45 protein-coding genes (1 of these 45 running past the window's edge) are annotated in these 47669 nt (G+C 71.0%); 15 read left to right on the top strand and 30 right to left on the bottom strand.

All coding sequences use genetic code 11. The annotated features are described in order from the left end of the window. Nucleotides 1-204: 204 nt before the first annotated feature. Genes GH740_RS13400 through sufB form a run of 6 tightly spaced genes read right to left on the bottom strand, consistent with a single transcriptional unit; the run spans nt 205 to nt 5549 of the window. Nucleotides 205-1362, bottom strand: coding sequence for a MalY/PatB family protein (locus GH740_RS13400; RefSeq protein WP_153746618.1), 1158 nt, complete (start codon nt 1360-1362; stop codon nt 205-207). A gap of 55 nt (nt 1363-1417) precedes the next feature. Then, nucleotides 1418-1747 carry a metal-sulfur cluster assembly factor gene (locus GH740_RS13395; RefSeq protein ID WP_153746587.1) on the bottom strand — a complete coding sequence of 110 codons (330 nt, stop codon included), beginning with the start codon at nt 1745-1747 and terminating at the stop codon, nt 1418-1420. A gap of 9 nt (nt 1748-1756) precedes the next feature. Beyond that, complete coding sequence (gene sufC, locus GH740_RS13390; RefSeq protein ID WP_153746586.1) at nt 1757-2563, bottom strand: Fe-S cluster assembly ATPase SufC; 807 nt, start codon at nt 2561-2563, stop codon at nt 1757-1759. Nucleotides 2564-2595: 32 nt separating this feature from the next. Continuing rightward, a complete protein-coding gene (locus tag GH740_RS13385) occupies nt 2596-2925 on the bottom strand; it encodes a non-heme iron oxygenase ferredoxin subunit (RefSeq protein WP_153746585.1) in 330 nt (109 codons plus the stop codon). After that, nucleotides 2922-4130 carry a Fe-S cluster assembly protein SufD gene (sufD, locus tag GH740_RS13380; protein WP_153746584.1) on the bottom strand — a complete coding sequence of 403 codons (1209 nt, stop codon included), beginning with the start codon at nt 4128-4130 and terminating at the stop codon, nt 2922-2924. The genes GH740_RS13385 and sufD overlap by 4 nt, the downstream gene beginning before the upstream one ends. Beyond that, nucleotides 4131-5549, bottom strand: coding sequence for a Fe-S cluster assembly protein SufB (gene sufB / locus GH740_RS13375; protein ID WP_153746583.1), 1419 nt, complete (start codon nt 5547-5549; stop codon nt 4131-4133). Between the two features lie 243 nt (nt 5550-5792). Between sufB and GH740_RS13370 the strand changes: the two genes are divergently transcribed. Continuing rightward, nucleotides 5793-6749: a heme A synthase gene (locus GH740_RS13370; RefSeq protein WP_153746582.1), complete on the top strand. Its 957-nt coding sequence runs from the start codon at nt 5793-5795 to the stop codon at nt 6747-6749. Nucleotides 6750-7130: 381 nt separating this feature from the next. On the opposite strand, the gene GH740_RS13365 is transcribed toward GH740_RS13370, so the two are convergent. Further along, the gene (locus tag GH740_RS13365) at nt 7131-8066 is read right to left on the bottom strand and encodes a heme o synthase (protein ID WP_367641595.1); all 936 of its coding nucleotides are present in this window, start codon (nt 8064-8066) and stop codon (nt 7131-7133) included. Nucleotides 8067-8273: 207 nt separating this feature from the next. Between GH740_RS13365 and tkt the strand changes: the two genes are divergently transcribed. The 6 genes from tkt to pgl are packed head-to-tail and all read left to right on the top strand — an operon-like array spanning nt 8274 to nt 16440. Beyond that, nucleotides 8274-10400: a transketolase gene (tkt, locus tag GH740_RS13360; RefSeq protein ID WP_367641593.1), complete on the top strand. Its 2127-nt coding sequence runs from the start codon at nt 8274-8276 to the stop codon at nt 10398-10400. Then, nucleotides 10397-11515, top strand: coding sequence for a transaldolase (gene tal / locus GH740_RS13355; protein ID WP_153746580.1), 1119 nt, complete (start codon nt 10397-10399; stop codon nt 11513-11515). Before tkt ends, tal begins: the two co-directional genes overlap by 4 nt. Continuing rightward, nucleotides 11512-13122 (top strand): glucose-6-phosphate isomerase, encoded by a 1611-nt coding sequence (locus tag GH740_RS13350; RefSeq protein ID WP_367641592.1) that lies wholly within the window; start codon nt 11512-11514, stop codon nt 13120-13122. The genes tal and GH740_RS13350 overlap by 4 nt, the downstream gene beginning before the upstream one ends. 9 nt (nt 13123-13131) lie before the next feature. Then, nucleotides 13132-14694 carry a glucose-6-phosphate dehydrogenase gene (zwf, locus tag GH740_RS13345; RefSeq protein ID WP_153746579.1) on the top strand — a complete coding sequence of 521 codons (1563 nt, stop codon included), beginning with the start codon at nt 13132-13134 and terminating at the stop codon, nt 14692-14694. Continuing rightward, nucleotides 14691-15644, top strand: a complete 954-nt coding sequence (locus tag GH740_RS13340; protein ID WP_153746578.1) for a glucose-6-phosphate dehydrogenase assembly protein OpcA — start codon at nt 14691-14693, stop codon at nt 15642-15644. Before zwf ends, GH740_RS13340 begins: the two co-directional genes overlap by 4 nt. Next, a complete protein-coding gene (gene pgl, locus GH740_RS13335; protein WP_153746577.1) occupies nt 15637-16440 on the top strand; it encodes a 6-phosphogluconolactonase in 804 nt (267 codons plus the stop codon). Before GH740_RS13340 ends, pgl begins: the two co-directional genes overlap by 8 nt. Before the next feature lie 9 nt (nt 16441-16449). Here pgl and GH740_RS13330 read toward each other — a convergent pair whose 3' ends face one another. From GH740_RS13330 to coaE, 17 genes are all read right to left on the bottom strand, one after another. Then, nucleotides 16450-16803, bottom strand: coding sequence for an RNA polymerase-binding protein RbpA (locus GH740_RS13330; protein WP_153746576.1), 354 nt, complete (start codon nt 16801-16803; stop codon nt 16450-16452). Nucleotide 16804: 1 nt separating this feature from the next. Beyond that, nucleotides 16805-17053, bottom strand: coding sequence for a preprotein translocase subunit SecG (secG, locus tag GH740_RS13325; RefSeq protein ID WP_367641591.1), 249 nt, complete (start codon nt 17051-17053; stop codon nt 16805-16807). Nucleotides 17054-17148: 95 nt separating this feature from the next. Beyond that, a complete protein-coding gene (gene tpiA, locus GH740_RS13320) occupies nt 17149-17958 on the bottom strand; it encodes a triose-phosphate isomerase (RefSeq protein WP_153746575.1) in 810 nt (269 codons plus the stop codon). Further along, entirely contained in the window at nt 17946-19178 is a 1233-nt protein-coding gene (gene pgk, locus GH740_RS13315) for a phosphoglycerate kinase (RefSeq protein ID WP_153746574.1), read from the bottom strand. The genes tpiA and pgk overlap by 13 nt, the downstream gene beginning before the upstream one ends. A 6-nt stretch (nt 19179-19184) precedes the next feature. Continuing rightward, the gene (gene gap, locus GH740_RS13310) at nt 19185-20195 is read right to left on the bottom strand and encodes a type I glyceraldehyde-3-phosphate dehydrogenase (RefSeq protein WP_367641590.1); all 1011 of its coding nucleotides are present in this window, start codon (nt 20193-20195) and stop codon (nt 19185-19187) included. Nucleotides 20196-20287: 92 nt separating this feature from the next. After that, nucleotides 20288-20914 carry a superoxide dismutase gene (locus GH740_RS13305; protein ID WP_153746572.1) on the bottom strand — a complete coding sequence of 209 codons (627 nt, stop codon included), beginning with the start codon at nt 20912-20914 and terminating at the stop codon, nt 20288-20290. Between the two features lie 130 nt (nt 20915-21044). Further along, nucleotides 21045-22022 carry a DNA-binding protein WhiA gene (gene whiA, locus GH740_RS13300; RefSeq protein WP_367641589.1) on the bottom strand — a complete coding sequence of 326 codons (978 nt, stop codon included), beginning with the start codon at nt 22020-22022 and terminating at the stop codon, nt 21045-21047. Nucleotides 22023-22071: 49 nt separating this feature from the next. Next, nucleotides 22072-22956 carry an RNase adapter RapZ gene (gene rapZ / locus GH740_RS13295; protein ID WP_153746570.1) on the bottom strand — a complete coding sequence of 295 codons (885 nt, stop codon included), beginning with the start codon at nt 22954-22956 and terminating at the stop codon, nt 22072-22074. A 36-nt stretch (nt 22957-22992) separates the two neighbouring features. After that, nucleotides 22993-24867 carry an excinuclease ABC subunit UvrC gene (uvrC, locus tag GH740_RS13290; protein ID WP_153746569.1) on the bottom strand — a complete coding sequence of 625 codons (1875 nt, stop codon included), beginning with the start codon at nt 24865-24867 and terminating at the stop codon, nt 22993-22995. A 10-nt stretch (nt 24868-24877) separates the two neighbouring features. Continuing rightward, nucleotides 24878-27778, bottom strand: a complete 2901-nt coding sequence (uvrA, locus tag GH740_RS13285) for an excinuclease ABC subunit UvrA (protein WP_367641588.1) — start codon at nt 27776-27778, stop codon at nt 24878-24880. A 73-nt stretch (nt 27779-27851) separates the two neighbouring features. Further along, nucleotides 27852-28370: a hypothetical protein gene (locus GH740_RS13280; RefSeq protein ID WP_153746568.1), complete on the bottom strand. Its 519-nt coding sequence runs from the start codon at nt 28368-28370 to the stop codon at nt 27852-27854. Continuing rightward, nucleotides 28367-29638, bottom strand: a complete 1272-nt coding sequence (locus GH740_RS13275; RefSeq protein ID WP_153746567.1) for a DUF58 domain-containing protein — start codon at nt 29636-29638, stop codon at nt 28367-28369. The genes GH740_RS13280 and GH740_RS13275 overlap by 4 nt, the downstream gene beginning before the upstream one ends. Further along, nucleotides 29638-30609 (bottom strand): MoxR family ATPase, encoded by a 972-nt coding sequence (locus GH740_RS13270; protein ID WP_153746613.1) that lies wholly within the window; start codon nt 30607-30609, stop codon nt 29638-29640. Before GH740_RS13270 ends, GH740_RS13275 begins: the two co-directional genes overlap by 1 nt. 48 nt (nt 30610-30657) lie before the next feature. Next, nucleotides 30658-31161: a hypothetical protein gene (locus GH740_RS13265; RefSeq protein ID WP_153746566.1), complete on the bottom strand. Its 504-nt coding sequence runs from the start codon at nt 31159-31161 to the stop codon at nt 30658-30660. Further along, nucleotides 31158-31886 carry a DUF4129 domain-containing protein gene (locus GH740_RS13260; RefSeq protein ID WP_216644955.1) on the bottom strand — a complete coding sequence of 243 codons (729 nt, stop codon included), beginning with the start codon at nt 31884-31886 and terminating at the stop codon, nt 31158-31160. The genes GH740_RS13265 and GH740_RS13260 overlap by 4 nt, the downstream gene beginning before the upstream one ends. A 26-nt stretch (nt 31887-31912) precedes the next feature. After that, a complete protein-coding gene (gene uvrB, locus GH740_RS13255) occupies nt 31913-33991 on the bottom strand; it encodes an excinuclease ABC subunit UvrB (RefSeq protein WP_153746565.1) in 2079 nt (692 codons plus the stop codon). Between the two features lie 9 nt (nt 33992-34000). After that, entirely contained in the window at nt 34001-34651 is a 651-nt protein-coding gene (coaE, locus tag GH740_RS13250) for a dephospho-CoA kinase (protein ID WP_153746564.1), read from the bottom strand. 106 nt (nt 34652-34757) lie between these two features. On the opposite strand from coaE, the gene GH740_RS13245 reads away from it, so the two are divergent. Next, nucleotides 34758-35504 carry a response regulator transcription factor gene (locus GH740_RS13245; RefSeq protein WP_367641587.1) on the top strand — a complete coding sequence of 249 codons (747 nt, stop codon included), beginning with the start codon at nt 34758-34760 and terminating at the stop codon, nt 35502-35504. Here the strand turns inward: GH740_RS13245 and GH740_RS13240 are convergent. From GH740_RS13240 to rpsA, 3 genes are all read right to left on the bottom strand, one after another. Continuing rightward, entirely contained in the window at nt 35445-36614 is a 1170-nt protein-coding gene (locus GH740_RS13240; protein ID WP_153746562.1) for a hypothetical protein, read from the bottom strand. The genes GH740_RS13245 and GH740_RS13240 overlap by 60 nt on opposite strands. Next, entirely contained in the window at nt 36611-38251 is a 1641-nt protein-coding gene (locus tag GH740_RS13235) for a cell wall metabolism sensor histidine kinase WalK (protein ID WP_153746561.1), read from the bottom strand. The genes GH740_RS13240 and GH740_RS13235 overlap by 4 nt, the downstream gene beginning before the upstream one ends. A gap of 120 nt (nt 38252-38371) precedes the next feature. After that, nucleotides 38372-39823, bottom strand: a complete 1452-nt coding sequence (rpsA, locus tag GH740_RS13230) for a 30S ribosomal protein S1 (protein ID WP_153746560.1) — start codon at nt 39821-39823, stop codon at nt 38372-38374. A 215-nt stretch (nt 39824-40038) separates the two neighbouring features. On the opposite strand from rpsA, the gene GH740_RS13225 reads away from it, so the two are divergent. Beyond that, a complete protein-coding gene (locus GH740_RS13225; protein ID WP_153746559.1) occupies nt 40039-40536 on the top strand; it encodes a hypothetical protein in 498 nt (165 codons plus the stop codon). A gap of 16 nt (nt 40537-40552) precedes the next feature. Here the strand turns inward: GH740_RS13225 and GH740_RS13220 are convergent, their stop codons facing one another. Next, the gene (locus GH740_RS13220; RefSeq protein WP_153746558.1) at nt 40553-40915 is read right to left on the bottom strand and encodes a TraR/DksA C4-type zinc finger protein; all 363 of its coding nucleotides are present in this window, start codon (nt 40913-40915) and stop codon (nt 40553-40555) included. Between the two features lie 463 nt (nt 40916-41378). Between GH740_RS13220 and GH740_RS13215 the strand changes: the two genes are divergently transcribed. The 6 genes from GH740_RS13215 to GH740_RS13190 all read left to right on the top strand — a co-directional run bounded on the left by GH740_RS13215 (nt 41379) and on the right by GH740_RS13190 (nt 46103). After that, nucleotides 41379-41918 carry a hypothetical protein gene (locus GH740_RS13215; RefSeq protein ID WP_153746557.1) on the top strand — a complete coding sequence of 180 codons (540 nt, stop codon included), beginning with the start codon at nt 41379-41381 and terminating at the stop codon, nt 41916-41918. Between the two features lie 353 nt (nt 41919-42271). Then, nucleotides 42272-42751 (top strand): hypothetical protein, encoded by a 480-nt coding sequence (locus GH740_RS13210; RefSeq protein WP_153746556.1) that lies wholly within the window; start codon nt 42272-42274, stop codon nt 42749-42751. Nucleotides 42752-42798: 47 nt separating this feature from the next. Then, nucleotides 42799-43755, top strand: a complete 957-nt coding sequence (locus tag GH740_RS13205; protein WP_367641586.1) for a 5'-3' exonuclease H3TH domain-containing protein — start codon at nt 42799-42801, stop codon at nt 43753-43755. Between the two features lie 87 nt (nt 43756-43842). Then, entirely contained in the window at nt 43843-45015 is a 1173-nt protein-coding gene (locus tag GH740_RS13200) for a sensor histidine kinase (protein ID WP_153746555.1), read from the top strand. After that, a complete protein-coding gene (locus GH740_RS13195; protein ID WP_153746554.1) occupies nt 45012-45674 on the top strand; it encodes a response regulator transcription factor in 663 nt (220 codons plus the stop codon). Before GH740_RS13200 ends, GH740_RS13195 begins: the two co-directional genes overlap by 4 nt. Before the next feature lie 120 nt (nt 45675-45794). Beyond that, a complete protein-coding gene (locus GH740_RS13190) occupies nt 45795-46103 on the top strand; it encodes an SHOCT domain-containing protein (RefSeq protein ID WP_153746553.1) in 309 nt (102 codons plus the stop codon). Between the two features lie 22 nt (nt 46104-46125). On the opposite strand, the gene GH740_RS13185 is transcribed toward GH740_RS13190, so the two are convergent. Next, nucleotides 46126-47127: a PHP domain-containing protein gene (locus tag GH740_RS13185; RefSeq protein WP_153746552.1), complete on the bottom strand. Its 1002-nt coding sequence runs from the start codon at nt 47125-47127 to the stop codon at nt 46126-46128. A gap of 7 nt (nt 47128-47134) precedes the next feature. After that, nucleotides 47135-47669 carry the 3' portion of an anthranilate phosphoribosyltransferase gene (gene trpD, locus GH740_RS13180; RefSeq protein ID WP_153746551.1) on the bottom strand. Its footprint extends 527 nt past the window's final position, so only the last 535 of its 1062 coding nucleotides appear in the window; its start codon lies beyond the right edge, outside the window; its stop codon occupies nt 47135-47137.

Below are 47669 nucleotides of genomic sequence, written 5' to 3'. Positions count from 1 at the left end.
GGCGACATCCTCTGACGAACCCCCCGCCAGCAACCCCGTATACCCCGCCGCGCGCGTCTCCCACGCGATCCGTTTCGCCACAACACCCTCCACACCCAAGGTGTTGCACTGGCGTCCTGAAACCGCCGGGCCAGATCGCGCAGTTTGCGCAATCTCGACGGGTCCGAGGGTCGGGATGCGACGAGCGCGGGGCGCCTGGGGCCGTCAGGATGCCGCGACGAGCGCGCCGATCCGTGTCACGGCCTCGCGAAGCACGTCCGGCGAGCAGCCGAAGTTGATGCGCACGTGCCCGGCGCCTTCGGTCCCGAACCTGGGCCCATAGTGCAGCGCGACCTTCGCGTCGCGCAGGATCCGCACCGCCGGGTCGTCCCCCCAGCCCAACGCCGACAGGTCCACCCAGGCCAGGTACCCGGCATCCGGGATCCGGTACCGCGCTGCGGACACGTGCTCGGCCAGCAGGTCGGCGAGCAGGCGCCGATTCTCGTCGAGCGCGGCCAGCAGCGCGTCCAACCATGCGTCGCTGGCCTCGTCGAACGCGGCGACTCCCGCCATCGCGCCGAACAGGCCGGTGCGCCACTCGACCTCGGCCGGCAGGGCGGCCACGACGCGTGCGGTGTCGGCGGCGGCGGTCACCATGAGGGCGCATTTCAGTCCGGCGAGGTTGAACGCCTTGCTCGCGCTGGTGACGGCGAAGCCGACCTCGGCGGCCGCGGCGGAGGCCGCGAGGAACGGCGTGAAAGTGGCGCCGGGATGGGTCAGCGGTGCGTGGATCTCGTCGCTGACGACACGCGCGCCGTGCCGCCGCGCTATCTCGGCGAGCTCGGCGAGCGCCTCGCGGGTGTGCACGGTGCCGGTGGGATTGTGCGGATTGCACAGCAGCAGCGCGGTCGCCCCGTCCGCGAACGCCGCCTCGATCCCGGCCAGGTCCAGTCGCCACCCGTCGGCGGCCGGCAGCAGCGGTACGCGCTGCACGACGCCCCCGGCTTCGGGCACGCAGTCGTAGAACGGCGGGTACACCGGCGGGGTCACCACGACGCGGTCGCCGGGCCGGATCACGGCGCGGAGGATCTCGACGACCCCCATCATCACATCGCACGTCGTGCGCACGCGGGCGGGGTCGACATCCCAGTCGAAGCGCCGCTTCGCGAACGCCGCGAACGCGGTGCGGATGCCGGGGTCCGGCGGGGTGTACCCGGTGTCGCCGAGCGCGACCGCGTCGTGCAGCCGGGCCGTGATGGCGGGGGCCATCGGGAAGTCGGTCTCGGCGACGAACAGCGGCAACACGTCGGCGGGGTACGTCCGCCACTTCGTACTGGAGCGCCGGCGGAGTTCGTCGACGGGTAGGGCGGCGAGAGGGGTCATGGTCACCGTTCGAGCGTACCGAGGCGATCACACCGCCGCGGGGAAGGGACGGATGTCAGATGGCGAAGCCGAGGGCGCGCATCATGTCGCGCCCGTCGTCGGTGATCCGCTCCGGGCCCCATGGCGGCATCCACACCCAGTTGATGCGGAACCGCTCCACGACGTCGTCCAATGCCTGCGCGGTCTGCTCCTCGAGCACGTCGGTCAGCGGGCATCCGGCGCTCGTGAGCGTCATGTGGATGACCAGCGCGTCGTTCTCGTCGTCCCACGCGAGGTCGTAGATAAGTCCCAGGTCGACGACGTTGATCCCCAGTTCGGGGTCCATCACGTCCTTGAGCGCTTCGGTGACCTCGTCGAACTTCTCGGCTGACAGAGTCGCGGTCATGGTGGGAGTCTACGCTTCCGCCGAATCGGCGAGCTCGATCGCGGACTCGACGGCCGACTCCGCCTCGCCCTCGAGGAAGCGGTCGTAGCCCTCCTCCTCCAGGCGCTGCGCGAGCTCCGGGCCGCCCTCCTCGGCGACGCGCCCCTTCACGAGCACGTGCACGAAGTCCGGGTGGATGTAGCGCAGGATCCGCGTGTAGTGCGTGATCAGCAGCACGCCCAGGTTCGTCTCCGCCTTCGCGCGGTTCACGCCCTCCGAGACGATCTTCAGGGCGTCGACATCCAGCCCGGAGTCGGTCTCGTCGAGGATCGCGACCTTCGGCTTGAGCAGCTCGAGCTGCAGGATCTCGTGGCGCTTCTTCTCGCCGCCGGAGAATCCCTCGTTGACATTGCGCTGCGCGAACGCGGGGTCCATGCGCAGGTTCTTCATGGACGTCTTGATGTCCTTCAGCCAGGTCCGCACGGCCGGCGCGTGGCCGTCGATGGCGGTCTTGGCGGTGCGCAGGAAGTTCGTCACGGTGACACCGGGGATCTCCACCGGGTACTGCATCGCCAGGAAAAGGCCGGCGCGGGCCCGCTGGTCGACGGTCATCGCGAGGACGTCCTCGCCGTCCAGCGTGATGGCGCCGCCGGTCACGGTGTACTTCGGGTGGCCGGCGATCGTGTACGCCAGCGTGGACTTGCCGGACCCGTTCGGGCCCATGATGGCGTGCGTCTCGCCGGTGCGGATCGTGAGGTTGACGCCGTTGAGGATCGGGGTGGACCCCGCCTCCGTCTCCACGCTCACGTGCAGGTCGCGGATCTCCAGGACAGACATTCAGGTTTCCTTCGGGCTTGGATGACGGGCGGCTACGCGGCCGACTTCGTCACAGTGGGGTCGATGAGCACGTCGTCGCCGTCGATGGCGACGGCATAGACGGGAACCGGTTCGTACGCCGGCAGGTTCAGCGGCTGGCCCGTGCGCAGCGAGAAGCGCGAGCCGTGCGCCCAGCACTCCACGGTGTCGTCCTCGACGAACCCCTCGGACAGCGAGATGTTGCCGTGCGTGCAGGTGTCGCCGATCGCATGCACCTCGCCCGCGGAGTCCTTGACGACGCAGATCGGCACGCCGTCCAGTTCCACGCGCAGCGGCGTGTCCTGCTCGAGCTCGCTGAGGGCACACGCGCGGGTCGCGCTCATGCCGGCACCTGCGCGCCGGCCGCCAGTTCCCGCTCGATGTGCGCGATGAGCTGGGTCTCCAGCTCCGGGATGCCGATGCGCTGGACGACCTCGCTGAGGAAGCCGAGCACCACCAGCCGGCGGGCCTCGGCCTCGTCGATGCCACGCGAGCGCAGGTAGAACAGCTGCTCGTCATCGAAGCGTCCGGTGGCGCTGGCGTGGCCCGCGCCGCGGATGTCGCCGATCTCGATCTCGAGGTTCGGGATCGAGTCGGCGCGCGCGCCCTCGGTGAGGACGAGGTTGCGGTTGGCCTCGTAGGAGTCGGTCCCGGTCGCCTTCGCGCCGATCAGGACGTCGCCGATCCACACGGTGTGCGCGGACGCGCCCTGCAGCGCGCTCTTGTACAGCACGTCGGCGCTCGTGTCGGGTCCCTCGTGGAAGACGTACACCTGGTTCTCCAGGTGCTGCCCGGCGTCGCAGAAGCCGATGCCATACACGGAGGCGTGGGATCCCGCGCCGGCGAGCCGGACGCTGGGGTTGACCCGGACCACGCCGCCGCCGAAGCTCACGACGAAGTGCCGTAGGGCCCCGTCGCGGCCGACGGTGGCCTGGTGCGTGGCGAGGTGCACCGCGTCGTCGTCCCATTCCTGGATACTCACGACATCCAGGTGCGCACCGTCGCGGACGATGATCTCCACGTTCTCGGCGAACGTGGCGGTGCCGGTGTGTCGCAGCAGCACCGTGCCGTGCGCGTTCGGGCGCGCCTCGATCACCAAGTGCTCGTGCGCGACGCCGCCGCTGCCTTCGAGCTCGACGAGGATCGGCGCATCCGGCTCACCGTCGACGACGATGTGGCGGGCGTGGGATGCCACGGTCCATGCGATGGCGGCCGTGACATCCTCCGGCTCGAACGCGGTGCCGCGGGGCGCCTGTCCGACGGCCAGCGGCGCGGACTCGCCGGCGCCGATGCGCACGGTGATGGCGCCGGGGTCGCCGGCCGAGGTCTGCAGCAGTGCGCCGATGCGGTTCATCGGCGTGTGCTTCCAGTTCACCTCGCGCCCGGTGGGGGTGCCGAAGTCGGCGGGGTCGTACGAGCGGGGACGCTCGGAGCGCGTCTGCACCGGCGTCGCGTAGCCGCGCAGGGCCGCAGCCGGGTCGATGTGCGCGTGGGAATCCTCCGTCCGAGCGGACACTGCCTGCTCGGACGCTGTCGTCGTGGCCGCCATCTAGCCGACCGATCCTTCCATGCCCATCTCGATGAGCTTGTTCAGTTCCAGTGCGTATTCCATCGGCAGTTCGCGCGCTATCGGCTCGATGAAGCCGCGCACGATCATCGCCATCGCCTCGTCCTCGGGCACGCCGCGCGACTGCAGGTAGAACAGCTGCTCGGCGCTGACCTTCGACACCGTGGCCTCGTGGCCGAGCTCGACGTCGTCGACGCGGATGTCGATCGCCGGGTAGGTGTCCGACCGCGAGGTCGTGTCCACCAGGAGCGCGTCGCAGCGCACCGTGTTCGCGGAGTGGTGGGCGTTGGGCTCGACCCGCACCTCGCCGCGGTAGCCGGAGCGTCCGCCGCCGCGGGCTATCGACTTCGAGATGATCGAGGACTGCGTGTACGGCGCGAGGTGGATCATCTTGGCGCCGGCATCCTGGTGCTGTCCGGGACCGGCGAAGGCCACCGACAGCGTCTCGCCCTTCGCGTGCTCGCCGGCCAGGTAGATGGACGGGTACTTCATCGTCACCTTCGAGCCGATGTTGCCGTCGACCCATTCCATCGTGGCGCCCTCGTGGGCGATGGCGCGCTTGGTGACGAGGTTGTACACGTTGTTGGACCAGTTCTGGATCGTCGTGTAGCGCACGCGGGCGCCCTTCTTCACGACGATCTCGACGACAGCCGAGTGCAGCGAGTCCGACTTGTACACCGGCGCGGTGCAGCCCTCGATGTAGTGGACGTAGGAGTCCTCGTCGGCGATGATCAGGGTCCGCTCGAACTGGCCCATGTTCTCGGTGTTGATCCGGAAGTACGCCTGCAGCGGGATCTCCACGTGCACGCCCTTCGGGACGTACACGAACGACCCGCCCGACCACACCGCGGTGTTCAGCGCCGCGAACTTGTTGTCGCCGGCGGGGATGATCGTGGCGAAGTACTCCTCGAAGAACTCGGGGTGCTCGCGCAGCGCGGTGTCGGTGTCGGTGAAGATGACGCCCTGGCTCTCCAGGTCCTCGCGGATCTGGTGGTAGACGACCTCGGACTCGTACTGGGCGGTGACGCCGGCGACGAGTCGCTGTCGCTCCGCCTCGGGGATGCCCAGACGCTCGTACGTGTTGCGGATGTCCTCGGGGAGGTCCTCCCACGTCTCCGCCTGCTTCTCCGTGGAGCGGACGAAGTACTTGATGTTGTCGAAGTCGATCTCGGACAGATCGGCGCCCCAGGTCGGCATGGGTTTGCGCTGGAAAAGCGCGAGGCCCTTCAACCGGTGGCGCAGCATCCATTCCGGCTCGTTCTTCAGCCGGGAGATGTCACGCACGACCGCCTCGGTCAGGCCGCGTCGTGCGCTGGCCCCCGCGGCGTCCTCGTCGTGCCATCCGAACTCGTAGACCCCCAGGCCGTCGAGTTCCGGACGTTCGATCAGCACATCGGACATGACGTCACACACTCTCCTCAATGGACCGCAACGGTGTCATCCGCCCCGGCGCCCCGATCCTCCACGGGAGTGCTGAAGGGGGGATGCCGCTTTCCGGGTCCGCTCTGGCGGCGCGTTCCGCGCGCCTAGACTGTCGGTGATGCGCCGCACCGCGTCGCATCCGACCCCTTGATTCTATAGGCTCCGCCCGACCCTCGGGCCGGACCCGCTCGCAGCGGCGAGTGCGCTGGAGGCCCCATCACCATGCACACCGAACCGATCACCGCCGAGCGCGCCACGGCGCGGCGCCGTCTGTGGGAGTGGCTGCCCGGCCGTGTCGACCGTCGGGTGATCGTCGCCGCGTGGATTTCGTTCGTGACCGAAGTGCTCATCATCGCGACCGGCGGCGCCGTGCGGCTGACCGGATCGGGCCTGGGCTGCGAATGGCCACTGTGCGCGCCGGACTCGCTCGTGCCGCTGCCGGGAATGGGTCTGCACTCGTACATCGAGTTCGGCAACCGGCTGATGACCGGCGTCGTGGGCCTTGCCGCCCTCGCCGTGCTGCTGCTCACGCTGCGGCTGCGGCGCACGCGTCCGGACCTCTTCACGATGGCGGTCGTCGTGGTGGGCGGCGTGCTCGCGCAGGCGCTGGTCGGCGGCGTCACGGTGCTGACCGGCCTGAACGCGTGGATCGTCGGCTTCCACTTCCTTGCGACGCTCGGCCTCGTGGGCACCACGGCGGCGTTCCTGGTCCGCGCGTACGACATCCCGGGTGCGCGCGTGCGGGCGGTGCCGCGGTGGTACGCGATCCTCACGCACGTGACGACGGTGTTCCTTGTGCTCACGCTCGTGATCGGCGTTCTGACGACGGCATCCGGCCCCCATTCCGGGGACGCGGATGTCGTCCGGCGCCTGATGAACCCCGAGATCATGGCGCACGTCCACTCGATCCCGGGCTACACGCTGCTGGCCCTGACGGTCGTGCTGACCGCGGTCGCGTCGCTGCGGGGGCTCCGCACGCGGGGGTGGCTGTACGCGCTGCTGGTGCTGCTGCTCGTGCAGATCCCGCTGGGGATCTACCAGGCCGACTCGGGTCTGCCGGCGCTCGCGGTGGGCGTGCACATGATCCTCGCGGGCCTGTCTGTGGCGGCGATGACGGTGATCGTGCTGCGTCTGCGCGAGCCGGTCAAGCCCGCCGGCGCGACCGCTGCCGTGGGCTGAACCGGCGCTCGGGTCACACGACCGCGCCACTTCGCAGCATCCGCTCCGCCGATCGATGGCGCGGATGCCGGAAACCGGCGCAGACGCGAGAAGCGGCGCGCACGCGCGCGCAGCCGAGCCGCGGCACACGCGCGCCCGCCGTGAATCACACGACCGCGCCACTTCGCAGCATCCGCTGCGCCGATCGATGGCGCGGATGCCGGAAACAGGCGCAGACGCGGGAAACGGCGGGCACGCGCGCGCAGCCGAGCCGCGCCGCACGCGCGCCCGCCGTGAATCACACGACCGCGCCACTTCACAGCATCCGCTGCGCCGATCGATGGCGCGGATGCCGGAAACTGGCGCGGACGCGGGAATCGGCGCGGCGCGGCCGCGCGCGACTCAGAACGGCAGCAGCGGGTCCACGGCAACGGCGAGGAACAGCAGCGTCAGGTACGTGATCGACGCGTGGAACACGCGCATCGGCTTGGGCGCGGCATCCCGCACCGCGCGGGCGTACAGCACGTGCGCCTCGTACAGGAACCATCCGCCGAACACGACCGCCGACACGGAGTAGACGAGCCCCATCTGCGCGACCGGGATCAGCAACAGCGAGCACACTATCGTCGCCCACGCGTAGAGGATCACCTGCATGCCCACCTGCGCGGCGCTGCGGGTCACGCCCAGCATCGGCACGTCGACGTCGTTGTAGTCGTCCTTGTACTTCATCGACAGCGGCCAGTAGTGCGGCGGCGTCCACAGGAAGATCACCGCGAACAGCACGAACGGCGGCCAGTCCAGCGACCCGGTCACCGCGGCCCAGCCGATCAGCACCGGGAAGCACCCGGCGATCCCGCCCCAGACGATGTTCTGCTCGGTGCGGCGCTTGAGCAGCATCGTGTAGATCACGACGTAGAAGAAGATCGCGAATGCGGACAGTGCCGCCGCGAGCCAGTTCGTGAAGACCGTGAGCCAGATCGTCGAGACGACCGCCAGCGTCCACGAGAACACGAGCGCGCCCCGCGGCGAGACCGCCCCGGTCACCAGCGGCCGATTCTCGGTGCGGTGCATGTGCACGTCGATGTCGCGGTCCAGGTACATGTTGAAGGATGCCGCGGACCCGGCCGACATCGCCCCGCCGACGACCGTCGCCAGAACGAGCCACAGGTTCGGCAGCCCGCCGGCCGCGAGGAACATCACCGGGACGGTGCTCACCAGCAGCAGCTCCATGACCCGCGGTTTGGTGAGCAGGAAGTACGCGCGGATGGTGCTGCGCAGGGAGCGGTCGGAACGCGGACGGACCGTGTGCGGATGGGCCGCACGTGACGTCGTGGTGATGGCGATCGCCTCCTGAAAGCCGCCGCGGGAACCCCCCAAGTCTAGGGCACGGCCGCACCGCCGCGGCCTGTCAAGAGCCGTTACGAACACCGCTGCGAAGATCCCTCTTCGCTATGCTGAAACAACACGCGCGCCCAACGCCGGACCTCTGCCGTGGCGACGCTTCGCACCGGTCACCGGGCGCCCCTTGACCTGAAAGGCGGCCTCGTGTCGGATCTGCGTTGGGAAGAGATCGATGAGCGCGCGGTGGACACCGTGCGTGTCCTCGCTGCGGACGCGGTGCAGAAGGTGGGCAACGGGCACCCGGGAACGGCGATGAGCCTGGCCCCGGCGGCATACCTCCTGTATCAGCGTGTCATGCGCCACGATCCCGCCGACACGCACTGGATCGGCCGGGACCGTTTCGTCCTGTCCTGCGGGCACTCCTCGCTCACGCAGTACATCCAGCTGTTCCTGGGCGGCTTCGGGCTGGAGCTTCACGACCTCCAGTCGCTGCGCACGTGGGGCTCGCTCACGCCCGGCCACCCCGAATACGGGCACACGAAGGGCGTGGAGATCACGACAGGTCCGCTCGGGCAGGGGCTCGCTTCCGCCGTCGGCTTCGCGTACGCGTCCCGCTACGAGCGGGGTCTTTTCGATCCGGATGCCGCGCCCGGCACGTCGGTGTTCGACCACTTCGTGTACGTCATCGCCTCCGACGGCGACCTTCAGGAGGGCATCACCAGCGAGGCGTCGTCGCTGGCCGGCCACCAGCAGCTGGGAAACCTCGTCGTGCTGTACGACGCGAACCAGATCTCGATCGAGGACGACACGAACGTCGCCTTCACCGAAGATGTCGCCGCCCGCTACGCGGCGTACGGCTGGCACGTGCAGACGGTCGACTGGAAGCGCACCGGCCAGTATGTCGAAGACGTGCCCGAGCTGTACGCCGCGATCGAGGCGGCCAAGGGCGAGACCGACCGTCCCTCGATCATCATCCTGAAGACGATCATCGGCTGGCCGAGCCCCGGCAAGCAGAACACCGGCAAGATCCACGGCTCGGCGCTGGGCGCCGACGAGGTCGCGGCCACGAAGAAGGTGCTCGGCTTCGACCCCGCGCGCAGCTTCGAACTCCCGGACGGCGTGCTCGCGCACACCCGGCAGCTCGGCGAGCGCGGCGCCGCCGCGCACCGCGCCTGGCAGGAGCGGTTCGACGCGTGGGCCGCCGCGAACCCGGAGCGCAAGGCGCTGCTGGACCGCCTCGAGGCGCACGCCCTCCCCGACGGCATCGAGGACGTGCTGCCGGAGTTCGAGGCGGGGACGGATGTCTCGACCCGGTCGGCGTCCGGGAAGGTGCTCAACGCCCTCGCCGGCGCGCTGCCGGAGCTGTGGGGCGGGTCGGCCGACCTCGCCGAGTCGAACAACACGACGATCGCCGGCGGTGGCTCGTTCAACCCGGCGACGTGGTCCACGCACGAGTGGACCGCGAACCCGTACGGGCGCGTCCTGCACTTCGGGATCCGCGAGCACGCGATGGGGGCGATCCTCAACGGGATCACGCTGCACGGGCCGACCCGCGCGTACGGCGGCACGTTCCTCATCTTCTCCGACTACATGCGCCCGGCGGTGCGGCTGGCGGCGCTGATGGGCATCCCGTCGACGTTCGTGTGGACCCACGACTCGGTCGCGCTCGGCGAGGACGGGCCCACGCACCAGCCGATCGAGCAGCTGGCGGCGCTGCGCGCCATCCCGAACCTCAGCGTGATCCGGCCCGCCGACGCGAACGAGACCGCGCACGCGTGGCTGGAGATCCTGCGCCGGCACGGCGGCCCCGCGGGCATCGCGCTGACCCGGCAGAACGTGCCGACGTTCGCGCGCGGCGACGGCGAGGCGTCCGGCGACACGCTGGCCTCGGCCTCCCTGACCGCGAAGGGCGCCTACATCCTCGCGGAGGCCGCCGGCGGGACCCCGGATGTCATCATCGTCGCCACCGGCTCCGAAGTGCAGCTGGCGGTCGCCGCCCGCGAGCGCCTGCAGTCCGAGGGCGTGGCGGTCCGGGTCGTGTCGGCGCCGTGCCTGGAATGGTTCGCCGAGCAGGATGCCGGCTACCGGGAGCACGTCCTGCCCGCCGCCGTCACCGCACGGGTGTCCGTCGAGGCCGGCATCGCGCTGACCTGGCGGGGGATCGTCGGGGACCGCGGACGCTCGGTGTCGATCGAGCACTTCGGCGCCTCCGCCGACTACAAGACCCTGTTCGCGAAGTTCGGCATTACCGCCGACGCCGTCGTGCAGGCATCCCGTGACACCCTCGCCGCGACCGCGGCGACGCAGATCAGCATCGAGGAGAACGCATGAGCACGCGCACCCAGCACCTGTCCGACCAGGGCGTCAGCATCTGGCTCGACGACCTGGCGCGCCGTCGCATCACGACCGGCAATCTCGCGGACCTGATCGCCAACCGCAACGTCGTGGGCATCACCACGAACCCGACGATCTTCGCGAACGCCATCAGCCACGGCGAGGGCTACGGCGCGCAGATCGCCGAGCTCGCCGCCCGTGGAATGTCGGCGGACGAGGCCATCTTCGAGATCACCACAACCGACGTGCGCGACGCGTGCGACATCATGCGCCCCGTGTACGACGCCACCGGCGGCGTGGACGGCCGCGTCTCGATCGAGGTGTCCCCCGACCTGGCCGACGACACGGACGCGACGACGGCGCAGGCCGCGCGGCTGTGGCAGACCGTCGACCGTCCGAACGCGTTCATCAAGATCCCCGCCACGAAGGCGGGCCTTGCCGCCATCACGGCATCCATCGCCGCGGGCATCTCGATCAACGTCACGCTGATCTTCTCCCTCGCCCGCTACGCGGAGGTGATCGAGGCCTACCTGAGCGGACTCGAGCAGGCCAAGGCCGCCGGGCACGACCTGTCGCAGATCTTCTCGGTCGCGTCGTTCTTCGTGTCCCGCGTGGACACCGAGGTGGACAAGAGGCTGGAGAAGATCGGGACGGATGCCGCGGCCGCGCTGCGTTCGAAGGCCGGCGTCGCCAACGCCCGACTCGCCTACGAGCTGTATGAGAAGACGTTCGCCACCGACCGCGCGAAGGACCTGCTGACGGCCGGTGCGCACCTGCAGCGCCCGCTGTGGGCCTCCACCGGCGTGAAGGACCCGGCTCTGCCGGACACGCTGTACGTCGTCGAGCTGGTCGCCCCGGGCACCGTCAACACGATGCCGGAGAAGACGCTGGATGCCGTCGCGGACCACGCCGAGATCACCGGGGACACTGTCACCGGCAACTACGCCGACGCGCACCGCGCCATCGACGGGCTCGCACAGGTCGGCGTCGACTTCGACGACGTCACGCAGGTGCTGGAGGACGAGGGCGTTCAGAAGTTCATCGTGTCCTGGCACGAACTGAAGGACACCGTCGCCAAGGCCCTGTCGGACCCGACCGGCGACGGCAAGTGAGCTTCGACATCCGCGTCAGCGGTCACGTCAAAGCCGTCGTCGACGAGGCGCTTCCCGCTCTCGTCGCCGACCTCGTGGCCTCCGGCGTGACCGCGCAGGACCCCACGCTGTGGGGTCCTGCCGCCGAGGCCGAGGCGTCACGCCGGCTGGGATGGGTTCAGGCGGTGTCGGTGTCGCGCCCGCTCGTGCCCGAGATCGCCGCGCTGCGCGCCCAGCTCGTGAAGGACGGCCTCACCAGGATCGTCCTGGCGGGGATGGGCGGATCGTCGCTGGCCCCCGAGGTGATAGCCCGGACCGCCGGGGTGCCGCTGACGATCCTGGACTCCACCGCACCCGGGCAGGTCCTGGCAGCGCTCGACGGCGACGAGCAGGGGCGCCTGGAGCAGACAGTGCTCGTGGTCTCCTCGAAGTCCGGCGCCACCGTGGAGACGGATGCCGCGCTCCGGACGTTCGAAGCGGCCTTCCGCGACCTCGGGATCGACCCCGCGCGGCGCATCGTCGTCGTCACCGACCCCGGCTCGCCGCTGGACGCGTCCGCGCAGGCCGCGGGATACCGGGTGTTCCACGCCGACCCGACCGTCGGCGGCCGGTACTCGGCGCTGACCGCGTTCGGCCTCGTGCCCGCCGGGCTCGCCGGCGCCGATCTGGACGAGCTGCTGGACGAGGCCGACGCGACGCTGCTGGAGGTCGCGATCGACAGCCCCGAGAATCCGGCGCTCGTGCTGGCCGCGGCGATCGCCAGCGGCACGCGCGACAAGCTCGGACTCGTCGCCGACGGGACCCACATCGAGGGGCTGCCGGACTGGATCGAGCAGCTGCTCGCCGAATCCACCGGCAAGGACGGCGTCGGCATCCTTCCCGTGGTCCTGCTCCCGGTCTCCCCCGAACTGGAGCGCCGGCCGGCCGACCTGCAGGTGCTGCGCCTGGTCGATGAGGCCGCCGAGTTCCACCTTTTCGACCGGCACGAGGGTGAGATCCTCGTCAGCGGGTCGCTGGCCGCCCAGTTCGTGGTGTGGGAGTACGCGGTGGCCATCGCGGGCCGCCTGCTCGGGATCGACCCGTTCGACCAGCCGGATGTGGAAGCCGCGAAGGCCGCGACGCGCGAGCTGCTGGAGCGGCCCGCCCCCGCCGCCCCGCCCGCGTTCGTCGCGGACGGCGTGGAGGTCGCGGCGACGGATGCCGCGCTGACCGCGTCCGGCACGCTCGCCGGGGTGCTGGACGCGCTGTGGGCGCGCCTCGGCCCGGACGGCTACGTCGCCGTGCACGCCTACGTCGACCGCACCCGCCTGCCCGAGCTGAGCGGACTGCGCGAGATGGTCGCGGCGGACGCGGGACGGCCCACGACGTTCGGCTGGGGTCCGCGCTTCCTGCACTCGACCGGGCAGTACCACAAGGGCGGCCCGGCCACCGGCGTGTTCCTGCAGATCCTGGAGCGCACCGACGTCGACGTGCAGATCCCCGGCCGCGCTTTCACATTCCGCGAACTCATCGCAGCGCAGGCGGCCGGCGATGCGGCGGTGCTCGCCGCGCACGGCCGTCCCGTCGTGACGCTCACCCTGACCGACCCGCAGCCCGAGGTGCTCGCGCTCTTCGAGGCCGCACAGTAGGAGTCATCCATGACCGTGGAGATCACCCGGGACGCCAACCCCCTGCGTGACCCCGATGACCGCCGCATGAACCGGATCGCGGGACCCAGCGCCCTGGTGATCTTCGGCGTCACCGGCGACCTGTCCCGCAAGAAGCTGATGCCGGCGGTGTACGACCTCGCCAACCGCGGTCTGCTGCCACCCGGGTTCGCGCTGGTCGGGTTCGCCCGGCGCGACTGGGAGGACCAGGATTTCGCCCAGGTCGTGTACGACGCCATCAAGGCGCACGCCCGCACCGAGTTCCGCGAGGAGACCTGGCAGCAGCTGCTGCAGGGCATCCGGTTCGTGTCCGGAGAGTTCCACGACCCGGACGCGTTCCGCCGGCTCCGCGACACCGTCGAGCGCCTGGATGTCGAGCGCGGCACGATGGGCAACCACGCGTACTACCTGTCCATCCCGCCGAAGGCGTTCGCGACGGTCGCCGAGCAGCTGAAGAGCTCGGGGCTCGTCGACGACACGGCCGACCAGCCGGACCGCTGGCGCCGCGTCGTGATCGAGAAGCCGTTCGGGCACGACCTGGCCTCCGCGCGCGAACTCAACAGCGCGCTGCGCACCGCGTTCCCGGCGGATTCGATCTTCCGGATCGACCATTACCTGGGCAAGGAGACGGTCCAGAACATCCTGGCCCTGCGGTTCGCGAACGAGCTGTACGAGCCGATCTGGAACCGCAACTACGTCGACCACGTGCAGATCACGATGGCCGAGGACATCGGCGTCGGCGGACGCGCCGGCTACTACGACGGCATCGGCGCGGCCCGCGACGTCATCCAGAACCATCTGCTGCAGCTGCTCGCTCTGACCGCGATGGAGGAGCCCATCTCGTTCAACGCACGGGACTTGCGCACCGAGAAGGAGAAGGTGCTCGCCGCCGTCACGCTCCCCGAAGACCTGTCGCTGGCCACCGCCCGCGGGCAGTACGGCGGCGGCTGGCAGGGCGGCGAGAAGGTGCGCAGCTTCCTGCAGGAGGACGGCATGGACCCGCACTCCACGACCGAGACGTACGCCGCGATCAAGCTCGGCATCAACACGCGGCGCTGGGCGGACGTCCCGTTCTACCTGCGCACCGGCAAGCGACTCGGCCGCCGGGTCACCGAGATCGCGGTCGTGTTCAAGAAGGCCCCGGAGCACCTGTTCACCCGGTCGCAGACCTCCGGTCTCGGCCAGAACGCCCTCGTGATCCGGGTGCAGCCCGACGAGGGCGTCACGATCCGCTTCGGCTCGAAGGTGCCGGGCGCCGGCACGCAGGTGCGCGACGTCACGATGGACTTCGGGTACGGGCACGCGTTCACCGAGGCCAGCCCCGAGGCGTACGAACGTCTCATCCTCGACGTCCTGCTCGGCGACCCGCCGCTGTTCCCGCGGCACGAGGAAGTGGAGCTGAGCTGGAAGATCCTCGACCCGATCGAACAGCATTGGGCCGCGCTGGACGCGTCCGCGCACGGCCCGCTCGAGCAGTACACCCCCGGCGGCTGGGGTCCCCGCGCCGCCGACGAGCTGCTGGCCCGCGACGGCCGCACCTGGAGGCGTCCATGATCATCGACCTGCCCGACACCACGGTCAGCAGGATCGCGAAGGCGCTCGTCAGCGTGCGCGAGGAGGGCGGGGCCGTGGCCCTCGGCCGCGTGCTCACGCTGATCATCGTGGTGGGCCACGGCGCGGAGGAAGAGGTCATCGAGGCGGCCAACGACGCCTCCCGCGAGCATCCCATGCGCGTCATCGTGCTGATGAGCGATCCGCACGGCCCGGATGCCGGTGCCGAGCCGCGGCTGGACGCGGAGATCCGCGTGGGCGGCGACGCCGGCGCGAGCGAGGTCATCGTGCTGCGCGCGTACGGGGCCGCCGGCAACAACTCGGAGAGCCTGGTCACCGGGCTGCTGCTTCCGGACGCGCCGGTCGTGGCGTGGTGGCCGCGGGACACCCCCACGCAGCCCTCCCGGTCGTCGATCGGGCGGATAGCGCAGCGACGGATCACGGATGCCGCGACGCAGCCCGACCCCGAGGCGTGGGTCGCGGGGCTCGGCGATCACTACACGCCCGGCGACACCGACCTCGCGTGGACGCGTGTCACGCGCTGGCGCGAGCAGCTCGCGGCGGTTCTCGACCAGCCGCCATACGAGCCGGTGACGGCGGTGCAGGTGCGCGGCGCGGCCGACTCGCCGTCCACGGCGTTCCTGGCGGCGTGGCTGCGTCTCGCGCTGGACGCCCCGGTCGACTGGGAGTACGTCGACCCGGCCGAGTGGTCGCACGGCATCAAGTCGGTGCGGCTGATCCGACCCAGCGGCGACACGCTGCTGGAGCGTCCGCAGTCGGGCGTGGCGGTGCTCACGCAACCCGGCCAGCCGTCCCACGAGCTCGCGTTTCCGCGCCGCACGCTTCGGGAGTGCCTCGCGGAGGAGCTGCGGAGCCTGGATCCCGACCTGCTGTATGGTCGGGTGATCACCCAGGGGTGGACCCTTCTGGGGCGCGGAGGCGAGGATGGCTGAGAACGCCGGGGAGAAGCGGGTCGTCGTCCACGAGGACCCGAGCACGCTGGCCGCCGCCGTCGCCGCCCGGTTCTACGACCGTATCGGCAAGCGCACCCGGGCCGGCAAGACCGTGCACGTCGCGCTCACCGGCGGCGGGATGGGCACGGCGGTGCTGCGGGCGGCGGCCGCGCACCCGGACCGTGACCGGATCGACTGGTCGCTCGTGCACTTCTGGTGGGGCGACGAGCGGTTCGTGCCCGCCGACGACGTGGACCGCAACGACCGGGGCGCGGATGCCGCGCTGCTGGACCAGATAGCGGTCCCCGCGCCGAACGTGCACCGGATGGCGGCCAGCGACAGGGGCCTCACGATAGCGGCCGGCGCGGACGCGTACGCCGCCGAGCTCGCGGCCTTCGGGCCCACCGCCACCGCGGCGACCGGGTACATCACCGGGCCGTGGCCGTCGTTCGACATCTGCTTCCTCGGTGTGGGACCCGACGCGCACATAGCGTCGCTGTTCCCGGACCGGCCCGAGATCCGCATCACGGATCGCGCCGCCGTTCCGGTGCTGGACTCCCCGAAGCCTCCGCCGCAGCGGATCACGCTGACCCGCCCGGTGATCAACTCGTCCAAGCGGGTGTGGCTCGTGCTCGCGGGGACCGACAAGGCCTCCGCGCTCGGACTGGCCCTGGCCGGGGCGAGCTATCTCAGCGTTCCGGCCGCGGGCGCGAAGGGACGCCGCCGCACGGTGTTCTTCGTCGACAACGCCGCCGCGGCCCAGGTGCCGCCGGAGCTGATCGACGGCAGCTACTGAGCTCGCCGGCTACTGGCCGCGCCGCTCCCGCAGCTGCCGCAGGGCGTCCTGGAGCAGCGCCTCGGCCTCTTCGTCGGTGCGCCGTTCCTTCACATACGCGAGATGCGTCTTGTACGGCTCGGCCTTGGCCATCGCCGGCGGGTTCTGCTGGTCACGGCCGGCCGGCAGCCCCGAATGCGGCGAGTCGATGACATCCGGGATCTCCTCCTCGGCGATCCCGGCCGCGAAGTGACGGACCGTCTCGTTGCCCAGCGCATCCCAGTACGACACGGCGATGCGGTCGGCGTGGAAGCCGTGGTCCTGCTCGCCCATCGGACCGGCTCCCACGCGCGTGCCGCGGATCGCGCTTCCCCCCGTGGCCATCTCAGATGCCCTGCAGCTTCGTGAGCAGACCCAGCGCGACGATGGCGACGAACCAGGCCAGCGCGAGGACCACCGTGAACCTGTTGAGGTTGCGCTCGGCAAGGCCCGACGCGCCCACGGCCGAGGTCATGCCGCCGCCGAACATGTCCGACAGTCCCCCGCCGCGCCCCTTGTGGAGCAGGATCAGCAGAGTGAGCAGGAGGCTCGTGATGCCGAGCACCACCTGCAGGACGAACTCAAGGATTTCCACGCTTCGCGCCTTTCGCCTCGGCCGAGCGGCCGCACAGGGGTCAAGTATACGGGAGGGGGTGCGGCGGGATGGGTCACCCCGCCCCGCCGCAGTGCTCAGACCCCGACGTGCTTCTGGTAGCGGATGATCCCCGCGAACTCGTCGACGAGGAGGCTCGCTCCGCCGACCAGCGCGCCGTCCACGTCCGGTTCGCGCATGAATCCGGCGATGTTCCCGGACTTGACCGACCCGCCGTAGAGGATGCGGGTGCGATCGGCCGCGTCGCCGCCGATCGAGGACGCGACGACGTCGCGCAGCGTGCCGCACACGCCCTGCGCCTGCTCGGGGGTCGCCGGCTGGCCGGAGCCGATCGCCCATACCGGCTCGTACGCGACGACGATCTCGGCGCCCGCCGCGACACCGGCCAGTGCCGCGGTCAGCTGCGCGACCGGCACCGCGCTCGCGCCGTGCCGCTCGAGGTCCTCGGCTGTCTCGCCGACGCAGATCACGGGGATAACGCCGTGCCGCAGTGCCGCCGCCACCTTCGCGGCGACGACCTCGTCGGTCTCGCCGTGGTAGGCACGCCGCTCGGAGTGGCCGATGATGACGTACCGGCAGTCCAGCTTCGCCAGGAACCGGCCGGACACCTCGCCGGTGTACGCGCCCTCGTCGTGCGCGGACAGGTCCTGCGCGCCGAGTGCGAACGGGATCTTGTCCGCGTCGCGGAGCGTCTGCACCGTGCGGAGGTCGGTGAACGGTGGGAAGACGGCCACCTCGACGGAGTCCGTCTCGTGCCGGGCGTCCTTGAGCGTCCAGTGCAGCTTCTGCACGAGCGCGACCGCCTGCAGGTGGTCGAGGTTCATCTTCCAGTTGCCGGCGATCAGCGGCATCCGCCGCCCGGCGCCGCCGTCGTTCACTGCGCCCATCCGAGCACCTCCAGTCCGGGCAGCCTCTTGCCCTCCAAGAACTCCAGGCTCGCGCCGCCGCCGGTCGAGATGTGCCCGAACCGGTCGTCGGAGAAACCCAGCTGACGCACCGCGGCGGCGGAGTCTCCCCCGCCGACCACGGACAGTCCGTCGACCTCGGTCAGCGCCTGCGCGACGGTCTTCGTGCCCGCCGCGAACGCCGGCATCTCGAACACGCCCATCGGACCGTTCCAGAACACCGTCGCGCTGCTGCGGATCTCGTTCGCGAACGCCTCGGCCGTGCGCGGCCCGATGTCCAGGCCCAGTCCGGACGCGCCGAACGCGGTGTCCTCGAGCGCGTCGGCGTCGGCCACGACATGGTCGGCGTCGGCGGAGAAGGATGCCGCGACCACCGCATCCACGGGGAGGACGATCTCGACGCCCTTGTCCTTCGCCGTCGCCAGGTAGCCGCGGACGGTGTCCAGCTGGTCCTCTTCCAGCAGGCTCGCGCCCACCGGATGCCCCTGCGCGGCGAGGAATGTGAACATCATCCCGCCGCCGACCAGGAGCTTGTCCACGCGCGGCAGCAGGTGCGCGATGACGCCCAGTTTGTCGCTGACCTTCGAACCGCCGAGCACCACGGTGTACGGCCGTTGCGGGTTCTCGGTGAGCCGGTCCAGGACCTCCAGCTCCTTCGCGATGAGCAGCCCCGCCACGGAGGGCAGGATCTCGGCGAGGTCGTACACGCTGGCCTGCTTGCGGTGCACGACGCCGAAGCCGTCGGAGACGAGCGCGTCGCCGAGCGCCGCGAGCTTGTGCGCGAAGGCGCGCCGCTGGGCGTCGTCCTTCGCGGTCTCCCCGGCGTCGAAGCGGAGGTTCTCGATCACCGCGACGTCCCCGTCGCCGAGGGCGGCCACAGCGTCCCGGGCCGAGGGCCCGACGGTGTCGCGCGCGAAGGCGACGGGCTTGCCGAGCAGCTCGGACAGGCGCTGCGCGACCGGCGCCAGGCTGTACGCGGGATCCGGCGCACCGTCGGGACGGCCGAGGTGCGAGCAGACGACGACGCGGGCGCCCTGGTGGATGAGGGCGTTCAGCGTGGGCAGCGACGCGCGCACGCGGCCATCGTCCGTGATCCGTCCGTCCTGCAGCGGGACGTTCAGGTCGCAGCGGACGATGACCCGCGTGCCGGCGAGCGGGCCCCCGAGGCGTGCGGCGAGTGTGTCGAGGGTGCGCAGAGCCATGCGGACTCAGAGACGCTCGGCGACGTACTCGGTCAGGTCGACGAGCCGGTTGGAGTAGCCCCACTCGTTGTCGTACCAGCCCGAGACCTTGACGAGGTTGCCGCTGACGTTGGTCAGCTCCGCGTCGAAGACGCTGGAGTGCGGGTTCAGCTGGATGTCGCTGGAGACGATCGGGTCCTCGGTGTAGGCCAGGTAGCCCTTGAGCCGGCCGTCGGCGGCGGCGGCCCGGTACGCGGCGTTCACCTCATCGACGGTCAGGTCTTCGCGCTCGGCGACGACGGTGAGGTCGACGATCGAGCCGGTCGGCACCGGGACCCGGTACGACGAGCCGCTGAGCTTGCCGTTCAGCTCCGGCAGCACGAGGCCGATGGCCTTGGCGGCGCCGGTGGACGCGGGGACGATGTTGATCGCGGCGGCGCGGGCGCGACGCAGGTCCTTGTGCGGGCCGTCCTGCAGGTTCTGGTCGGCGGTGTAGGCGTGCGCGGTCATCATGAAGCCGCGCTCGATGCCGAATGCGTCGTTGAGGACCTTGGCGAGCGGCGCGAGGCAGTTCGTGGTGCACGACGCGTTGGAGAGCACGTTCATGGTGGCCGGGTCGTACGAGTCCTCGTTCACGCCCATCACGAAAGTGCCGTCGACGTCGGTGCCCGGCGCCGAGATGATGACCTTCTTCGCGCCGCCGGCGATGTGCTTCGCCGCGTCGGATGCCTTCGTGAACCGGCCGGTCGACTCGATCACGATGTCCACGCCCAGCTCGCCCCAGGGCAGGTTGGCGGGGTCGCGCTCCTCGAAGACCTTGATCGACTTCCCGCCGACCGTGATCGCGTCGCCGTCGTAGCTGACATCCTGGCCCAGCGGTCCGCCGACGGAGTCGTACGCGAGCAGGTGGGCGAGGGTCTTGTTGTCCGTGAGGTCGTTGACCGCGACGACGTCGAGGTCAGCACCCTGCGCGAGCGCGGCTCGGAGGAAATTGCGTCCGATACGGCCGAAGCCGTTGATTCCGATCTTGACGGTCACGGAATGTCTCCCAGGTATGTCATGCGCGAGTGCGCGGTTTTCAGGGAAGGACAACGGCGTCCCGACGGCTCCCATCGGGACGCCGTCACCGGCTATGACAGTACCAGCAGCCCTGAGGTCTTCTCGCGGGCGACGTCGAACCGTGACGCCACGTTCTGCCAGTTCGCGATGTTCCACACGGCCTTGATGTAGTCGGCCTTCACGTTGAGGTAGTCCAGGTAGAACGCGTGCTCCCACATGTCCAGCTGGAACAGCGGGATGGTGCCCTGGGCGGTGTTGCCCTGCTGGTCGAACAGCTGCTGGATGATCAGGCGCGCCCCGATCGGGTCCCAGCTGAGCACGGCCCACCCCGAACCCTGGATGCCGCTGGCGGCGGCGGTGAAGTGCGCCTGGAACTTGTCGAACCCGCCGAAGAACTCGTCGATGGCGGCCTTCAGCTCACCCTCGGGCTGTCCGCCGCCGTTGGGCGAGAGGTTGGTCCAGAAGATCGAGTGGTTGACGTGTCCGCCCAGGTTGAACGCGAGGTCCTTCTCGAGTTTGTTGACGTTGGCGAGGTCTCCGGCGTCGCGCGCCTCGGCGAGCTTGTCCAGAGCGGTGTTCGCGCCGGCGACATACGCCGCATGGTGCTTGTCGTGGTGCAGCTCCATGATCTTGCCGCTGATGTGCGGCTCGAGCGCTGCGTAATCGTACGGGAGGTCGGGCAACGTGTAGATCGCCATGTTCTCTTCTTCCTGTCGGCGCGGCGCCGAGGACGGAAGCGGTGTCGCTCCCTGGCGCAGCGAGGGTGACGCTCTCATCCTAGTGAGCGCGCGACAGGCGATGCAGGGCGGGGTCGGCCCTGGGATGCGGCTAGTCGATCTCCTCGGCCGGGACGGCGGACTCGGTGCCCGGGATGCCGTCGAGGTCGGCCTTCTTGTCGGCCATCGCCAGCAGCCGGCGGATGCGGCCGGCGACAGCGTCCTTCGTCAGCGCCGGGTCGGCGTGATGGCCGAGCTCGTCCAGGCTCGCGTCGCGGTGCGCCAGGCGCAGGCGTCCCGCCGCCAGCAGATGGTCGGGGACCTCGTCGCCGAGGATCTCCAGCGCCCGCTCCACGCGCGCGCACGCGGCGACGGCCGCCTGCGCGGACCGGCGCAGGTTGGCGTCGTCGAAGTTCACGAGCCGGTTCACGCCCGCCCGCACCTCGCGACGCTGCCGCATCTGGTCCCACGCCGCGGCGGCGCGTGCCGCGCCCATTGCGGCCAGCGCCGCCCGGATCGCCTCGCCGTCGCGGACGACCACGCGCGGGATGCCGCGGACCTCGCGGGCCTTGGCCGCGACGCCCAGCCGATGCGCGGCGCCGACCAGGGCCATCGCCGCCTCCGAGGAGGGGCAGGAGACCTCCAGCGCCGCCGACCGCCCGGGATCGCTGAGCGATCCGGCGGCGAGGAACGCGCCCCGCCACACGGCGGCCAGGTCGGGGCGGGAGCCGGTGGTGAGCCGGTTGGGCAGGCCGCGCACGGCACGCCGGCGCTGGTCGAGCAGGCCGGTCTGCCGGGCCAGCGTCTCCCCCGCCTCGATGACGCGGACGGCGAAGCGCGTTCCGCCGGAGGTCGCGCCGCCCTGCACCTGCACGAGTTCGGGCCGCACCCCGTACATGTCGACGAGCTCGCGGGCGGTGCGCCGGGCGAGCAGGTCGGAGTCGAGCTCCGCCTCCACGGCGACGCGGTTGGCGATCCAGTGCAGTCCGCCGGAGAACCGCAGCAGGGCCGTCAACTCGGCGACCCGCGCCGTCGGTCGCGGGTCTCGCAGGGCAATGAGCTCTGCTTTCACGTCGGCGGTCAGCGGCACGGGGCTCCTTCGAGATGAGTGAGGGGGACGGCCATCCAGCCTACCGGGGCTACTCTCGCCCCAGATCCCGGTGCACGACGCGCACGGCGACGCCGGGGACGTCGCGCAGCCGGGCGGCGAGCACCTCGGCGAGGGCGACGGAGCGGTGCTTTCCGCCGGTGCAGCCGAGGGCCAGGACGCTGTGCCGCTTGTTCTCCCGCTGGTACCCGTCCAGGACCGGACGCACCGCGGCGGTGTACGCGTCCAGGAACGCAGCCGCTCCCTGCTGGGCGAGCACGAAGTCGCGGACCGCGTCGTCCAGGCCGCTCAGGCCGCGCAGGCCGTCCTCCCAGTACGGGTTCGGCAGGAACCGCATGTCGGCGACCATGTCCGCGTCCACCGGCAGGCCGTACTTGAACCCGAAGCTGAGGATCGTGAGCGAATGGCGTGCGGAGTCGCTTTCGCTGAACAGCTCGACGACGTGGGTGGCGAGCTGGTGGATGTTGAGGTCCGTCGTGTCGATCACGAGGTCGGCGCTCTCGCGGATCGACGCGAGACGCTCCCGTTCGTGCCGGATGCCGTCGACGATGGTGCCCTCGCCCTGCAGCGGGTGGGGGCGGCGGACGGCTTCGTACCGCCGCACGAGCACGTCGTCGGAGGCATCCAGGAACACGACCCGCAGCTGCTGGCGCGCGCCGCGCAGGGCGCGGGTGATGTCGGGCAGCTGAGTGAAAAGGCTCCCGCCGCGCACGTCGACGACGGCGGCGACCCGGGGCAGAGTTCCGGCGGCGAGGCCGGAAAGGTCCAGGAGCGGCTTGAGCATCTGCGGCGGCAGATTGTCCACGACGTACCAGCCGAGGTCCTCGAGCGCGTTCGCGGCCGTCGACCGGCCGGCGCCGGACATGCCGGTCACGATAAGGATCTCGCCGGCCGCATCCTCTTCGATGTCCGCCATGAACCCCCCGTCCCTGTCGGGTCCACCCTATCGAGATCAGCGCGGCGGCTGTGTCAGATGCGCATGCACGGCCGCGGCGAGCGCCGGCCCGATGCCGGGCAGGCCCCGGATCTCCTCCGGGGTTGCTTCGCGCAGGGCCGCCACCGATCCGAAGTGGCGCAGCAGGGCGCGGATGCGCGCGGGGCCGAGCCCCGGCACCTCGGCGAGCACCGTCGTGATGTCGCGTTTGCGGCGCTTGCGCTGGTGCGTGATGGCGAACCGGTGCGCCTCGTCGCGCAGACGCTGCAGCAGGTACAGCGCCTCGGAGGTGCGCGGCAGGATTACCGGGAAGTCCTGGTCCGGAAGCCACACCTCCTCGAGGCGCTTGGCGATGCCGCACAGGGCTATCCCGGTGCGCCCGGAGGCCGCGAGGGCGCGGGCGGCGGCGGCCACCTGCGGCTGCCCGCCGTCGACGACGAGCAGCTGCGGCGGGTACGAGAACCGCCGCTTCGTGCCGTTGCCGCCCTCGGCCTCGGCCGGGTCGGGGTCGTCGAGGCGCGCGAGCCGGCGCAGCAGCACCTGGTTCATCGAGTCCGTGTCGTCGGTGGTGTCGGGGACAGTGAACGAGCGGTACTGGTCCTTGCGCGGCAGCCCGTCCTCGAACACCACCATCGACGCGACGACGTTCGTCCCGGACAGGTGCGAGATGTCGAAGCACTCGATGCGCAGCGGCGCCTCGGCGAGCCCGAGCGCCTCCTGCAGATCGGTGAGCGCCTGCGTGCGCGCCACGTAATCGCTGGTGCGCCGCATCTTGTGCAGCACGAGCGCCTGCTGCGCGTTCATCGTCGCGGTCTTCATCAGCTCGGCCTTGCGGCCGCGCTGCGCGACGGCGATCCTGACCTTCTTGCCGCGGCGCTCGCGCAGCCACGCCTCCAGCTCGACGGCGTCCTCCGGCAGCTGCGGCACGAGGATCTGCCGGGGGATGTCCTCGGATGCCGCGTCCCCGTACACGCGCTGGAGGACCTGGTCGACGAGGTCGGATCCGGAAATGTCCAGCTCCTTCTCGATCGTCGTGGCGCGGACCCCGCGCACGCGGCCGCCGCGGACGATGAACCGCTGCACGGCCGCCGACAGCTCGTCCTCGGCGATGCCGAAGAGGTCGGCGTCCATGTCCGGCGACAGCACGAGCGCGCTCTTGCTGAGCACCGCGTCGACGGCCTGCAGCTTGTCGCGGTAGACCGCCGCGGCCTCGTAGTCCATCGCCGCGGCCGCCTCCTGCATCCGGCGGGTGAGGTCCCTGCGGAACCGCTCATCGCCGCCGGACAGGAACGCGACGAAGTCGTCCACGATGGCCCGGTGCTCGGACACCGTCACCGTCATCGAGCACGGTCCCCCGCACCGGCCGATCTGGCCGGGGAAGCACGGCCGGCCCGTGGCCATCGCCTTCTTGTACGACGAGTCGCTGCAGGTGCGGATCGGGAACACCCGGATCATCAGGTCGATGGTGTCGTGGACCGCCCACACCTTCGGGTACGGGCCGAAGTACTTCGCGCCCTTGATCCGGTGGTTGCGGGTGACGATGACGCGCGGCGCCTCGTCGGCCATCGTCACCGCGAGGTACGGATACGACTTGTCGTCCTTGTAGCGGACGTTGAACGGCGGCTTGAACTCCTGGATCCACATGAACTCCAGCTGCAGCGCCTCGACGTCGCTGCCGACCACCGTCCATTCCACGGAGGCCGCGGTGGTCACCATGCGGCGGGTGCGCTCATGCAGCGTGTGCAGCGGCGCGAAGTAGTTCGACAGGCGGGCGCGCAGGCTCTTCGCCTTGCCGACGTAGAGGATCCGTCCCTCCCGGTCGCGGAACCGGTACACGCCGGGGGCGGTCGGGATCTCGCCCTGCTTGGGCTTGTACGGAAGCTGATCGGCCATCGACGCTCGCTCAGCCCGCCTTCCGCTGCCCGGCGACCCCGTCGAGGATCTCGGCGAGGAAAGCGCCGGTGTACGATCCCTCGGCGCGCGCGACCTGCTCGGGTGTCCCGGTGGCCACGACCATCCCGCCGCCGGACCCGCCCTCCGGGCCGAGGTCCACGATCCAGTCCGCCGACTTGATGACATCCAGGTTGTGCTCGATCACGATGACGGTGTTGCCCTTGTCGACGAGCCCGTTCAGCACCTCCAGCAGTCGTTGCACGTCCTCGAAGTGCAGGCCCGTGGTGGGTTCGTCCAGCACGTAGATCGACCGCCCGTTGGACCGGCGCTGCAGCTCCGTGGCGAGCTTCACACGCTGCGCCTCGCCGCCGGACAGCGTCGTCGCCGCCTGCCCGAGTCGCACGTAGCCGAGGCCGACGTCGACCAGGGTGCTCAGGTAGCGGTGGATGGCCTGGATCGGCTCGAAGAACTCCGCGGCCTCCGAGATCGGCATCTCCAGCACCTCGGCGATGTTCTTGCCCTTGTAGTGCACGGACAGCGTGTCGCGGTTGTACCGCTTGCCGTGGCAGACCTCGCAGTCCACGTACACGTCGGGCAGGAAGTTCATCTCGATCTTGATGGTGCCGTCGCCCGAGCACGCCTCGCAACGCCCGCCCTTGACGTTGAAGCTGAACCGGCCCGGCCGGTAGCCGCGGGCCTTCGCGTCCGGAGTCTCGCTGAAGAGGGTCCGGATGCGGTCGAACACGCCGGTGTACGTGGCCGGGTTCGACCGCGGCGTGCGGCCGATCGGCGCCTGGTCGACGTGGACGACCTTGTCGAGGTTGTCCAGGCCGGTGACCCGGGTGTGCTTGCCCGGCACGGTGCGGGCGCCGTTCAGCCGCGCGGCGAGCACCTGGTAGAGGATGTCGTTCACGAGCGACGACTTGCCCGACCCGCTGACGCCGGTCACCGCGGTGAACACGCCCAGCGGGAAGTCGACGGTCACATTGCGCAGGTTGTTCTCGCGGGCGCCCACCACGGACAGCTGGCGCTTCTTGTCGATCCGGCGGCGCCGCCGCGGGACCGCGATCTCCCGCCGGCCGGCGAGGTAGTCGCCGGTCACCGAGGCGCGCTCCTCCAGCAGCGCGGCCAGCGGGCCCGAGTGCACCACGGTGCCGCCGTCGACGCCCGCGCGCGGCCCGATGTCGACGATCCAGTCCGCCGCGTGGATGGTCTCCTCGTCGTGCTCGACGACGATGAGCGTGTTGCCGAGGTCGCGCAGCGTCAGCAGCGTCTCGATGAGCCGGCGGTTGTCGCGCTGGTGCAGGCCGATCGACGGCTCGTCCAGCACGTACAGGACCCCGGTCAGCCCGGAGCCGATCTGCGTGGCCAGCCGGATCCGCTGCGCCTCACCGCCGGACAGCGACCCGGCCGCGCGCCCGAGGTTCAGGTAGTTCAGGCCCACCTGGATGAGGAAGTCGAGCCGGACCCGGATCTCGCGCAGCACCTGCGCGGCGATCTTCGCCTCACGGTCGGTGAGCTGCAGCTTCGCGAAGTACTCCTGCGCCTCGGCCAGGCTCAGCCGCGACGCCTCCGCGATCGACCGGCCGTGCACCTTCACCGCGAGGACCTCGGGCTTGAGCCTGTTCCCGTCGCACACCGGGCACGGGACCTCGCGCAGGAACTGCGACCAGCGCTGCCGCTGCGTGTCGGACTCCGCCTGCAGGTACTGCCGTTCGATGTAGGGGACGACGCCTTCGAAACCCGACGTGTACCGCATCTCCCGCCCGTACCGGTTCTTCCACCGCACGGTGACCTTGAAGTTGTCGCCGTGCAGCACCGCGTCGGTGACGGCCTGCGGGAGCATCCGCCAGGGCGTGTCCAGCGAGAAGCCGAGGTCGTCGGCGAGCCCCTCCAGGAGGCGCTCGTAGTACTGGAACAGGCCCTTGCCCTGCGTGGTCCACGGGACGACCACGCCCTCCCGGAGGGAGAGCTCCTCGTCGCCCAGCATGAGCTCGACATCCACCGACATCCGGGTGCCCAGGCCCGAGCAGGCCGGGCAGGCGCCGAACGGCGCGTTGAACGAGAACGTCCGCGGCTCGATCTCGGTCAGCTGCAGCGGGTGGCCGTTCGGGCAGGCGAGCTTCTCCGAGAAGCTCTGCCACGCGGCGTGCCCGGACTCGTCCACGAAGTTCACCTGCATCACGCCGCCGGCAAGGCCCAGCGCGGTCTCGACGGAGTCGGTGACGCGCCCGAGGATGCCGGGGGCGGCGACGAGGCGGTCGACCACGACGGCGATGTCGTGCTTGTAGCTCTTCTTCAGCGCCGGCGGCTCGGCGAGTTGGACGAGATCGCCGTCGACGACGGCGCGCGCGTAGCCCTTGGCCGACAGCTCCTTGAAGAGGTCGACGAACTCGCCCTTCTTCTGCGTGACGACCGGCGCGACGATCTGGTACCGGGTGCGCTCGGGCAGGTCGACGAGCTGGTCGGCGATCTGCTGCACGGTCTGCCGCTGGATCACCTCGCCGCACTCCGGACAGTGCGGCACGCCGATGCGCGCCCACAGCAGGCGCATGTAGTCGTGGATCTCGGTGATGGTGCCGACCGTCGACCGCGGGTTGCGGTTCGTGGACTTCTGGTCGATCGAGACGGCGGGGCTCAGTCCCTCGATGAAGTCGACGTCGGGACGGTCGACCTGGCCGAGGAACTGACGGGCGTACGCACTCAGCGACTCGACGTAGCGGCGCTGGCCCTCCGCGAAGATGGTGTCGAACGCGAGGCTGGACTTCCCGGACCCGGAAAGCCCGGTGAACACGACGAGACTGTCGCGCGGGATGTCGAGGTCGACATTGCGCAGATTGTGCACACGGGCGCCGCGGACGCTGAGCTTTCCCGAGACGTTTCCAGGGCTGGCGACAGGGATGATGGGCACCGAACAAGTCTAGGTGGGGGCTCCGACACCCGGTCCGCGCCCGCTGTGTGCTCCCCGCGAACGATCCACCGGATCACCGTCGCCCGGCGAGCGCGCGCAGCAGGATCACGACGGCGATGGCGCACGCCGCGGTCACGACGACGACCGCGGTGGCGGGCAGGAGCGTGCGCAGCGGCGCCTGCTGCGCGAGCAGCGCCGCCGCCAGCACCGGCTGCGCTATCAGCTGCACGACCAGCCAGCGCCGGGCCGGGCGCGCCAGCGCCCGCAGCTGCACGCGGCCGCGCCGGGGCAGCACGAGGCACAGGCCGCCCAGCACGTGCAGCGCGTGGACGAGCGCCAGCACGACGTACGGGCGGAGGTCGGCGGCGGCGGTCGCTGGATGCAGCAGCTGAGCGAGCGCTATCACCAGCCCGGTGCCCCATGTCGCCAGGGTCGCGGGGAACACCGCGCCGATCACCGCCAGCACGGCGGCGGCCACGGCGTACGGCGCCGGGGCGACGGCGAAGCCGAGGCCGGCGAGGACGACCGGGGCCGCGCACAGCACCGGGACCGGGATGCCGGCCGAGGCCGTCGCCGCGGGGAGCGTTGTCATCGCCGCCGCCTCGGTCCCGAGATGCCGCGCAGCGCGGCGGCCCGGCTCCCGGCATCCCCGTCCCACACGAGGACGTCGGCGCCCATCGCGGCGAGGTCGCGCAGCCTGTCCGCCCGCAGCCCGAGGACCATGCGCGAGGCTGCCATCTCCTCGCGCCGCAGCCGCTCGGTCCGCAGCTGCGGCAGCGTGTCCACGGCCAGCACCCGATGCCCGGCGGCGCGCCACACGCCGGCCAGGCGCACCGTCTCGTCGTCGAGGAACGTCGACAGCAGGATGATGAGTGCGCCCCGGGCCACGAGCGGGGTGCGGGTGCGGGTCAGACGCGGCTGCGGCGACGCGCCGGCGATGGCGGCGCGCAGCCGCTCCCGGTGCCGCGCACCGGATCCCCGGCGCACGGCGGTGCTGGGGCGGGAGAGCAGCTGGAACGCCACCTGGTCGCCGACGTCGAGGTACCCGCACGCCAGCGACCACGCCGCCTCGCGGGCCACGTCCATCGACCCCGGCAGCCCCAGCGCGCGGTCGCCCCGCGCCCAGTCGCCCACCCGGCCGGTGACGTCGTCGCGGTCGTCGAGGATCAGCGCCACGTCGAGGTCGGAGGTCGCGAAAGCGCGACGCACGAACAGGTCCCCGGGCCGCCGGGCGAGCCGCGCCGTCGCCTTCCAGTCGATGCGCTGCAGCCGGTCCCCCGGCGCGAACGGGTGGATGTCGCGGAACTCGCCGCCGTCGCCGGGCCGAGCGGCGTCGTGGGCGCCGGTGAGCCCGGCCGGGTCGCGCGACAGCGGCAGGAACGGCAGTGCTACAGCGCGCGGCTGCAGCCGCGCCGTCAGCCTCGTGCGGTCCGGTGCCGGCGCCGTCCACGCCCCGTCGGGGCCGATCGCTGTCGCGTCCGCGGCGAGCAGCTCCTGGTCGCCGGTATGCGGGCTTCGGATGCCCATCGGGATCCGCGCCACCGGCCCGGAGACGGCCACCCGGCGCACGCGATGCTGCAGCTGCGTCGTCGTGACGAGGATCGTCTCCGCGTCGGCGGCATCCACCGTCAGGGTGACCGGGATCCGCACGGATCCGTCGGGCACCGGCTCCCCCCCGCCGCGTTCCGCGGTGAGCACCGGCTCCGCCGCCGCGCCGCCGGGCAACGCCGCCGCGACGGCGACGAGCAGGACCACGCCGGTGACGGCGAGCTCAACGCGGCCGAACGCGAGGGCGGCGCCGAGAAGGAGGATGCCCGCGCCGATCCCGCCCATCGGGGCGGGCGTCAGCACCCTCGTCATCACGCCCTCGCCGCGGACCGGGGCACGCTCGGCGGGCCCGGGACGGCCTCGACCACCGCCTGGACGACGCGCACCGGGTCGGTTCCCGCCGCCCACGCGCCCGGCGTGAGCGAGAGCCGGTGCGCGAGCACCGGCACCGCCACCCGTTTCACGTCGTCGGGCGTCACGTAGTCGCGCCCGTCGATCACGGCGCGGGCGCGGCCGACGAGCATGAGCGCCTGCGACCCGCGCGGGGAGGCGCCCACCTCGACAGACGGGTCGGAGCGGGTGGCGGCGGCGAGGTCCACGCAGTAACGGAGGATGTCGCGGTCGACGTGCACGGACTCGACGCCGGCCTGCATGGCCCGCAGCTGCGTCCCGTCGATCACCCGCCGCACCCGGATGGTCTCGGTGCGGCGCGCGATGCGGCCGGTGAGGATCCGCTCCTCCGCGTCGCGGTCCGGGTAGCCGACGCTCAGCCGCACCAGGAACCGGTCCAGCTGCGCCTCCGGCAGCGCGTAGGTGCCCTCGTATTCGATGGGGTTCGCGGTGGCGATCATGTGGAACGGCTGCGGGAGCGGGAAGCTCGTGCCCTCGACGGTGACCTGACCCTCGGCCATCGCCTCCAGCAGCGCCGACTGGGTCTTCGGGGCGGTGCGGTTCAGCTCGTCGGCCAGCAGAAGACCGGTGAACACGGGCCCGGGGCGGAACTCGAAAGTGCCGGCGGCGGGCGCGTAGACGTACGACCCGGTGATGTCGGCGGGCAGCAGGTCGGGGGTGCACTGCAGCCGGCGGAAGTCAAGACCGCACGCCTGCGCAATCGATCGCGCCGCCAGGGTCTTGCCGAGCCCCGGCACATCCTCGAACAGCACATGGCCGCCGGCGAGAATAGCGGCCAAGGCGAGCGCCAGGGGCTCCTCGAGCCCGACCACAGCGGTGGCGACCTCGTCGAGGACGGCGCGGGCCAGCTCGCCCACACGGGCGGTCGACAGGGCGTCGACGTCGGGCGCCGCGGCGGGGGTCTCGGGTGCGGTCACACGTCATCCTCTCCGATGGGCCTTCGTCCGTGCAGGCACGGCGGCGGCGTCGAGCGTCTCGAGCGCGTCGAGACAGCGCTCCACGTCGGCGATGGTGCGCACCGAACCGTGGGTCAGCGCTGCGGCGGCGGTGTCCCCGAGCAGTGCGCGGATCCGCGACTGGTCGCCGGGATCGTCGAGGTCGAGCCGGTGATGCGCGAGCCGCGCGCGGGCGAACGCGCGCAGGCGCTTGACGCCGGCGTCGCTGACCTCTCCATGCCGTCCGCGCAGCGACCACGCAACCTGGGTCATGTCGGACCGGGTGCCCGGCCGCGGGTCGGCGGGGAGCCGGGCGAACAGCGGCGTCTCTCCGCCTGCGAAGCCCGCCCAGGCGATGCCTGCCGCGATCCCGAACAGGGCTATCGCCACGGCGACCGCCCAGGAGACGCCGAGGACCCACAGCAGGAAGCCGGAGACCGCGCCGAGCAGGGCACCCGCCGCTATCGGCGCGGTCCGCGCCCCGGTCACGGCCGGCCCCCCGGACGCCCGGCCTCCGCGGTGTCGTGCCAGGACCGCTGCAGATGCACGAGGCACTCGCGGGCCGTGCGCACGGAACCTGCGTCGGCGTGGCGTCCGCCGAAGCGGACGTCCTCGTAGAGGCGCAGCAGGATGTCGGTGGCCGACCTGTTCGTCTCGAAGCGGCGGATGATGCGCGCCGCGTACTCGGCGGGCGTCTCCGACGGTGCCCGACGCGCCCCCGCCTGCCGAGCCGTGTCCTCCAGGCCCAGCCAGGCCGCGACGATGGCATCGTCCGGCGGGCGATCCTCGTCGAGGATTTCCAGGGCGCGGGCGATCCCGCGGCGCACGGCGGGTGCGGCGACAGCGGTATCCGCGACGCCGCTGACGCCGACGGCCGGTGCGCGGCCGGCATGTGCGCGCACCCGGCGGCGACGGTCGCGGATACGGCGCACGATCATCGCGGCGACGACGGCCACCAGGAGCGCGACGGCCAGCGCGAACAGCACGGTGAGGATCACGCGGACGACGGCGGATGCGACCGCGGGGCCTTCGAACGCCGGAAGCGTCGCGACGGATGTCGGCTGCGGAGGCATCGTCGGCCGCTGCAGCGGCCCCGGAGTCCACCGCGGAGCGCCGACCGGGAGGGGACCCACCATTAGGACGCCCAGGATCGCGACGACGCCGGCGGCCACGACGGCGCCGATGAGCAGACCGCGGCCGTTCCCGTTCGACACACGCTCACGCTACCCGACGCGTCCGCTCAGGCGTGCCCGGCCTTCTCCATCGCCCGCAGCTCCTTCTTCAGGTCCTGCACCTCGTCGCGCAGCCGCGCGGCGAGCTCGAACTTCAGCTCCCCGGCCGCCGCCAGCATCTGCCCGGTGAGGTCGCCGATGGTGTCCTCCAGCTGCTGCGCCCCCTCAGCGGCGATGCCCTGACGCAGGCGGGGTGTGGGGCTCTTTCCCTTCCCGCTCTTGGACCGGGCGGCATCCCGCTTCGACATCATCGCCGCGGTATCGGCGCCCTCGCGGGCCAGTACCTCGGTGATGTCGGCGATGCGCTTGCGCAGCGGCTGCGGATCGATGCCGTTCGCAACGTTGTACGCTATCTGCTTCTCGCGCCGCCGGTCGGTCTCGTCGATGGCCTTGCGCATCGAGTCGGTCATGTTGTCGGCGTACATGTGCACCTGGCCGGACACGTTGCGGGCGGCGCGGCCTATCGTCTGGATCAGCGAGGTGCCGCTGCGCAGGAACCCCTCCTTGTCGGCGTCGAGGATCGACACCAGGGAGACCTCCGGGAGGTCCAGGCCCTCCCGCAGCAGGTTGATCCCCACGAGCACGTCGTACACGCCCGCGCGCAGCTCGGTGAGCAGCTCCACGCGCCGCAGCGTGTCGACGTCGGAGTGCAGGTAGCGCACCCGCACGCCGTGCTCGGCGAGGAAGTCGGTGAGCTCCTCGGCCATCTTCTTCGTGAGCGTCGTCACGAGGACCCGTTCGTCGCGCTCCGCGCGCACGCGGATCTCCTCGAGTAGGTCGTCGATCTGTCCCTTGGACGGCTTGACGACGATCTGCGGGTCGACAAGGCCGGTGGGGCGGATGATCTGCTCCACGATGCCGTCGGCGATCCCCATCTCGTACCGGCCCGGGGTGGCGGACAGGTACACGGTCTGCCCGATCCTGTTCTTGAACTCGTCCCACCGCAGCGGACGGTTGTCCAAGGCGCTGGGCAGCCGGAACCCGTGCTCCACGAGCGTGCGCTTGCGCGAGGCGTCTCCCTCGTACATGGCGCCGACCTGCGGCACCGTGACGTGCGATTCGTCGATCACGAGCAGGAAGTCGTCGGGGAAGAAGTCCAGCAGCGTGTGCGGTGGCTCGCCCGGCTCCCGGCCGTCGAGGTGCCGCGAGTAGTTCTCGATGCCGGAGCAGAACCCGAGCTGCTGCAGCATCTCCAGGTCGAACGTCGTGCGCATCCGCAGGCGCTGCGCCTCCAGCAGCTTGCCCTGCCGCTCCAGTTCGCCCAGCCGCGACGCCAGCTCGTCTTCGATGGTGCCGATGGCCCGCTGCACGACGTCCGCGCCGGCCACGTAGTGGGATGCCGGGAAGATCGGCACCGAGTCGAGCTTGCGCACTATGTCGCCGGTGAGCGGATGCAGCATGTACAGCGCCTCGATCTCGTCACCGAACAGCTCGATCCGGATCGCATACTCCTCGTACACGGGGATGATCTCGATGGTGTCGCCGCGGACGCGGAAGTTGCCGCGGGAGAAGTCCACGTCGTTGCGGTTGTACTGCATCGAGATGAACTGCCTGATCAGGGCATCGCGGTCGTACCTCTCCCCCACCTGCAGGGCCACCATCGCGCGCAGGTACTCCTCGGGGGCGCCCAGTCCGTAGATGCACGAGACGGTGCTCACCACGACGACGTCGCGCCGGCTCAGCAGCGAGTTCGTCGTGGAGTGCCGGAGCCGCTCCACCTCCGCGTTGATGGACGAGTCCTTCTCGATGAACGTGTCCGTCTGCGGCACGTACGCCTCGGGCTGGTAGTAGTCGTAGTAGCTGACGAAGTACTCGACGGCGTTGTGCGGCAGCAGATCGCGGAACTCGTTGGCCAGTTGCGCGGCGAGCGTCTTGTTGTGGGCGAGCACGAGCGTGGGGCGCTGCACCTTCTCGACCAGCCACGCCGTGGTGGCCGACTTGCCGGTCCCGGTCGCGCCGAGCAGGACGACATCCGTCTCGCCCGCGTTGATGCGCGCGGCGAGCTGCTCGATCGCCTGCGGCTGGTCGCCGCTCGGCCGATAGTCGCTGACGACCTCGAACGGCCGGACGGATCGGGTGGTCTGCATCCCTCCAGGCTACGTCGGGTCCCCGACATCGCGGCGGGGTGCGGGCTCCGGGTCGGGATGCCGCTGCCCGGCGATCCGGTCCCACAGCGCATCCACCTGCTCCTCGGTGTGCGCGATGGTCCCGGCGGTGTCGATCACGACATCCGCTATCGCCAGCCGCTGCGCGTCCGTCGCCTGCGCGCCGATCCGCGTGCGCGCCTCGTCCGGGGCCATTCCCCGCAGGTCGATCAGGCGCTGCGTGCGCACGTCGGCCGGGGCGTGGGCGACGACGACGAGGTCCCAGCCGCCGGTGCCGCGGGCCTCGACCAGCAGCGGCACGTCGTAGACCACGACGGCGGCGGGGTCCGCGGCGAAGGCGGCCGCGAAGCGACGCTGCGACTCGGCGACGACGGCGGGATGCACGATCGCGTTCAGCCGCTGCAGCCGGTCGGGATGGCCGAACACGTGCGCCCCCAGGGCCGCACGGTCCAGCGTCCCGTCCGCCCGCAACATCCCCGCGCCGAACGCGGCGGCGATCTGCGCGAGCACCGGGGACCCGGGCTGCTGCACCTCGCGGACGAGGGCGTCCGCGTCCACGATCACGGCGCCGTGCATGGCGAGCCGACGCGCGATGGTGGACTTCCCGGAGGCGATCCCGCCGGTCAGTGCTATCAGGGACATGCTTCCGAGGATGCCACGGCCGACGCGACGCGTGGGGTATCCTGACCGCAGGTCGAGGGGAGCGGCCGCCTCCCGTGACGCCATCCGCCGACCCCGGAGGTCATCTGTGCACGAATCCCGTACCGCCGTCGTCATCGAGGACGAGCAGGACATCCGCTCGCTCCTGGCGGCCGTGCTCGAGCAGGCAGGATTCGCGGTGCGCACCGCGGCCACCGGCGCCGAGGGGCTGCAGCTGATCGCCGATACCGATCCCCTCGTGACGACCCTCGACGTGAACATGCCGGGGATGGACGGGTTCGAGACGGCACGCCGGATCCGCGCCGTCAGCTCGACGTATCTGGTGATCCTGACCGCCCGCACCGAGGAGATCGACGCGCTCCAGGGGCTGGAGGCCGGCGCCGACGACTACCTCGCGAAGCCGTTCCGGCCGCGCGAGCTGCGGGCGCGGATCGACGCCATGCTGCGCCGGCCGCGGTCGCACGTGCTCGCCCCAGCCGGCGCAGAGGATCCCGCGCCGGAGGACGGAGCGGGGTGGCTGGAGCACCGCGGCCTGCGCCTGCACCCGCAGATGCGGATGGCCAGCGCCGACGGCGTCGACCTCGACCTGACCCGCACCGAGTTCGACATCCTCGCGGAGCTGCTGGCGCACGGCCGCCGGGTGCTCGGCAAGAGCGAGCTCACGCTGACGCTGCGCGGGGGCCGGTACACGGGCGCCGAGTTCGTCAGCGACAGCGACGCGCGCGCCATCGAGGTCCACATCGCGAACCTGCGCCGCAAACTCGGCGACACGGCGTCACGGCCGCGATGGATCGAGACCGTCCGCGGCGTGGGCTACCGGCTCACGGCCGGCTGAATCGGCACGGGCGGCCGCCATCAGGGTCTCCAGGTCGCTGCCCAGCGTGTCGCTGAGGGCAAGTCCCACGCCCACATCAGGGATGACGGACCCCGGCACCGCACGCAGCTCCTCGAACACACCCTGGGCGATCCGCGTCGCGACGGTGCGCGCCTCGGCGGCGGTGGCGACGACGGTCACCGCGACGAGGCCGTTCACTCCGTCCTGCCCGATCCGCGCCGCGGCAGGAGCGTGCCGGCGCACGCCGGAACGCCAGGTCTCTGCGACGCCGCGGGCGACTTCGCTGCCGAAGGCCGTTGAGATCTGGTCGAGGTCGTCGATGCGCACGGCGAACACGGCGACAAGCTCGTGACGCCACTGGGCCCGGGTCAGCACGCTGCGCGCGGCGGCGGTGAAGCTCTCGAACGCCATCACGCCGACGTCGACACCGGTGTTGCGGACGATGGCCTCGACGCCGCGCACCTGCGTCCGGCCCGCGCGCAGCACCGAGGTGGCGACCAGGGTCACGATCGTGAACGTCACGACCAGGAAGCTCATGGGGATAGTGCCCAACCATGCCTGGAACACCGCCGATTCCGGGCCCCAGACGACGAAGCCGACGGTGCGGACCGTGAAGTAGACGCACTGCAGCCCCAGCACTATCGCCAGCGCCCAAGCCGTCCGGGTGGCGAACAACTCGCCACGCAGGCACTCGACGCACCCGACCGCACCGAACACGGCCAGCGCGAGGAACATCGCCACGGCGCCGGCCCAATCGCCCCCGTCCGGTCCCTGCGCGATCACACCGACGAACGCCGCGACGATGCCGGTGACGCTCAGCACGGCGGACCAGCGCATCCGGCGCCCGTTGTACGCCCGGCATCCGAGCCAGAGCGCGCCGGTCACGCCGACGAACGTGGCGTTGCCGACGGCGATCGCCCACCACGCGTGCCGGTCCGCGGCCCAGATGAGGTAGGCGATCACGCACACCGTGCCGGACAGGAAGGCGACCGACCAGAGCCGGCTGGACCCTTCATCCCGGCGGATGACGGTGCCGATGATGTAGATGACTCCGCTGACGATCACGACCAGGGCGGTCATGACCTGCAGCGACAGCAGATCCAGGTTCAAGTTGCCGCCTCCCTCGCGCCGGGCACCCGGACGGTGAATATGGATCCCACGCCCGACTCCCCTGTGGTCACTGTGATGTCGCCGCCGTGCGCCCGCGCTATCTCTCGGCTTATCGCGAGCCCGAGCCCGGTCCCCGCCATGCCCGACGCGCGCACCGCATTGCCGCGGTAGAACCGCTGGAAAAGACGCAACTGGTCGGTGTCCTCCAGGCCGACGCCGGTGTCACGGACGGCGATCAGCACGTCGTCCCCGTCCGCGGCGGCCGTGATCGCGATCTGGCCCCCCTCCACGTTGTACTTCACGGCGTTCGCGAGCAGGTTGTCCAGCACCTGCCGGATGCGCTGCGGATCGACGTGGGCTATCAGGGAGGGCACACCGGTGTCGTCGATGCTCACGTTGCGCTCGGCGGCGCGCGGCAGCATCGACTCGACCGCCGCCTGCACAACGGGGCGGATGTCGGCGTCGACGGGCTGGATCGGCAACTGCGCGGTGACCGCGTGCGGGCGGCGGGACGCGGCGAGGACGTCGGCGACGATGGCGAGCAGTCGCTCCGCGTTGCGCTCGGCGATCTCGAGCTTGCGGCGTGCGTCGGCGGGGACGGATTCGTCGTCGAGGACGAGATCGAGGTAGCCGAGGATCGAGGTGAGCGGGGTGCGCAGCTCGTGCGACACGGATGCCACGAGCTCGTCGCGCGCCTGCAGCGCGGCGATCTCGGGGGTGACGTCGCGCGAGATCACGACGGCGCCCCGGTCCTTGCCTGCAGTGTCGGTGAGCCGGCGGGCGGTGACGCTGAGCACCTGCCGCGGCCCGGACGGGTCGCCGTACCAGACGAGCTGCCCGTTGAACGCCTCACCGCGCAGCGCGCGCTGCAGCGGCGACTCCTCCAGCGGCAGCGGCGTCGTCCCGTTGTCCTGGTAGGCGGCGACCGGCTCGTCCGGTCCGCCGACGGGACGCTGCAGTCGCCCGTGCGCCTCGTTCGTGACGGCGGTGCTGCCGTCGGCGTCGATGCGGACGACCCCGAAATCGACGGCATCCAGCACCTCGGTGACCTCCTGCTCCTGCCGGCGGGTGCGCTCCAGCGCGGCGGCGAGCACCTGCGCCTGCTTGTCGAGCAGGTGGCGCTGCGCGGCCGACTGACGGGCCGTGAGGAACGAGGCCGCCGACACCGCGAGCACTATCAGCGGCAGCAGCAGCGTCGAGTACTCGACGCGGTGCTCCGGATCCAGCCACACCACCGCTGCGAACAGCATCACCGTCGCGAGGGCGCCGGCGATCAGCCCCCGCATGCCGAACGTCGTGGCAAGCCAGATCACGGGGAAGATCCACAGCAGCCCGAAGCCCGACGACGGGCTGGACATGCGCATGATGAAGATCGCTGCGAGGTCGACGCCGGGCACCACCGCCATCCACCCCAGGGGCAATGAGTTCCACGGGACGATGAGCGTCAGGGCCGTGACCAGGAAGACGGTCAGCACACCAACGAAGAAGAGCCCGAGATCGCCCGGGAACGAAGTGCTGGCCACGAACACCGTGAGGATGAGCACGACACCGCCCAGCATGAGCTGATTCAGCAGCGCGGTGCGGTCGCGTGTGCGGTCGGGCGCCAGCGGCCCGGAGTGCGCAGTCGGCTCCGCCATACAGCGAACGTACCGTGTCGGCGCGGCAAACGCGGGGAGCGCACGGGGGTGGGAATGCGAGAGGACCGGAGCCCGAAGGCTCCGGTCCTCTGCAGGATCAATGCGATCCCGGTCACTGGCTCAGCGGCCGGCGAGCTTCTCCCGCAGCGCGGCGAGGGCCTCGTCGTCGGCGAGGGTGCCCGCCGGGGTCGAGTCGCCCGCGAAGGACGGCGCAGCCTCGGTCTCGCGGAAGCCGGCGGCCTCCGCCTCCTGAGCCTTCGCGACCTGCGCCTTGTGGGCCTCCCAGCGCGCCTGAGCAGCGGCGTACTCCTGCTCCCACTTCTCGCGCTGCTCGTCGAAGCCTTCCTTCCACTGGTTGGTCTCCGGGTCGAATCCCTCGGGGTACTTGTACTCCCCGTTCTCGTCGTACTCGGTGGCCATGCCGTAGAGGGCCGGGTCGAACTCGGTACCGAACGGGTCGACGGCGTCGTTCGCCTGCTTCAGCGACAGCGAGATGCGCCGGCGCTCCAGGTCGATGTCGATGACCTTGACGAAGACCTCTTCACCCACCGAGACGACCTGCTCGGCCAGCTCGACGTGCTTGCCGGACAGCTCGGAGATGTGCACGAGGCCCTCGATGCCGTCCGCGACGCGCACGAAGGCGCCGAACGGAACGAGCTTGGTGACCTTGCCCGGTGCTATCTGGCCGATCGCGTGAGTCCGTGCGAAGACCTGCCACGGGTCCTCCTGCGTCGCCTTCAGCGACAGCGACACGCGCTCACGGTCCAGGTCCACCTCGAGGATCTCGACGGTGACCTCCTGGCCGACCTCGACGACCTCGGACGCGTGCTCGATGTGCTTCCAGGACAGCTCGGAGACATGCACGAGGCCGTCCACGCCGCCCAGGTCGACGAACGCGCCGAAGTTGACGATCGAGGAGACCGTGCCCTTGCGGACCTGGCCCTTGTGCAGGTTGTTGAGGAAGTTCGTGCGGGACTCCGACTGCGTCTGCTCGAGCAGGGCGCGGCGAGAGAGCACCACGTTGTTGCGGTTCTTGTCCAGTTCGAGGATCTTCGCCTCGAGCTCCTGGCCCAGGTACGGGGTCAGGTCGCGGACGCGACGCAACTCGATGAGGGATGCCGGGAGGAAGCCGCGCAACCCGATGTCGACGATGAGACCGCCCTTCACGACCTCGATGACCTGACCGGTCACGACGCCGTCGTTCTCCTTGATCTTCTCCACGTCGCCCCACGCGCGCTCGTACTGCGCACGCTTCTTGGAGAGGATGAGGCGGCCTTCCTTGTCCTCCTTCTGGAGAACCAGCGCCTCGACCTGGTCGCCGACGCCAACGACCTCGTTCGGGTCGACGTCATGCTTGATGGAAAGCTCGCGCGAGGGGATGACGCCCTCGGTCTTGTAGCCGACGTCGAGGAGGACCTCGTCGCGGTCGATCTTGACGACAGTGCCTTCGATGAGGTCTCCGTCGTTGAAGAACTTCAGCGTCTTCTCGACCGCGGCCAGGAAGTCCTCGGCAGATCCGATGTCGTTGATCGCGACCTGCTTGGCGGCCGGGGCGGTCGTTGCGGTAGTCATGTAGTGGGTTGTCCTTGTTGGGTTGATGTGTCGGGCCCCGGCACGCTGTCCCGCGCGACATCCCGAAGGCGTCGACGGTCACGGCGGATGCCGGAGCGGAGCGGATTGTGTTGCGTGTCACGAGCGCGCGAAACCATCGCCACACGAATGACACTCCAGAGTATCAGAACGGCGTCGTCGTCTGCGATGTTCCCGGGGCCGATTACCGTGGGGGGATGGCCGCCTCCACCGCCCCCGTCCGGATCGTCTCCCCGCGCCGTGCGCTCATCGTCCTGGTGATCGTGTGTGCGCTGTTCACGGCGATGGGGGTCGTCGTCCTGCTGCTGGCTCCCACCCAGACGCTGAACGTGATCGTCGGCACCGGGGCGGTGGCGTTCTTCGGCATCGGCGGCGGGTCCGCGTTCATCACGCAGTGGCGCCGGACCGTGCCGCTGCGTGCGGACGATGACGGTATAGCCCTCGGCGGCGGCGGGCGGATCGACTGGGCCGACGTGGATCGCATCGGCGCGACCACGACGGCGCTCGGCATCCGGCTGCGACGCTACGACGCGTTCCTCGCGTCAGTGCCGCGTTCGTCCGGGTACACGGCGGAGAGCCTGCGGGCCTCCCGCGCGCAGAACGCCGGCTGGGACCTCACCTGGCCGACGCGGCTGCTGGACCGCACGCCCGGTGAGGCGGCGCGGGATCTGCAGCGCCGGCGTCCGGCCGACTGAGATGCGCGGGCGCGGATCAGACGCCGGCCCGCTCCGCGCACGACACGCACAGGGTCGCCATCGGGCGCACCCGCAGGCGCCCGACCGGGATCGGACGGCCGCAGCTCTTGCACACGCCGTAGTCGCCGGCATCCCAACGGGCGATGGCGGCGTCCAGGGCGGTCCGCTCGCGCTCCTGCTGGACGCGCAGACCCTCCAGTCGTGACCATTCGCCGGAGAGGGTGACGCCCTCCGGGTCGTGCTCGTCGTCGGCGGTGGAATCGGTGCGCGCGGCGGCGAGGGCCTCGAGGTCCGAGGTGAGAACCACGAGCGTCTCCTCGACCGACGCGCGCCGCTCGCGCAGCAGTTCGCCGAGCTCGGCGCGGTGTGCGTCATCCATGCTCGAGACTATAGGCGCGCTCTGCGGCGTCGGGGCGGTAGGTGGATCGCGGGTGCGGTGGAATGCCGCCGGTGGGACGGCGCCGGTGGGACGGATCGTGTCACACAACATGCGGCTTATCCGCCCTCGATCCCGCATCTTTTGCGACGCGCTGGGGGGCGCGTCCCACTAAAGGTGGCATCCGGCGCCGCAAACCCACATCTTCTGCGACCGGATGCCATGCAGTCCACCGCGGGCCACCCCGGCGCGGACAGGTCACAGAACATGCGGCTTATCCGCCTTCAGCACAGCATCTTCTGCGACACGGCCGCTCACGCGTCCCACTAGGGGTGGCGTCCGGCGCCCCAGATCCGCATCTTCTGCGACCGGTCGGAAGGTGGCGCATCGGACGACCCGGGATGCCGCGGTCCGCGCCTGTGGATAAGTCCGGCGGCGTGCGGCCCGGTGTCGCTACCGTGGGCATGTGTCTCATCGACTGCCTGCCTTCGGTCTGGCCGCTCTGAGCGTCGTCGCGCTCGTGACCGGCTGCGCCCCGCAGGCCGAGCCGACACCCACCCCGACGCCGCGCTTCACGAGCCAGGCCCAGGCATACCAGGCCGCCGAGGCGACGTATCGCGCATACGTCGATGCTTTGAACAAGGTCGACTTGCGTGATCCCGCAACGTTTGAAGACGTCTATAAGTGGGAAACCGGCGAGGCACTGAACAGCGAGAAGAAGTCCCTGACGAAGATGCATGCCGACGGCTGGACGCTAACTGGCGACAGCGTCTTGACCCTGATTCAGGCGTCTAGATCAGTCCCGTACTCCCCGAATTCGATAGCCATGGACGCATGCGTCGACGTGAGCACGGTCGATCTCCTTGGCAAAGATGGCAAATCCATGGTTGCGCCCGACCGCGGCGACATGCAAACGATTGTCGTGACATTCGCGGCCGCGAATTCAAACACCGGCTGGCTAGTTTCCTTTGTCGACGGCCGGGATAGCGGACCATCATGCGAGTAGTACTCGCCCTGTTGGCGTCGATCATCGTGGCGAGCGGATGGGGCTCGCCGCAACCGACGGCGGTTTCTGTCGGCGAGTCCTGCACGCTGCTCCAGATCAAGTGCGTATCCAGCAACAAGAACGACAGAGTAGAGATCACGGGCGAAAAGACTCAGCATGCAGACGAAGATCAGACCGGTCGAGGGCCAAGAACACGCAACCCCACCCCTTCGCAGCCCGTCCCGCACCCGAACCCCGATGCACGGCCGGCGGTGCCCGGTGAGAATCTCCCCGTCGACTGCCAAGTGCCCAGCATCGAGTGCCGGGTCGCCCCGACGCCCGGCCCAGCGACGTCGACGACCCCCATCCCGACCGTGACCCTGACCGACCTCGTGACGTTCCGCCCGACGCCGCCGACCCTCGCGACCGAGCCGGACCACGTCGGCATCGCCGGCCTTCCGCTGAACCTCGTTGCGGCCGCGCCGCCGCAGACGCTGCACGGCGAACTGTTCGACCACGACGTGTCGGTCCGCTTCACGCCGCACCACTTCACGTGGACGTACGGCGACGGCACGACATCCACCACGACCACGCCCGGCAGGTCCTGGACCCAGCGCGGCGACGCGCAGTTCACGCCGACGCCGACAAGTCACGTCTACGCGGAGCGCGGCACCTACACCGCCGCGGTCACCGTCTCCTACAGTCCCGTGGTCACGTTCGACACCGGGCAGACGCAGGCCGTCGCGGGTTACGTCACCTCCACGAGCGCCGAGCAGAGCCTCCGGATCCTCGAGGCCCGCACCGCCCTCGTCGCCTACACCTGCACGGAGGATCCCACCGGACCCGGCTGCTGAGAGCCGCCAGCCTCGTCCCCACCCCTGCGTCATGCCAGACTTGGCGCGTGACCGAGCCCCTCGCACCGCACCCCGAGAAGTTGCTTCTGCTCGACTCCGCGTCCCTCTACTTCCGCGCCTTCTTCGGCGTCCCCGATTCGGTCAAGGCGCCCGACGGCACGCCGATCAACGCGGTGCGCGGGTTCCTCGACATCATCGCGAAGCTCCTCACGAGCTACCGCCCCACCGATCTGGTCGCGTGCTGGGACGACGACTGGCGCCCGCAGTGGCGGGTCGACCTCATCCCGACCTACAAGGCGCACCGCGTCGCACGGCTCGTCGACGGCGGTCCCGACGTCGAAGAGGTGCCCGACGCGCTCACCGCGCAGGTGCCGCTGATCCGCGAGACACTGGGCGCCCTGGGTCTGCCCATCGTGGGCGCTCCCGGCTACGAAGCCGACGACATCATCGGCACCCTCGCCGCCCGCGCGCAGACGCCGGTCGACGTCGTCACCGGCGACCGCGACCTCTTCCAACTCGTCGAGGACGCCCGCGGTGTCCGCGTCGTCTACACGGCCCGCGGCATGAGCAACCTCGAGGATGTCACCGACGCCGTGATCGGCGAACGGTACGGCATCCGCGCCGACCAGTACGCCGACTTCGCCACCCTTCGTGGCGATCCCTCCGACGGGCTTCCCGGAGTCTCCGGCATCGGCGAGAAATCCGCGGCGGCGCTTCTGCGCACGTACGGCTCCCTCGACGCCGTGATGGCCGCCGCCGCCGACGGCGACCCCGGGATGACGCCGCGCGTGCGCGCGAAGATCGGTGAGGCGCACGACTACCTGACGGTCGCCCCGACGGTGGTCCGCGTTGCCGCGGACGCCCCGATCGCGGTGGCGTCCACCCGGCTGCCGGAGGTGGATGCCGCGACCCGTGCCCGCGGCGCGGAACTCGCCGACCGGCTCGGCCTCGGCGCCTCGATGACCCGTATCCTGGAGGCGATGTCCGGCGCCCCGTCCGCCTGACGCCCGTGCGCGCTACTCCTCCGGGAGTACGCACGCGCACTCCGCTCGGCCGATGAGCCGACGCCGGCGCACGGGTAGCCTTTCTGCATGCCGGAGCATCCGTGGGACCAGGCGGGCCCGCGGTTCCGGCCGCCGCCCGGGGTGACGCTGTACGTCCCGGTGGTCGTTGCCTTCCTCGTCCAGGTGCCTCCGACGATCGGTGTCGGGCTCTGGCTGAGAGCCGAACCCCGCTGGCTGCTGCTGGCAACGGCGCTGGCGGCGGCATCCGCCCTTGCGCTGCTGGCTGCACGCGCCTTTCCCGGGTTGACCGTCGCGGTGGTGGCCGCAATCGTCACCGCCGACCTCTTCCTTCCGCCCGAGGTAGGGCCTCCCCCGATCGCCCTGGCGTTCGCCATCGTCGGCGCGATCGTGCGCGGCGCCCTCATCTGGGCGCTCGGCTCCGTCGGCGCCGCGTGGCTCGTCGTCGTGGTCGTCGGCGGCGTGAACGGCCACCCGTGGCATCCGCTGCGGATAGCGGCCGCGACGCTGGCCCTCGCCCTGTGCTTCGCCATCGGCGCCGGCATCCGTCGGCGCGTCGAACGCGCGGCCTCGCACCGCGCGCAGCTGGTCGAGCGGCGCCGTGCGAACGACCAGGCCGAGCGCGCGCGGATCGCGCGCGAGCTGCACGACGTGCTCGCCCATTCGCTCAGCCAGATCGCCGTGCAGTCCGGTGTCGGCCTGCACCTGTTCGACCGGGAGCCCGAGCGCGCGCGTGAAGCGCTGGCGAGCATTCGCCGACTGTCGGCGACGGGACTGGACGAGGTACGCGGGGTGCTGGCGATCCTGCGGGGCGACGACGCGGACAGCACCACGCCCACCGGCATCTCGCTAACCCCGCAGGCCCAGCTCGCCGAGATCCCCGCGCTGGTCGCCGAGCGCACCGGCCACGGCCTCACGGTGACCCTCGACGACGGCCTGCGGGGACGGATGCCGCGCAGCGGCATCCAGACCGCCGCCTACCGCATCGTCCAGGAGGCGCTGACGAACGTCGTGCGCCACTCCGAGGCGGCGCACGCGGTCGTGCATCTGAGCTGCGAGGACGACGTCCTCGTGATCGCGGTCGACGACGACGGGGTCGGGTCCGCCGGCCGTCCGGAAGGCGGCGGCGTGCGCGGCATGCGCGAGCGCGCCGCGCTCCTGGGCGGCACCGTCGACCTGACCGTCGGCCCGCTCGGCGGCACGCGCGTCCTCGCCCGGCTGCCGTGGGAGGAGCCCGCATGATCCGCGTCGCGATCGCCGACGATCACCAGCTCGTCCGCGCCGGATTCCGGGCCCTGCTCGACTCCGAACCCGACATCGAGGTCCTCGTCGAGGCCTCCGGGGGCGAGGAACTGCTGCGCCTTGTGCGCGAGACCCCGGTCGACGTGGCGCTGCTCGACATCCGGATGCCGGACGGCGACGGCCTGTGGACCACCGAGCAGATCGCCGCCGACCCCGCCCTGACCGGCCTGCGGGTCGTGATCGTCACGACGTTCGAACTCGACGAATACGTTGCCAGGGCTATCCGCGCCGGCGCCAGCGGATTTCTCGTGAAGGACACCGAACCCGTCGACCTCATCCGCGCGGTGCGCGTGGTCGCCTCCGGCGACGCGCTGCTGTCCCCCGGCGTCACACGACGGCTGCTCGAACGCGCCGCCGGCGGGCTCCGGGATGCCCCGGACCCCCGAGTTCTCGCCGAGCTCACGGAGCGCGAAACCGAGGTGCTGCGCCTGGTGGCACAGGGGCTCACGAATGACGAGATGGCCCGGCACCTGTTCCTGTCCCCGCTGACCGTGAAGACGCACGTCTCCCGGATCATGCGGAAGCTGCACGCTCGCGATCGCGCCCAGCTCGTCGTGATCGGGTACGAGTCGGGACTCGTCGCGCCCGGCTGGCGCTAGCCGTACTCCCGCTGGAGCAGTCCGGATCACTCCCTGCGGCGGATTCGCGAACGTCCTCTGCCGCGTTGACTCGGTGGCGAGGGGTCGCGATCGCCGCGACCCGCACACGAGAGGGACATCATGATCACTGCACTGGCCGTCCCGGCCGTCCACGGCGCCGCATACTGGGGCCCCGGCTTCGGCTGGTGGTTCCTGCTGATCCCGCTGTTCTGGATCGCGCTGTTCGTGATCCTGTTCGCCGTCTTCGGGCGCCGCTGGCGCCGCGCCGCCATGCACAGCGGATACGGCCCGTACGGACGCATGACCCCCACCCGGCAAGCCGAGGCGACGCTGGCAGAACGCTACGCGCAGGGCGATATCGACGAGGTCGAGTACCGCAAGCGCCTGGAGGTGCTGCGCGCCAACGCGCCCGTCCCACCCGAGCACTGAGAGGCCTCGACGACACCCCGGATCAGCGGGGGCGCGCCGTCCATTCCCGCAGCCGGTCCAGCGGCCACGTCGTGACGATCCGGTCCGCGGGGATGCCGGCAGCCTCCGCGCGCGCCGCACCGTGGTCCAGCAGCGACAGCTGGCCCGGCGCGTGCGCGTCGGAGTCGATCGAGAAGAGGCAGCCGAGCTCGAGGGCCGTAGCGATCAGCTCGTCCGGCGGGTCCTGCCGCTCCGGGCGCGAATTGATCTCCACTGCGACGCCGTGCGCCGCACACGCCTCGAACACCGCCCGAGCGTCGAACTCGGACGGCGGGCGCGTCCCGCGCGACCCTTCCACGAGCCGGCCGGTCACGTGCCCGAGCACGTCGACATGGGGGTGGGATGCCGCAGCCACGAGCCGCCGGGTCATCGGGGCGTGCTCCATGCGCAGCTTCGAATGCGCGGATGCCACGACCACATCGAGCGCGTCCAGCAGCTCCGGCTCCTGGTCCAGCGCCCCGTCCTCGAGGATGTCGACCTCGATGCCGCTCAGAAGCGTGAAGCCCGCCGCGGCCGCGGCGTTCAGGCCGGCGACCACGTCCAGCTGGGCGCGCAGCCGCTGCGCGGAAAGCCCGTTCGCCACACGCAGCCGCGGAGAGTGGTCGGTGAGCGCGAGGTACTCGTGCCCCAGGGCGCGGGCGGCCTCCGCCATCGACTCGATCGGGGTGAGCCCATCCGACCAGTCGCTGTGCGCGTGCAGATCGCCGCGCAGCATGCGCCGCAGCGCCGACTCCCCCGTGACCCCGGCACGCTCCCGCAGCTCCGCGAGATAGCCCGGGACATCCCCGGCCAGCGCCTCGCGGATCACCGCGAACGTCGAATCGCCGACCCCGGGCCGTCGCCGCAGCGCGGGATCGTTCAGCGTCGCGTCGTCGAGCCCTTCGATGGCCGCGGCCGCGCGGCGGAACGCCTGCGACTTGAAGCGCGACGCGCGTTCGCGCTCGAGCAGGTACGCGATCTCCTCGAGTGCCGCGCGGGGGTCCATGGCGTCCTCAGTGGGCGTACGACCGGGTGGCCGTGACCCATTCGTCGAGTTTGGCGCCCGCCGCCCCGCTGTCGATGGTGCGCGCGGCGGTCTCGACGCCGTCGCGGAGGCGGTCGAGGATCGGGCGCTGCACCTGGGTGGGGTCGCGGAACAGCCGGTACGCGACGAGCCCCGCGGCCGCGTTCAGCAGCACGATGTCCCGGACCGGGCCGGCCTCGCCGCCCAGCGTGCGGCGCACGACGGCGGCGTTGTGGTCCGGATCGCCGCCGACAAGGTCCTCGAGCTCGGCGAGCGGGATGCCGAGGTCCGGCGGGTAGATGTCGTGCTCGTGGATGTCGCCGAGGCTGACCTCCCACACCCGGCTGTGCCCGGTGGTGGTCATCTCGTCCAGGCCGTCATCGCCGCGGAACACGAGCGCCGTGGCCCCGCGGGTGCGGAACACGCCCGTGATCAGCGGCACGCGGTCAAGCTGGGCGACCCCCACCGCGTTCGCCTCCGCGCGCGCGGGGTTGCACAGCGGTCCGAGGAAGTTGAAGACGGTC

The sequence above is a fragment of the Microbacterium sp. SYP-A9085 genome, from assembly GCF_009649635.1.
In the GTDB taxonomy this organism is placed as follows: Bacteria; Actinomycetota; Actinomycetes; order Actinomycetales; family Microbacteriaceae; genus Microbacterium.
Note: the sequence above shows the minus strand (reverse complement) of the source record. Positions and strands in the feature narration are given on the sequence as shown.

What these genes read in the sequence shown, in the direction of transcription:
- GH740_RS13340 (WP_153746578.1), top strand. Translation starts at nt 14,691, where the DNA reads ATGATCATCGACCTGCCCGACACCACGGTCAGCAGGATCGCGAAGGCG.
- zwf (WP_153746579.1), top strand. Translation starts at nt 13,132, where the DNA reads ATGACCGTGGAGATCACCCGGGACGCCAACCCCCTGCGTGACCCCGAT.
- sufC (WP_153746586.1), bottom strand. Translation starts at nt 2,563, where the DNA reads ATGTCTGTCCTGGAGATCCGCGACCTGCACGTGAGCGTGGAGACGGAG.
- GH740_RS13220 (WP_153746558.1), bottom strand. Translation starts at nt 40,915, where the DNA reads ATGGATGACGCACACCGCGCCGAGCTCGGCGAACTGCTGCGCGAGCGG.
- tal (WP_153746580.1), top strand. Translation starts at nt 10,397, where the DNA reads ATGAGCACGCGCACCCAGCACCTGTCCGACCAGGGCGTCAGCATCTGG.
- tpiA (WP_153746575.1), bottom strand. Translation starts at nt 17,958, where the DNA reads ATGGGCGCAGTGAACGACGGCGGCGCCGGGCGGCGGATGCCGCTGATC.
- GH740_RS13395 (WP_153746587.1), bottom strand. Translation starts at nt 1,747, where the DNA reads ATGACCGCGACTCTGTCAGCCGAGAAGTTCGACGAGGTCACCGAAGCG.
- GH740_RS13190 (WP_153746553.1), top strand. Translation starts at nt 45,795, where the DNA reads ATGATCACTGCACTGGCCGTCCCGGCCGTCCACGGCGCCGCATACTGG.
- uvrC (WP_153746569.1), bottom strand. Translation starts at nt 24,867, where the DNA reads ATGGCCGATCAGCTTCCGTACAAGCCCAAGCAGGGCGAGATCCCGACC.
- GH740_RS13330 (WP_153746576.1), bottom strand. Translation starts at nt 16,803, where the DNA reads ATGGCCACGGGGGGAAGCGCGATCCGCGGCACGCGCGTGGGAGCCGGT.
- rpsA (WP_153746560.1), bottom strand. Translation starts at nt 39,823, where the DNA reads ATGACTACCGCAACGACCGCCCCGGCCGCCAAGCAGGTCGCGATCAAC.
- sufD (WP_153746584.1), bottom strand. Translation starts at nt 4,130, where the DNA reads ATGGCGGCCACGACGACAGCGTCCGAGCAGGCAGTGTCCGCTCGGACG.
- GH740_RS13225 (WP_153746559.1), top strand. Translation starts at nt 40,039, where the DNA reads ATGGCCGCCTCCACCGCCCCCGTCCGGATCGTCTCCCCGCGCCGTGCG.
- GH740_RS13305 (WP_153746572.1), bottom strand. Translation starts at nt 20,914, where the DNA reads ATGGCGATCTACACGTTGCCCGACCTCCCGTACGATTACGCAGCGCTC.
- GH740_RS13280 (WP_153746568.1), bottom strand. Translation starts at nt 28,370, where the DNA reads ATGACAACGCTCCCCGCGGCGACGGCCTCGGCCGGCATCCCGGTCCCG.
- coaE (WP_153746564.1), bottom strand. Translation starts at nt 34,651, where the DNA reads ATGTCCCTGATAGCACTGACCGGCGGGATCGCCTCCGGGAAGTCCACC.
- pgl (WP_153746577.1), top strand. Translation starts at nt 15,637, where the DNA reads ATGGCTGAGAACGCCGGGGAGAAGCGGGTCGTCGTCCACGAGGACCCG.
- GH740_RS13275 (WP_153746567.1), bottom strand. Translation starts at nt 29,638, where the DNA reads ATGACGAGGGTGCTGACGCCCGCCCCGATGGGCGGGATCGGCGCGGGC.
- sufB (WP_153746583.1), bottom strand. Translation starts at nt 5,549, where the DNA reads ATGTCCGATGTGCTGATCGAACGTCCGGAACTCGACGGCCTGGGGGTC.
- GH740_RS13200 (WP_153746555.1), top strand. Translation starts at nt 43,843, where the DNA reads ATGCCGGAGCATCCGTGGGACCAGGCGGGCCCGCGGTTCCGGCCGCCG.
- GH740_RS13400 (WP_153746618.1), bottom strand. Translation starts at nt 1,362, where the DNA reads ATGACCCCTCTCGCCGCCCTACCCGTCGACGAACTCCGCCGGCGCTCC.
- rapZ (WP_153746570.1), bottom strand. Translation starts at nt 22,956, where the DNA reads ATGGCGGACATCGAAGAGGATGCGGCCGGCGAGATCCTTATCGTGACC.
- GH740_RS13185 (WP_153746552.1), bottom strand. Translation starts at nt 47,127, where the DNA reads ATGGACCCCCGCGCGGCACTCGAGGAGATCGCGTACCTGCTCGAGCGC.
- GH740_RS13385 (WP_153746585.1), bottom strand. Translation starts at nt 2,925, where the DNA reads ATGAGCGCGACCCGCGCGTGTGCCCTCAGCGAGCTCGAGCAGGACACG.
- GH740_RS13195 (WP_153746554.1), top strand. Translation starts at nt 45,012, where the DNA reads ATGATCCGCGTCGCGATCGCCGACGATCACCAGCTCGTCCGCGCCGGA.
- pgk (WP_153746574.1), bottom strand. Translation starts at nt 19,178, where the DNA reads ATGGCTCTGCGCACCCTCGACACACTCGCCGCACGCCTCGGGGGCCCG.
- uvrB (WP_153746565.1), bottom strand. Translation starts at nt 33,991, where the DNA reads ATGCAGACCACCCGATCCGTCCGGCCGTTCGAGGTCGTCAGCGACTAT.
- GH740_RS13370 (WP_153746582.1), top strand. Translation starts at nt 5,793, where the DNA reads ATGCACACCGAACCGATCACCGCCGAGCGCGCCACGGCGCGGCGCCGT.
- GH740_RS13235 (WP_153746561.1), bottom strand. Translation starts at nt 38,251, where the DNA reads ATGGCGGAGCCGACTGCGCACTCCGGGCCGCTGGCGCCCGACCGCACA.